This is a genomic window from Agrobacterium sp. ST15.13.013 (genome assembly GCF_027956525.1).
Lineage (GTDB): Bacteria > Pseudomonadota > Alphaproteobacteria > Rhizobiales > Rhizobiaceae > Agrobacterium > Agrobacterium salinitolerans.
Map to the genome: position 1 here is coordinate 167514 of NZ_JAQKGP010000001.1, position 57311 is coordinate 224824.

The following is a 57311-nucleotide window of genomic DNA, read 5'->3' on the forward strand; positions in this document are numbered from 1 at the left end:
GGCCGAATTCCCGGTGGCCGTGGTGGACAAGGTGGTCGACAAGCGCGGCTCGCGTGATCTGGCGAAAAACTATCTCGATTTCCTCTATACCGAGGAAGGTCAGCGCATCGCCGCCGAATTTGGCCACCGCGTCCACAATGAAAAGGTTGTCGGCGAATTCAAGGACAAGTTCCCGGCCGTTCGCCTTGTCAACGTCGATGACGTCTTCGGCGGTTGGGACAAAATCCAGAAAGAGCATTTTGCATCCGGTGCGACGCTTGATACGCTTTATGGCAGCCGTTAATCACAGCGATACACAACAGGTAAAAGACCCGGCGGGAAACTGCCGGGTCGCTTTTTGATGAATTGGGGGCGGGGTTTGAAGCGGAATGTTCTGCCGGGGCTGAAATTATCCCTTGGCGTCACCCTGACTTATGTCGCCATCATCGTGCTCCTGCCGCTCTCGGCGCTGGTGTTCAAGGCGGCAAGCCTCGGCCCTGCCGAATATTGGTCGATCATCTCTTCACCGCGCGCGGTCGCAAGTTATCGTGTTACCGTGCTTAGTGCCTTGGCCGCCACGCTCTTCAACGTCGTTTTCGGGCTGGCGCTCGCCTGGGTGTTGACGCGTTACCGTTTCCCCGGCTGGCGCATTGTCGACGCAATCGTCGATCTGCCGTTTGCACTTCCCACCGCCGTTGCCGGCATTGCGCTGACGACACTGTTCGCAGGCAATGGCTGGTTCGGCTCGGTACTTGCGCAATTCGGCGTCAAGGTGGCCTACACGCCGCTGGGCATCATGGTGGCGATGGCCTTTACCAGCCTTCCCTTCATCGTGCGCACCGTGCAGCCGGTGCTCGAAGACCTCGATCCGGCGCTTGAGGAGGCGGCGCAGTCGCTCGGTGGTTCCGATTTTGAAATCTTCCGCAAGATCATCCTGCCGCTGTTGACGCCGGCATTGCTGGCCGGTCTGTCGCTGTCCTTCGCCCGCAGCCTCGGCGAATTCGGGGCGATCATCTTCATCGCCGGCAATCAGCCGTTCTCGACGGAAATCACGGCGCTGCTGATCTTCATCCGGCTGGAGGAATATGATTATCAGGCTGCCGCCGCCATCGCTTCCGTGCTGCTCATCACCGCCTTCGTGATGCTGGCGGTGACCAATTATCTGCAGGCGCGCGCGCTTCGTTATACGGTGAGGGGCTGAGAGATGAGCGCCGTTTCTTCACATCGCAAGCCGCCGCGTGTCGGTGACGCGCCTCTCGTTCGCCGCAGCCTGATCGGTTTCGTGCTGGTCATCGGCGCGCTGCTGGTCGTGGCGCCGCTTATCGTCATCGGCATCGAAGCCTTTTCGCAGGGCTGGAAGGCCTATACGGCCACCATCACCCATCCCGATACCCGCCACGCCATCATGCTGACGGTGCTGACGGCGCTGATCGCAGTGCCCGTCAACACGGCCTTCGGGGTTGCGGCCGCATGGTCGATCACCAAGTTCGATTTCCCCGGTCGACGCTTCCTGCTGGTGTTGATCGAAATACCCTTCTCCATCTCGCCGATTGTCGCCGGTGTCGCCTATCTTTTCGTTTACGGCCTGCAGGGGCTTTTCGGTCCGTTTCTCGATGCGCATGACATCAAGATACTGTTTGCGCTGCCCGGCATCGTCATCGCCTCGATGTTCGTCACGGCCCCTTTCGTGGCGCGGGAACTCATCCCGCTGATGCAGGCCCAGGGCCGCGATCTGGAAGAGGCGGCAACCTCGCTTGGCGCATCCGGCTGGCGCACTTTCTTTTCGGTTACCTTGCCGAATATCAAATGGGCGCTGCTTTATGGCGTCGTGCTGTGCAACGCCCGCGTGATGGGCGAGTTCGGCGCGGTATCGGTCGTATCGGGCAATATTCGCGGCCAGACCAATACGCTGCCGCTGCATATCGAGCTGCTCTATCACGATTATCAAGCCGCCGGCGCTTTTGCCTCGGCCTCCATCCTCGCCTTGCTTGCAGTAGTCACGATCATCGCCAAGGTGGCGCTGGAACGGCGCGGCGCCGGGCGCAGGGCCAAGAAGACCAACGGCGATGCCGCCATCGCCACGGAGACCTGATTCCCATGAAAATCCGCCTCGAAAATGTGGTGAAGACCTTCGATACTTTCCGCGCCGTGCGCGATGTTTCGCTGGATATCGAAAGCGGTGAACTTCTGGCGCTGCTCGGTCCCTCAGGCTCCGGCAAGACCACGATTTTGCGCATGGTCGCCGGTCTCGAATATGGCGATGGCGGCCGAATCTTTTTCGGCGACGAGGACGCCACCAATATTCCGGTGCGTGATCGGGGCGTCGGTTTCGTGTTCCAGCATTACGCGCTCTTCCCGCATATGACCCTGCATCAAAACATCGCTTTCGGCATGAAGGTCTCGAAGGTGAAGCGGGACAAGGCGGCGATCGACGCCCGCGTCGAGGAACTTTTGCGGCTGGTGAAGCTCGATGGCCTGGGGGACCGTTTCCCGGCGCAGATTTCCGGCGGGCAGCGGCAGCGTGTGGCGCTGGCGCGTGCGCTTTCGGTCGATCCGAAGGTGCTTCTGCTCGATGAGCCTTTCGGGGCGCTGGACGCCAATGTGCGACGGGATCTTCGCCGCTGGCTGCGCGAAATTCACGATGCGCTGGGCATCACCACGATTTTCGTGACGCATGACCAGGAAGAGGCGCTCGATCTCGCCGACCGTGTCGTCATTCTCAATCAGGGCGAGATCGTGCAGCAGGGTACGCCGAAAGAGGTCTGCCGCCAGCCGAACAGCGCCTTCGTCATGCGCTTTCTGGGCGATGCCAACCGGGTCTCCGGCGTGGCGCGCGGCGGCAAGGTCTATGTCGGCGATAACGAGCTGCCTTTCTCCTATGCCCAAGGCGACGGCGCGGTGGACATCTATGCTCGCCCCGGCGATCTCGAATGGGAAGATTTGCATGATGGCATTCCGGCCTCTGTGGCGCGGGTTCTCGACCGCGCGGGCGAGCGTCGGGTGATCGCCAGCACCGATGGCGGCGACCTTCTCGAGTTCGACGTGCCGCCGGAAAACGATGTCGCCGCCGGAGACCGCGGTTCCGTCATCATCCGCCGGGCGAAGATTTTCCCGGCGGCGTGAGCCGCGATCAACCCAGAAGCTCGAAGGCGCTTTCCGCCACAAGCTTGCCGTTGATCATCAGGTCGACCCTGTGGATGCCCGGATAGTGTTTGCGGGTCGTGAAATCGCGTATGGCGCGGCTGATCGACAACGCGCACGTCTCGTCAGGCTGAAGCTCGATTTCTTTCCACTTGAAGACTTTCGCCGAGGCGTCGCCGCTCTTCTTCACGTAATGCACGGCGTAGTCGATCACCAGTTTCTGCGGGCGTTTCGCCGCTGAGGTGAAAGAGGCTGAAATCCGCACCGGATTGCCGAGCGCAACCTTGTCCGGCGTAACCTGAAATGCCGCAAGGGAAATTTCCGCTTCCTCATGCGCGCCGAGATGGGCAAGGGCGGCGGCGTCGCCCTTCTTGATCAAGGTGCGTAGGGCCTGCCGTGTAATCCAGCGCGTATGCGGATTGTCCTTCGGCCATGCATCGATGAGCGCCAGCACGAAAGCGGGATTGTCCTTGGTGATGTCGTTCAGATGATTGGCGACGGATTTGCGCACATAAAGCGCCTCGTCGGCTTTCATGGCCTCAAGGATCGCGGTGACCGGCGAAGGATCGTCGATGAGAGGCTTGAGCTGGAACGACCATGGCAGGCGCGGCCGGCAGCCCTCGCTCGCCAGCCGCCGCACATGTTCGTTCTCGTGCCGTGACCACGTTTCCATCACGGCAAGGGTGGCGCCTAAGTCCTTCTGCAGAAAATGACGGATAGCGAATTCCGAGGAGCCGAAGCGAGTGAAATAATGCAGCGCTTCCATGGAAAGATCAAAATCATCGAGACCGTAGAGCGCCACATATTCCGGTAACGAAATGGATGCGAAGCCATTGCCGATGCCGGGGGCTGCGGCGGTCAGGATTTCGATGTTGCGGGCATAGTCGCCGGGAAGCGTGGCGTGCAGGCTCGTCGCCACCTGCCGCATGCGTTGCATGATGCCAAGCGCTTCAAGGTTTTCGGTGGCGAGCGCCATGAAGGCGGAAACGTCGAAGGCCGGATGAACCGCCTTGGTCTGATCGGCGATATGCCGCAATTTTTCGTGGTTGAAGATTTCCTTCAGTGCCGGTGCCGCCGTGTCGTTCATAGTGCCCCCAAAGTTCACTTTTTGTTCTTTTAGGGGATGGTGAAGTGTGAGGCAAGATAAGGCTGAGCGATTTTCAGACAGACTGCGTGGTTGCAGCTCGCTTCTTCTCCCCGTCCGGGAAGAAGGTCGCGGCAGCGGGATGAGAGGGCAAGGGTAGCGATAAGTCGCGATCTTGCCCCCTCATCCGACCCTCGGGCCACCTTCTCCCGGCGGGGAGAAGAAATTTTGGAACACTCAGCTCATCTGGCTGACGAATTTGGTCTCCAGATAGGCCAGAACCGCCTCCGAGCCGCCTTCCGTGCCGTAACCGGAATCCTTGATGCCGCCGAAGGGGACTTCCGGAAGCGCAAGGCCGTTATGGTTGATGGTCAGCATGCCGGCTTCGACCTGCTGGCCGAGCGCATGTGCGGTCTTGACCGAGCCGGTAAAGGCATAGGATGCAAGACCGAAGGGCAGGCGGTTCGCCTCAGTGATGGCGTCATCGAAGCTCGAGAAGCGATTGATGATCGCAACCGGGCCGAAGGGTTCGTCATTCATGATTTTGGCGGTGGTCGGCACATTGGCGAGAACCGTAGGCTCGAAGAAATTGCCCTTGTTGCCGATGCGGCGACCGCCGGTCTTCAATTCGCCGCCATGGGAAACGGCGTCGTTGATGAGGCCTTCCAGTGCCGGAATGCGGCGCTCATTGGCAAGCGGGCCCATGATGACGCCATCTTCGAGACCATTGCCGACCTTGATGGCCTTTGTCGCTTCCACGAAACCCTCAAGGAATCGGTCCGCCACGCCATCCTGAACGAGGAAGCGGGTGGGGGCGACGCAGACCTGGCCGGCATTGCGGAATTTCGCAAGTGAGGTGACCTCTATCGCCTTGTCGATATCGGCATCGTCAAAGATCATGACGGGCGCATGGCCGCCAAGCTCCATCGTGGCGCGCTTCATGTGCTTGCCTGCCAGCGCCGCCAGATGTTTGCCGACGGGGGTGGAGCCCGTGAAGGAAATCTTGCGGATGACCGGATGCGGGATCAGATATTCCGAAATTTCAGAGGGAACGCCGTAAACGAGGCCGATGACGCCAGCCGGGACACCCGCATCCACGAAAGCGCGGATGAGTTCGGCCGGCGATGCCGGTGTTTCCTCCGGTGCCTTGACGATGATGGAGCAGCCGGTGGCAAGCGCTGCGGACAGCTTGCGGACGATCTGGTTGATCGGGAAGTTCCAAGGCGTGAATGCCGCCACAGGGCCGACCGGCAACTTGATGGCAAGCTGCGAAACGCCGGTTGCACGCGCGGGAATGACCTGGCCATAGGTGCGGCGGGCTTCTTCCGCGAACCAGTCGATGGTATCGGCGGCGCCCATGATTTCGGTGGCGGATTGCGCCAGCGGCTTACCCTGCTCGCGGGTCATGATGTAGGCGATTTTGTCCTTGCGCTCGCGCAGGATATCGGCCGCCTTGCGCATGATCTTCGAACGCTCGTAGGGGGAGGTGTCGCGCCACAGCTTGAAACCGCGCTCGGCAGCGGCCAGCGCCAGATCGAGGTCTTCCTTCTCGGCATGGGCAATCGCGCCGATGATCTCGTCGGTTGCCGGATCGGACACGGCGATCGTCTTTCCGGAAACGGCGTCTCGCCATTCGCCATCAATGAGAAGTTTGATGTCGGGATAGGTGTGCATTGGGCTACCTTCATGATGCGGACGATACGGCGGATGCCGTCCGGCCCGGAGACGTGAACAGAATTTTCCTGGCCGGAGGATATCCGGCATCGCGGCTTTCGCTGCGCGGAATATGTGTCTGGATATTTCCGACGGGGCTCGTGGAATTGCCGGAAACGACAGCCTTTATATTAAGGTCCGGGCGACGTGTTTCAACCGTGCACACCGGCAATCGGCACGATTTTTCCGCGGTGGAGAATCTGTCATCCCTCTTTCCCCGGCGCGCAGACGGGGCGCCGCGTATCCCGCTGCCTCAGACGAATCAGATGAGGTGCGCGGTGAGGGAAAGGTTCTCGACACAATTCGGCCTTTGCCCAACCGGGTGAATTATCGGGAGGGTCTCCGCAGTCTGCCACTTGCGTCATATCGGGGCGTGTGGCCCGAAAAATTACAATAAGGTGAAAAAATTATCCAAAGGGTTTACTCAAAACCTAGAGAAAATACGGATAAAATCTCAGTGAGGATATAACACTGATTCCTGATATATATTACTGGCACCGGTTCACTTGAACTTCAAAGGTTGGCGAAAACCCTCGACCTGAACGTTATCGATGGAGAAAAAGCATGAGTTTCGCCCGGGTACTTCTCAGTGCGTTCTTGTCGCTCGCGTGGCTTTCCTGCGCCGAAGCCGGCGAAATTGCCAAACCGCAAGGAAAACCGATATTAACCATATCCGGAAACATCACCAATACGAATGCCGAAGGCGCTGCGGTGTTTGATCGTGACATGCTGGAAGCGCTTGGCATGGACACAGTGGAAACAATGACACCCTGGCATGATGGCCGGGTCCGTTTCGATGGTGTTTCGCTGGCAAAATTGATGGATCTCGTCGGCGCAAAGGGCACCAGCGTCACGGCAGTCGCTCTCAACGACTATGTCAGCACGATACCTATTGAAGATTTTAAGAAATTTAACGTTATCCTGGCGATCAAGCTGGATGGCAATTACATGACAGTTCGCGAAAAAGGCCCGTTGTTCGTCATCTATCCCTATGACAGCGATCCGGAGCTGCAGAAGCAGACATACTACTCGCGATCAGCATGGCAAGTTGCCAAACTGATAGTGGAATAAAGGTGCCGTTTGCGAAAACTTGTGGCGGTGATCATCTGTTGCTTCGTCCTGGCAACGGGCTATATCGCTTTCGTCATTGCCGAGCGGCAGACTGCTCTGCAGAAATTCGCCCGCTACAATGATTCCTGGGCCGTCAGCCAGACGGTTGCAGAATATCTGCGTCTCCAGAACAAGCTGGCCGTATTCGCCCTTGACCCCGGCAAGATTGATCGGGACGAACTGCAGTTGCGTCTGGATATTATGCTGAGCCGTCTGGAGCTTCTGAAACAGGGAAATCTGGGCGCCTTCATCAATGAGAAACAGCAGTGGCGGGATCTCGTAACCCATCTTGATGCGGTTCTGGTCCATCTTGAGCAGCGGATGAGCGATCTCAATCCGGCCGAGGTTCCGGATATTCTTTCCGCGATGAGCGCGCTCGACGCGCCGATGACGACGCTCGCCTCGTCTTCCGTCGCTTTTGACGTCAACCTTATCGACACCGCCCATGAGGATGTGCGCAAGCTGCATATCGTTTATACGGCGCTGGCCGGCGGCCTTATACTGTGTGGTATCGCGCTTGTCATATTGCTGCTCCGCCAAAACGATCTCCTGAACCGGGCGCAGAAAAGCATGCGTGGTCTGACGGACGATCTGCGTGCCGCCACGCTGGAATTGCAGGCCAAGAATGTCCGGCTCGAACATGACGCCTATCACGACGCGCTGACGGGACTGCCGAACCGCGCGCTTTTCCGGCGGGAGTTGATCGAGAGATTGCGTCGATCCTTCGGCGGGACTGGAACGACAGCCATCCTTCTGCTCGATCTGGACGGGTTCAAGGACGTCAACGATACGCTCGGCCATGACGCTGGCGATGCCCTGCTTCAGGCCGTGGCGCAGCGCCTGTCCGGCATCGGAGGCGATTATGATATGGTCTGCCGTCTGGGCGGTGACGAATTCGCCGTCGTCTCCGACGATCTGAACGAGGATGCCGCCCGCCGCATCGCCAACAGGCTTATCGACCAGATCAGCCGCACCTACCAGCTTGGCGAGCAGGAGGTCAAAATCGGCACCTGCATCGGCATCGCCATATCGCACGGCGCCGTCGACGCGGATGAATTGTTCAAGCGCGCGGATCTGGCGCTTTATGAGGCGAAAGCCATCGGCCCCGGCCGGGCGAGTGTCTTCAAGGTCCGCATGCAGAAGCAGCTGACCGAGAAAAAGTCCTTCGAGGCTGACTTGCAGACCGCGCTGCAGAACGACGAGATGGAAGTCTATTACCAGCCGCAGGTGGCGACGCAGACACGCAAGCTTTGCGGCTTCGAGGCGCTGCTGCGATGGAAACATCCGGTGCGGGGCGATGTGCCGCCCAGCGTGTTCATTCCCGTTGCGGAAAGAACCGGCCTCATCCATTCGCTCGGAAAATGGGTGATGGAAACCGCCTGCCGCGAGGCGATGGGCTGGGACGAGGACATGAAAGTGGCGGTCAATCTGTCGCCAGTCCAGTTCCACAGCACCAGCCTCATCCAGAACGTCATGGGCGCGCTTGAGAAAAGCGGGCTGGAAGCCAGCCGGCTCGAACTTGAAATCACTGAATCGATCCTGCTCAACAAGAGCGACCAGACGATCAACACGCTTTCACGGCTGAAAGCCGTCGGCATCCAGATCGCCATGGATGATTTCGGGACAGGTTATTCATCGCTCGCCAATCTGCGCGGCGTGCCTTTCGACAAGATCAAGATCGACCGCTCGTTCCTGCGCGATATCACCAGCGACCGCGACGCGCTGGCGATCGTGGAATTCGTGGTCGGCGTCGGCCGCAGTCTGCGGATGACGACGATTGCGGAAGGTATCGAGACGGAAGAGCAATATGAATGTGTCAGGCGTCTGGGTTGCGATCAGGTTCAGGGATATCTGATCAGCAGACCGTTGCCGGCCAAGGAGCTTGTGGCCTGGAGTTCCGTCTGAGGCGCGCCTGTTTTGGCGGCGACCGTATCTTGGATTTTTTACCACGTCATAGTGTTGCTTGCGAAAACCGATACCGGTTGCCGCAACGATGCTGTAGAGCATTCCCGGTCGATATGGGATCATTGCGGCAAAGCGGCCGAGTTTTGCGAAAAGGCTTGAGACATGGAAATACTGGACGTGCATGGAATTGCCCTTCCTCTCTCTTCCGATGAGGTGTCGCCGGTCATCTGGCAGGCGCTGACCGACGGCAGCTATGAGGCGAAAGAGGCCCGCAGCGTCCTGAAAGCCATCAAGCCCGGCGATCGGGTGCTGGAGCTCGGCTCCGGTATTGGGATCATCACCTCGATCATTGCCGGCATCGAGGATGTTTCCGTCTGGGCCTTCGAGGCCAACCCCTCCACCGCGGCGCTGGCAGAGCGGGTGATCAAGGCCAATTGCCGCGGCAATGTCGTGTTTTCGCAGGGGCTTCTCACCGCCGATGAGCCGAGCTCCTATCCTTTTTACGTCCGCAGGGATCTCTGGATGTCGTCCATGGACGAAAATCAGGGTCCCTATGAAAAGCGCATCGAAATTTCCTCCGCCAATATCGACGAATTTATCGCCAGCCGGGGCATCACCGCGCTCGTTATGGATATCGAGGGTGCGGAACGCGATCTGCTCGGCAGGGCCGACCTCTCCGGTGTGGAGCGGATATTCGTGGAACTGCACGACCATCTTTACGGTCTTGCCGGAGTTCGCGATATCATGCAGGCGCTGACCGCGAAGGGATATGCCTATGATCCCCGGGGCTCACGTGGGCCCTGCGTCCTGTTCTCGAAGGACGAAAGCCCGAGGGAATACGATCCCGAGGTGGACTGAGACCGCGCCGAATTCACGGAACCGTCCGCCTGTCCTCTCCGTTCTCACATTTGCATGAGGGCGCGGAGCGGGTCGATGCGCGTATCGTAATCGGTACGCCACGATAATTTCATAAACAGCAATTCATTCCCAATTATTGTTGCAATTGTAGCAACCGTTATCCTGCGTCATCATCCCTCCATCAAACCGGCGCACAAAAGGATGCACCGGAGATGCCAACGCAACCGAAGGAGTAACGATCATGGGCTTTGTTAAGACGACAGACGGAACCGAAATCTTCTACAAGGACTGGGGCCCGAAGGACGCCCAGCCGATCATGTTCCACCATGGCTGGCCGCTCAGTTCAGATGACTGGGATGCGCAGATGCTGTTTTTCCTCTCCAAGGGTTTTCGCGTCGTCGCCCATGACCGCCGTGGCCATGGCCGTTCCGCCCAGGTTGCTGACGGTCATGACATGGACCACTATGCCGCCGACGCCTTTGCCGTCGTGGAGGCGCTCGATCTGAAGAACGCCGTCCATATCGGCCATTCCACCGGCGGCGGCGAAGTGGCCCGTTATGTCGCAAAACATGGCGAACCCGCCGGCCGCGTCGCCAAGGCGGTTCTCGTTTCCGCCGTGCCGCCGCTGATGCTCAAGACCGAGGCCAATCCGGAAGGCCTGCCGATGGAAGTATTTGACGGCTTCCGCTCTGCGCTTGCCGCAAACCGCGCCCAGTTCTTCCGTGACGTACCGGCCGGCCCGTTCTATGGCTTCAACCGCGATGGCGCGACCGTGCATGAAGGTGTTATCCAGAACTGGTGGCGTCAGGGCATGATGGGCGGCGCGAAGGCCCATTATGACGGGATCAAGGCCTTCTCGGAAACCGACCAGACCGAAGACCTGAAGAATATCAGCGTTCCGACGCTGGTTCTGCACGGTGAAGACGATCAGATCGTGCCGATCGCCGACTCGGCTCACAAGTCGGTGAAGCTTCTGAAAAACGGCACGCTGAAGACCTATCCCGGCTTCTCGCACGGCATGCTGACCGTCAACGCCGACGTGCTGAATGCCGACCTGCTGGCCTTCATTAAGGGCTGATACTTTTCCGACATCAGAATGCGGCCGATCACTCGGCCGCATTTCTATTTGGGCAAGGTGAGATGGCCCCGCCAGGCGGTGCGATAGGAAGTCAGCTCCGGGAAATCCCCCGCCGTGAAATGACGCTCTCGACCGGCACCCGGCTTGATACCGGTGAGCAGCGCAGCACCCGCACTGGTCCCCGTTGAGCCTTCCATGGCAATGACGTCGGTTGTGGCAAAAGCGGCGAGTGCCTTCAAATAGAGCGTGTTTCCGGCGAAGGGTCCTTCGACGACAATCGGCCCCCTTCGCTCGACGAGCGAAAGGCAGAATTCCGTCATCAGGGCGAGATAGAGCGAGGCAGTCGCATGTCGCTCCGCCCCCGTTGCATCGCTATCGGCGATCCAGCGTGCCGCGTTTTCCGGAAAGGGGCCGGAGCCGCTGACGACGCTCGGCAGCAGCATCATTCCTTTTTCGATAACCCCGCCGAGCGCGGCGTCAATCTCGTCGATTGTCTCTGCTCCGAATTGCTGCGCCAGCATCTCATATTCCCTGCCACCCATGAAGCGGGAGGAAGGAACGGGTCGCCCGAGGGCATCGACATTCAAAAGCGTATCGCGGCTGGGATCCAGCGCATCCGCCTTCCCGCCAATGGCGAAATTCACCACCCAGGTGCCGGTTGAGACGACGGAAAAATCGCCGTCGCGGCGAAGTAGATGCGGCAGGAGCGACGCGTTGGAATCGTGGATGCCGCAATAGACCGGCATATCAGGTGACAGCCCGGTTTCCTGCGCCAGCAATGGGCGGATCGTGCCCAGCACATCGAAAGCGGAGCGGACAGGCGCCATCAAATGCTCGATGCCGAGACGCTCGACCAGCGATGAAAAGCTCTTCAAGCGTGGGTTCCATAGGTCCGTGTGGCAACCAAGCGAGGTGGTTTCGGTTGCCTGAATGCCCGTCAGTCGTCCTGCCCAATATTGCGGGTAAGTAACGATGTCGCGCACCCTGGCGAACTCGTCCGGAAAGGTGGTTTTCTGGAAATGGATTTGTGCGCCGAGGTTCAGTCCCGCAGGAAGCTGCGGCGAGCCAGTCTCTACGAAATCGGGCCTGATCTCGCGATAGGCCTCCTGAACGGGTTCGGGGTAGACATGCTCGTAATCGAGCACGGGCATGGCGAGGTCGCCGTTTCCATCGAGAAGTGCTGCTGAAGCGCCATGGGTGGTGATGGAAATCGCATCAAAACCCGGCTCGTGGCCAAACCGTTGAAGCGCGGCAAGAATGAAGTGCCAGAGCATCTCCACATCGTAGTGCGGGTAGGGGCCTTCGCGAAGAACGGGATTCGTCCGCTTCTCGCCGGCAATTTCCTCGCCGCTGCCGGTGTCGATGACGACCACCTTGGCATTGGTCTTGCCGATATCGATGACCGCGACCCGGTTCGGTTTGGTGCTGTCGCTCATGGCAGATGGAACACCGTCACCAGGTCTATTGCAACGGGCGAATTGTCGGGATTGCTCTCCATGATGTCGGCCATATGCGCCCACCATTTCTTCATCACGGGGTGGTCGGGCAAGGCCGCCATGCCGTGGTTTTTCGGGCGCGTCAGCACGCCGAACAGAATGTTGGTTTCCGGGTCGAGATGGATGGAGTAGTCGCGGACCCCCGCCTCGTGCAGCAGCGCCACCAGCTCCGGCCATATCTGGTCGTGGCGCTTTTTATATTCGGCCTCTTTTCCGGCAAAGAGTTTCATCTTGAAGGCGTGTTTTTCGAGTTCCGGCATGGCTTAATTTCTCATGGCTCGAAGGCGTCGGACGACGATGGGGATGGCGATGGTGATGATGAGCAGCAGGCCGACGAAGATCGACATGACGATGCCGGGCACGTTCAGAAGCCCCAGCCCGAAAGTGACGAGGCCCATGACGAAGGCGGCGATGACGACGCCCGCAATGGTGCCGGAACCGCCGAGGATAGACACGCCACCCAGCACCACCATGGTCACCACCTCAAGCTCCCACCCCTGAGCGATTGACGGGCGGGTGGAACCGAGCCGCGAGGTGAGGCAGACGGCGGCGATGCCGCTCATCAGGCCGGTCAGGAGGAAGAGGATGAACTTCACGCGCTCGACGGGAATGCCGGAAAAGCGCGCGGCGAAGGGATTGGTGCCGATGACATAGACCTGCCGGCCGAAATTGGTGGCGTGCAGCAGAATGGCGAAGAGGACGGCCATGACGATGAACAGCACGAATTCGAAGGAGATCACCCAGAACACGTAGCCCTGACCGAAATAGGCGAAATCCGCCGGATATTTGCCATAGGCCTGATCACCCAGCACCATATAGGAAATGCCGCGAAACAGGCTCATGGTGCCGATGGTGACGACGATGGAGGGCAGCTTGAGCCCCGCGACCAGAAAGCCGTTGAAAGCCCCGCACAATAGCCCGGTGCCGATGCCGATGGCGACGAGGCCTGATGTGCCGACCCCCATCTGCACCGCCGCACCCATGGCGGTGGAAGTAAGCGCGATGATGGCGGCGACTGACAGGTCGATTTCACCGGCGATGATCAGAAGCGCCATGGCAAAGGCGATGATCGCCTTTTCAGTGAAGTTGAAGGTCGCGTCGGAGAGATTCCAGGCGTTGAGGAAATAGGGCGAGGCGAGCGAATTGGCGATGAAGATGAGGATCGCGACACCAAGCAGCAACACTTCCCAGCTGGCCATGATACGGCTGAGCGGCGTGCCGAGTTTGTCGGGAATGACGCGCGGTGCCTGTGACGGTTGGGAATTCGTGCTCATGCGGATGCTTCCTTGCCATGGTCTGCTGCGGCCCGGTCGCGCAGGATGATACGGCCTTTTCTGGCTTCGGCGCGGGCATTGAAGACGACGGCGAGCACGATGACCACGCCTGATATCGCCATTTGCGCGAAGGGTGAAATGCCGATGACGGGCAGCGCGTTCTTGATGACGCCGAGGAACAGCGCGCCGAGCACAGCACCCGCCACCGAGCCGATGCCGCCCGCAATCGAGATGCCGCCGATGACGTTGGCTGCCACGCTGTCCAGCTCGAAGCCGGCGGCGATATCCACATAAGCAACGGCGTAGCGCGACACCCAGAGATAGCTGGCAAGACCGGCGAGCGCCCCCGACAGGACGAAGGCGAAGAAGCGGGTGCGGCCGACATCGATGCCCGCATAGACCGCAGCACCCGGATTGCCGCCGGAGGCGTAGGCGGAACGGCCGAAGGAGCTGCGTGTCAGCACCAGCCAGGCTCCGGCGATGATGAGAATGGCCACCCAGGACAGAACCGGCATGCCGAGGACCATCGTGCGCGGCACATTGAGGAAGGTCGGCGAAAACTGATGCGCATTCACCCAGCCGCCGCCCGACAGCACGAAAGCCATGCCGCGATAGATGGTGAGCGTGCCGAGCGTCACGACAATAGGCGGAATGCCAAGCCACCAGACGAGTATGCCGTTGATGGAACCCAGAAACGCGCCGATGCCGACCGCCATGACAATGAGTAGCGGCAGGGGAATACCCGGAAAGGCGGCATTGGTCATCGCCACCGCCATGCCGGTGAAGGCGAGATTGGCGGCGACGGAGAGGTCTATGGATTTGGTGAGAATGACCGCCATCTGGCCAAGCGCCAGGATGATGAGGATCGACGTATCATTGAAAATATTGACGAGATTGCCGGGCCGGCCGAAGCCGGGCGCGCGCAGGGCAAAGCCCGCAATCATGACGATGATGATGCCCGCCAGCAGCCATTCGCGATTTTTGAGTAGACGTTGCATGTTCTTGGCCCCTCTCAGGCATTGCCGGTGGCGGCGCGCACCAGCTTTTCCGGAGAAAAATCGGCGCGGTCGAACTGGCCCGCCATCAGGCCTTCGCGCATGACGATGGCGCGGTCGGACATGCCGAGGATTTCGGGAAGTTCGGATGAAATCATGATGATGGACAGGCCTTCGGCGGCAAGCTCGCTGATGAAGCCATGCACGGCGGCCTTGGAGCCGATATCGATGCCCTTGGTCGGTTCATCGAGTATGATGACCTTCGGCTGGGTGGCGAGCCACTTGCCGATCACCACCTTCTGTTGGTTGCCGCCCGAAAGCGTGCCAACAGGCACCGAAAGCGCGGTGGCGCGCAGATCAAGCCGCGCGGCATATTTGCGCGCCAGCGCGAATTCATTGGCGGCGGCCAGAAACCCCTTGCGCGAGGTGCGGGTGAGAGAGGGCAGCGACATGTTCTGATAGATCGGCATATCGAGCGCCAGCCCGTGGCGGCCGCGCTCTTCCGGCACATAAACGATGCCGGCGCGTATCGCATCTTCCGGCGAGCGGATGGTGAGCGGCTGGCCGTTCAGCATTACCTCTCCCGAAGCCGGGCGGGTGATGCCGAACAGCGACTGGCAGAGTTCAGAGCGCCCGGCGCCGATCAGCCCGTAAAGACCGAGAATTTCACCCTTGCGCAGATTGAGCGAAATATCGCGGAATTCCGTCTGGTGCGAATAGTCGCGAACTGACAAAACAGTTGACCCCAGCGTGACGGTCTGTTTGGGAAAGGCATTCGTCACGTCGCGGCCAACCATCAACCGCACGATTTCATCTTGCGGGGTGGTGGCAAGCGTGCCAGCGCCGACCATTTTTCCGTCGCGGAACACGGCATAATTCTCGGCGATCTCATAGACTTCATCGAACTTGTGGCTGATGAAGAGGATCGCCTTGCCCTGCCGCTTGAGGTTCTCGACGATGCGGAAGAGATCGTCGATTTCCTTGCGGGAAAGGGCGGCCGTCGGTTCGTCCATGATGACGATGCGCGCCTCGACCGAAAGCGCGCGGGCGATGGCGACCAGATGGCGCTGGGCGATGGACAGGTCCTTCAGCCGGATCGTCGGATCGATGGTGCTTTCCAGTTGTTCCAGCAGGGTTCTGGCGCGCGTGTTGATGGTCTTCCAGTCGATCAGACCGAAACGACCTTTCGGCGCATGGCCGAGGAAGATGTTCTCGCCGACGGAAAGCTCGTCGAACAGCACGGTTTCCTGATGAATGGCGGTGACGCCGGCATCGATGGCGTCCTGTGCGCTGTGAAAATGGACGGGCTGGCCATCGAGAAGGATTTCGCCTTCGTTCGGGCGATAGATGCCAGTAAGGATTTTGACGAGCGTGGATTTACCCGCACCGTTCTCGCCGATCAGCGCGGTGACCTTGCCGGGGTATAGCGCGATATCGACGCCATCAAGCGCTTTCACGCCGGGGAATATCTGGCTGATGCCGCGCATTTCCAGAATGGGAACGGCGCTGGAAGCCTCTGAGATGTTTATGGTTTGGGTTTCAGCACGCATCATTCCGTCTTACCGGTCTGTTTTGATGAAGCCGCGAGGGGCACCCCCCTCTGCCCTGCCGGGCATCTCCCCCTCAAGGGGGAGATCGGCAAGCGGATAGCACCCTGCCTTATGGATCGAGCGGGTGCGGCACATCGATCTCCCCCCTTGAGGGGGAGATGCCCGGCAGGGCAGAGGGGGGTGCCCTCCACGCACTGCCGTCACTTCTCAAGATCAGAAAATCTTCGAGAACTGATCGATATTCTTCGCGTCATAAACAAACGGATCGGCCATGGCCGCTTCGCTGTTTTCGCCAACCTTGATCTTGCCCATGCGACCTGCCTCGATTTCCGAGCCCGGTTTGCCATCGGTTTCGCCCTTCACCAGGCGATAGGCGATCTGGGTGGCGGAATAACCGAGGTCGATCGGGTTCCAGATCGCGAATTCCTTGGTCGCGCCCGACTTGATGGCACCGGCCATTTCAGACGGCAGACCAAGGCCCGTCACGAAGACCTGACCGATCTTGCCCGCATCCTTGACGGCCTGCGAAGCGGCGAGAACGCCGACCGTCGTCGGAGCGACGATGACCTTAACGTTCGGTTGCGAGGAGAGCAGTCCCTGCGCTTCGCGATAGCTCTTGTCGGCGAGGTCGTCACCGTAGACCGTGGTGACGAGGTTGAGGCCGGGAAAGTCCTTCAGCTGCTTTTTCATCTCGTCGATCCAGATATTCTGGTTCGTGGAGGTGGTGGTGGCCGAAAGAATGGCGAAATCGCCCTTGCCGCCTTCGAGATGTGCCGCGGCGAGCTGCAGGCACATCTTGCCGATCAGCGCGTTGGAGGACGGGTTGAGCTGGAGAATGCGGCCTTCAGGCGCCACGCCTGAATCCCAGGAAATGACTTTGATACCGCGCTGCGCGGCCTTCTTCAGCGCCGGAACCACGGCGTCCGGGTCATTGGCGGAAATGGCGATGGCGTCCACACCCTGCGCGATCAGCGAATTGATCACTTCGATCTGGCCTTCCGCCGTGGTGCTGGTCGGGCCTGTATAGATGATCTGCACGCCGCCAAGGTCTTTCGCGGCCTCTTCGGCACCCTTGTTGGCGGCTTCGAAAAAGCCGTTGCCGAGCGATTTGACCACCAGTGCGATCTTGACGTCGGCTGCCTGGGCAACGCCGCCAAGACCCGCAACGGATAGCGCCGCGCTAAGTGCCAGGACGCTCGTCAATGTTCTGCGTGTAAGTTTCATGTTCCTTTTCCTCCCGTTTTGAACCTGTTCCTCTCTTCGGTGCTTCCTCAAGCGACCGAAGAGGAATCCTCTCCATCAGGCGGGTTGGCCGTCTTGCCATCCCCCACCGCCCCGGCGATCAGCAATTCCACGCCGGCATTTTCCACCATCCTTGCCGCTTCGTCCGAAATCCCGTCATCGGTGATGATGGTCGTGACGTTTTCGAGCGGGCATAAAATCAGGCTGGAGCGTTTTCTGAATTTCGAGGAATCGACCATCACGATCAGCTCTTCCGCCTGCCGCATCAGCTTCTGTTCGCTCTGGATCACCAACGCGTCGGACTCCATGATGCCAAGAGCGCCCACGCCCTGCGCGCCGAGAAAAATCCGTCGCGCATAAAAATTGCGGATAGCGTCATTTTCGAAGGGCGAGAGGATGAGGCTCTGATCGCGATAGATCGCGCCGCCCGGCACATTGACGTTGCACTTGGAGTGTTTGACCAGATGCTCGGCGATGGCAAAGGAATTGGTCATCACCTGCAGGCGACGCGCCGCCATGTAATGCACCATCTGGAACGTGGTCGTGCCGCCATTCAGGATGATCGCGTCGCCATCATTGCAGAGATCGACCGCTTTGCGCGCAATTGCGCGTTTCTTATCGATATTGACCGATTCGGAAACACGGAACGGCCGTGCGGCGAGATTGCCAAGCTGCGGCGGATGCACCGCTTCCGCTCCGCCGCGCACGCGCCGCAACTTGCCCTGCACATGCAAAGACGCAATATCCCTGCGGATCGTCGCTTCCGACGCATCCGTCAGTTCGGCAATATCCTGCACCGTCACGACAGCTTTTTCCTGTGTGGCGCTCAAGATGATGCGGTGGCGTTCGCGTTCGTGCATGAGATCCTCCTGACGCTGATTTATTCGCAATCTCTTTACGTTGTCAATCAAGAACGATCAAATTAATCAATATCGCGCTGCAACATGAAGATTTATGATCGTTTTTGATTGACATTGTCCTTTTGAATGCGCGATATCTGCCGTCAAAGGAGGCGGGCCGATATCGGCTTCGCGAATGCAGACAGATATTGGGAGGAACACATGACGGGAACATCCCGCCTTCTCGAAAGCCGTTGGGACGACGCCTACGCCAGAACGCTCGATGAGCCCGGCAAGCTGCTTTATCGCTCCAATCTGCTCGGTGCCGACAAGCGCATCACCAATTATGGTGGCGGCAACACATCGGCAAAGGTGCTTGAGACTGACCCGCTGACGGGCGAAAAGGTCCGTGTCATGTGGGTGAAGGGCTCCGGCGGCGATGTCGGCACCATCAAGCTCGATGGCTTCGCGACCCTTTATCTCGAGAAGCTGGAAGCGCTGAAGGGCATCTACAAGGGTGTCGAAGATGAGGACCGCATGGTTGGCTTTTTGCCGCACTGCACCTTCAACCTCAACCCGCGCGCGGCCTCCATCGATACGCCGCTGCACGGTTTCGTGCCCTATGATCATGTCGATCATATGCATCCGGATGCGATCATCGCGATTGCCGCCTCGAAGAATTCGAAGGAACTGACGCAGCAGATCTTTGGCGATGATATCGGCTGGCTTCCCTGGCGTCGTCCCGGTTTCCAGCTCGGTCTCGATCTGGAAGCCTTCGTCAAGGCCAATCCCAAGGCGAAAGGCGTCGTGCTCGAAAGCCATGGCCTCTTCACCTGGGATAACGACGCCAAGGCATGTTACGAACTGACGCTCGCCATTATCAATAAGGCGATCGAATGGTTTGCAGGAAAGACCGAAGGCAAGGTGATCTTCGGCGGTGCCGTGGCCAAAAGCCTGCCGGTTGCCGAACGCCGCGCCATCGCCGCCCGGTTGATGCCGGAAATCCGTGGCCGCATCGGCCGCGAGGAACGCAAGCTCGGCCATTTTGACGATCAGGATGCTGTCCTGGAATTCGTCAATTCAAAGGAACTGAAGCCGCTTGGCAACCTTGGCACATCCTGCCCGGATCACTTTCTGCGCACGAAAATCCGCCCGCTGATCCTCAACCTCGATACCGCAAATCCCGATGTCGATGCGCTGACGGCTGGTCTCGACGCGGCGCTGGAGGCTTACCGCGCGGATTATACGCGCTACTATGAAACCTGCCGCCATGATAATTCGCCCAAGATGCGCGATCCGAACCCGGTGATATTCCTCATCCCTGGCGTGGGCATGTTGTCCTTCGCTAAAGACAAGGCGACCGCACGCATTGCCGGTGAATTTTATGTCAACGCCATCAACGTCATGCGCGGGGCGTCCACCGTATCGGAATATCAGGGTCTTCCCGAGCAGGAAGCCTTCGATATCGAATATTGGCTGCTGGAAGAAGCAAAGCTGCAACGGATGCCGAAGCCGAAAAGCCTTGCCGGCCGTGTCGCCTTCGTCACCGGCGGCGCTGGCGGCATCGGCCGGGCAACGGCGGAACGGCTGGCGGGTGAGGGTGCCTGCGTGGTTCTGGCGGATATTGACGAGGCGGCGCTGGAAGCCGCCAAGGGCGATTTCGTCAAGCGCTACAGCGATGATGCGGTGCGCACCGTCAAACTTGACGTGACGCAGGAAGATGCGGTCATTTCCGCCTTTGCGGAAGCGAGCGTGGAATTCGGCGGCGTGGATATCCTCGTTTCCAATGCCGGCATCGCTTCTTCCGCCCCGGTGGAAGATACGACGCTTGCCATGTGGAACAAGAATATCGACATCCTCGCGACAGGCTATTTCCTCGTTTCGCGAGAAGCATTCCGGCTGCTGCGGCGACAGAATCTCGGCGGCAACGTCGTTTTTGTCGCTTCCAAGAATGGCCTTGCCTCTTCACCCAATGCATCGGCCTATTGCACGGCGAAGGCGGCGGAAATTCATCTCGCCCGTTGCCTTGCGCTCGAAGGGGCGGAAGCGGGCATTCGCGTCAACACCGTCAATCCCGATGCCGTGTTGCGCGGTTCGAAAATCTGGAATGGCGAGTGGCGTGAGCAGCGGGCGGCGTCGTCCAAGATCGAGGTGACCGATCTCGAAGAACATTACCGCAAGCGCTCGATGCTGAAGCTCAATGTCTTCCCGGAAGATATCGCCGAGGCGATCTACTTCCTGGCGTCCGACGCTTCGGCCAAGTCGACCGGCAACATCATCAATGTCGATGCCGGCAATGCGCAGAGTTTTACGCGATAATAAGGGACGGTCATAGGCGGCGATCACGTCGCGTTGGCCGGGGAGGAAAAAATGACCGAAACGAAGATCGCCGCCGATGTCATCGCGGAGGAAAACGAAAAGCGCGCCGGCGCACAGAAAGACGACTATCAGGCGCTGGGCAACCAGCTAGCGCGCCGCAACATCGACATCGATGCAGTTACGGCCAAGGTGGCGGAATTTTTCGTCGCCGTGCCGTCCTGGGGCGTCGGCACGGGCGGTACACGTTTTGCCCGTTTCCCGGGCGCGGGCGAGCCACGCGGCATTTTCGACAAGCTGGACGATTGCGCCGTCATCAACCAGCTGACGCGGGCGACGCCCAATGTCTCGCTGCATATTCCGTGGGATAAGGAAGATCCGAAGCGGCTGAAGGCCCATGCCGATGCGCTCGGCCTCGGCTTCGACGCCATGAATTCCAACACCTTTTCAGATGCGCCGGGCCAGAGCCACTCCTACAAATACGGCTCGCTGAGCCATACGGATGCCGCGACGCGCCGGCAGGCCGTCGAGCACAATATCGAATGTATCGAAATCGGTAATGCCATCGGCTCCAAGGCGCTAACGGTGTGGGTGGGCGATGGCTCCAATTTCCCCGGCCAGAGCAATTTCACCAGAAGTTTCGAACGTTATCTCGCGGCCATGGCCGATATCTACAAGGCGCTGCCGGATGACTGGCGCATCTTCTCCGAACACAAGATGTATGAGCCGGCCTTTTATTCCACCGTCGTGCAGGACTGGGGCACCAATTACCTCATCGCCAACACGCTCGGCGAAAAGGCCTTTTGCCTCGTCGATCTCGGCCATCATGCGCCCAACACCAACATCGAGATGATCGTCGCCCGGCTGATCCAGTTCGGCAAGCTCGGCGGTTTCCATTTCAATGACAGCAAATATGGCGATGACGATCTGGATGCCGGTTCGATCGAGCCCTACCGTCTGTTCCTCGTCTTCAACGAGCTGGTGGACGCCGAACATCGCGGCGTGAAGGGTTTCCATCCCGCCCATATGATCGACCAGTCGCATAATGTGACGGACCCCATCGAAAGCCTGATCTCCAGCGCCAACGAAATCCGCCGCGCCTATGCGCAGGCATTGCTGGTGGATCGCATCGCTCTCGACGGTTACCAGCAGGATAATGATGCGCTGATGGCTTCCGATGTGCTGAAGCGGGCCTACCGCACCGATGTCGAGCCGATCCTTGCGCAGGCGCGGCAATTGACGGGCGGTGCTATCGATCCGGTCGCGACTTATCGTGCGAGCGGCTATCGCAGCCATGTTGCGGCGAAGCGCCCGGCTTCGGTTGGCGGTAGCGGGGGTATTGTTTAGTCGTTTGATTTATGAGGTGTGCAAAGGCTGAGAGCAGGCGGAGATAGCTAATGCCTTGCCTGCACCTCTCCCCCGTCATCCTCGGGCTTGACCCGAGGATCCACCACCCGTTGCGCCATGGATCCTCGGGTCAAGCCCGAGGATAACGGAGGATAGGTGCAGGCAAGGCTGCCATAGGGGTCCGGTCAAGCCTTCTCGCCCCCAGAACGGGACGGCTTGCGCACCTTAAACGTATGCTCCGGCCCTGGAAATGCACCGGAGCGCACCTCATCAGCATAAGCCGCCGCCGCTTCTGAAGCCGCCGTGCCGAGATCGGCGTAGCGTTTCACGAATTTCGGTTTGAAATCGGAAAACAGGCCGAGCATGTCGTCGGAAACCAGCACCTGTCCGTCACAGGCCGGCGATGCGCCGATGCCGATGGTGGGGACGGCAAGTTTTTCCGTCAAATCGCGAGCCAGCGGCTCGACGGTGCCTTCCACGACGATGGCGAAGGCGCCGGCCTGATCGACCGCAATCGCATCGCGCCAGATCTTCTGCGTTTCCGCATCCGAATGTCCGAGCGAGCGGAAGCCGCCGGCGGTGTGGACGAGCTGCGGCATCAGCCCGACATGACCGAACACCGGAATGCCGCGGGCGACCAGAAAGGCGATGGTTTCCGCCATTTCCTCGCCGCCTTCCAGCTTCACGCCGTCGCAGCCGGTTTCCTGCATCAGCCGCACGGCATTGCGGAACGCCTGTTCCTTCGATTCCTGATAGGTGCCGAAGGGAAGATCGACGATGACGCAGGCATGCTCGACGCCGCGCATGACGGCGCGGCCATGGGCGATCATCATGTCCAGCGTGACGCCGACCGTCGTGTCCATTCCGTAAAGCACCATGCCGAGGGAATCGCCGACCAGGAGCAGATCGCAATGCGGATCGAGCAGGCGGGCAATCGGCGTGGTATAGGCGGTCAGGCAGACGATGCGCGCCTCGCCTTTCATCTGTCGGATGGAGGCCGTCGTCAGCCGCTTATGTTTGCCATGGGCGCTCATTCGACAGCCTCCCGTTGATTGATCCTGTCGCGCCCGATGACACGGTTGTCGAGGAGCCTCGTGCTGCCCAGGCGCACGAATAGCGCCACCAGCACTGGTCCCGCCTGCAACGAAGCAACGGGGGCGAGCGTATCGGGATCGCGCACCGCGACGACTTCCGGTGAGGCCAGCGGCTCGGCGGCGATGAATTTTTCTATGGCCGTCTCGAATGCGGCAGGGTCGTCGAAGCCCTCGCCATAAAGCCGTTCCGCTTCGTCCAGCGCGCGCGGCACGATCACGGCTGCGGCGCGTTGTGCGGGGTTAAGATAGACATTCCGTGAGGAGCAGGCCAGCCCGTCCGCCTCGCGCACGGTGGCGACGGGAACGACCCTGACAGGTTGGGCAAGGTCCTCGACCATGCGGCGGATCAGCGTTACCTGCTGGTAATCCTTCTCGCCGAAATAGGCCGCGTTCGGCTGAACGAGATTAAAAAGCTTGGTCACGACGGTCGCAACACCGGCGAAATGCCCCGGCCGCACCGCGCCTTCCAACTGGTTTCCCAGTTCGGACACATCCACCACGGTCTGCATCGGGCGCGGATACATCTCGGAGACTTCCGGTGCGAAAAGAATGTCGATGCCCGCCTCTTCCAGCAATGCGCTGTCGCGGGTAAGATCGCGGGGGTAACGGGCGAGATCCTCATTCGCACCGAATTGCAATGGGTTAACGAAGATCGAAACCACTGTCACGTCGTTTTCCGCCTTGGATTGGGCAACGAGCGTCAGATGGCCGATATGGAGAAAGCCCATGGTCGGCACGAAGCCGATGGTTTTGCCCGCACGGCGAAAGTCGGCGGTGGCGTCCCGCAATTCGGCGACGGTTTTTACAAGCTGCATGGGTCTCCTCCGGCTTCCCCAATCGCCGCCCGGCGAAAGGTGCTGGATAGAACTCGATTTGCCGAACAGGGTCAACGGACGCATCGGGATTATATCGATTAACCCTATGACGACTTTCGAGAGAACCGGAGTTCGGACAGATGACGGCGATCACTCCACCCAGAGCGGTTTCCTTTTTTCGGCAAAAGCCAATCGCCCCTGCCGCGCCTCGTCGCTGACGCTGATCGTGGCGATGACGCTCTCGGCAAAGGCAAGCCGCTCGATGGACGGCATATCGCGCATCTTCAGCAACGCCGCCTTTCCGGCCGCGATGGCGCCCGGAGCATTCTGCCGCAACCGTGCGAGAACATCTTCCACCACGACATCGAGTTCGGCAGAAGGGACAGCCCGATTGACGAGGCCGAGACGCTCCGCATCAGCGGCGTTGATCGCAGCGCCAAGATAGGCCATTTCCTGAAGCTGGCTCAGGGGTATCTTCGCCAGAAGCTTTGCCGCCACCATAGCCGGGAAAAGTCCCACGCGCACCTCAGGCATGCCGAATTCGGCATGGTCGGCGGCATAGGCGAGATCGCAGGCGGCAACGAGGCCAAGCCCACCGGCCAGAACCCGGCCGTTGATGCGGGCGATGACGAGCCTGTCGCAGCCCTCGATGGCGCGCATCACATCGGCAATGGGGTTGGTTCCCTCCCGCGAGAGGAACATGCCGCCGGCGCTTTCCTTCAGATCGGCCCCGGAGCAGAAGCTGCGGTCTCCCGCCGCCGTTATTACCACGGCGCGCAGGCCGCCATCACCGGATGCCGCGCGGATGGCTCTCGTCAGTGCGTCCGTCATCGCGGCATTCAGGGCATTGTGCACCTCCGGCCGGTTGAGCGTCAGCCAGAGAATGCCTTTGCGCCTTTCGCTCAGCAGTTCATCCGCCATGCGCGCCATCCTTCTGTCTTGCCGCAAGCAGTGCCTTGCCGGCGCGGGCCGCATTCGGTCTACCGAGATGCCGGCTGATCCAGTCCCCGGTTTTCGCCACCGCCAACAGGTCGATACCGGTTTTAATGCCAAGCCCCTGCAGCAGATAAACGACGTCTTCTGTGGCGACGTTACCGCTGGCGCCCGGTGCAAAGGGGCAGCCGCCCAGCCCGGCGACCGAACTGTCGAAGACGGAGATGCCTTCATCCAGCGAGGCCAGCACATTGGCGACGCCCTGCCCATAGGTATCGTGGAAATGCATGGCGAGTTTTTCACGCGGGATGCGGGCAGACACCCGCTTGATGATATTGCGAATCTGGTCCGCCGTGCCGATGCCGATCGTATCGCCGAGCGAGATTTCGTAACAGCCGAGGCCGATAAGCGCTTCGGCCATCGCCGCCACCTCATCCTGTGCAACCTTACCGTCATAGGGGCAGCCGGCTATGCAGGAGACGTAACCGCGCATGAGGATGTTCCGGCCGGCCGCGGCTGATGCGACATCGCGCAGGCGCTCAAGGCTTTCGGCGCGCGAGCAGCCGATATTGTGCTGGCTGAAACCTTCGGATGCGGAGACGAAAACGGCGACTTCCATCACACCGGCATCAAGGGCAGCCTCGAAACCTTTCATATTGGGAACGAGCGCCGGATAGGCGGTGCCGGGTCGCCTTTCGAGGCCCTGGAACACCTCTTTCGAATCCGCCATTTTCGGCACTTTTTTGGGTGAGACGAAAGCACCCGCTTCCACCGCCGCCAATCCGGTTGCGGCCAGCCGTTCGATCAACTCGATCTTGATGGCGGCTGGAACCTCGGCGCTTTCGTTCTGCAAGCCGTCACGCGCGCCCACTTCGACGATTTTTACCTTTCGGGGCCAGCTCATTTCAGCCGCCCTCCGGCTCGAAATCCACCAGCACCGCACCGGCCGCGACCATATCGCCCTCAATGCAATTGATGGCCGTGACGGTGCCTTTCGCCGGCGCGCGGATCGTGTGTTCCATTTTCATCGCCTCCATCACCACAAGTGCCTCGCCGGCCTCAACCGCAGCACCGTTGCTGCTCAGCAAGGCGCGGATGACGCCGGGCATGGGCGCTTCCAGGCCGCCGGTATGGGTCGCGGCATCCGCAATATCGACGGGATCCGGCTGGTCGATGCGATAATGCTCGCCATCCAGAAAAAGAGTGTAACGGCCATCCTCGGCAAAGAAATGGCCCTGCCTTTTTCTGCCGTCCACGGTCGCTTTGAATTTGCCATCGTCCGAGAGGTCCCCATGGACATTGATGGCCCGTCCGTCGATCTCAAACGAAAAACCATCCGCCTCATGCGTGACGCCAACGCTAAGCGGCTGGTTGTCAAAGACGAAACACAGCGTTTCCCTTGCCGGCGCGTTGAGGCGGAAGGCCGCCGTCTTGTTCCATGGGCTATAGGGATCTGCCTGTGAATCAGGCTTTCCGTTTTTCTGCCGCGCAAGCAGCAGGCCAAGCGCGGCCATGGCTATCTCGTTCCCGTCCGTTGCTGCCGGAGCAAACAGCGCCACTTCGTGACGGGCGATGAAGCCGGTGTCGAGATCGGCGTTCGCGAAGGCCGCCAGTCCCGCAAGCCGCGTCAGAAAGGCGGCATTGCCGGTGACGCCACAGATCGCCAGATTTTCGAGCGCCAACCGCAAATGCCGCAGCGCCGATGGGCGATCACGGTCCCAGACGATCAGCTTGGCGATCATCGGATCGTAATGCACGGTGATGGCGTCGCCGGCGCGGATGCCGCTGTCGATCCGGACATGAGGGCCCTGATCGGGGAAAACCACATGGCTGATGGTGCCGATCGACGGCAGGAAATCATGCGCCGGGTCCTCGGCATAAATCCGCGCCTCGATGGCATGGCCGTTTATGCTAAGACCGGTCCAGTCTTCCGGCAGGGCCTCTCCGTTGGCGACGCGGATCTGCCATTCGACCAGGTCGAGACCGGTAATATATTCCGTGACCGGATGTTCGACCTGCAGCCTCGTATTCATTTCCATGAAATAGAAGTCGCCGGAAGGGTCGAGCAGGAATTCCACCGTTCCCGCGCCGCGATAATCGATGGTGCGGGCGGCGGCGACCGCCGCTTCATACATGCGCTGGCGAAGCGCATCGGGCAGGCCGGGGGCAGGAGCTTCCTCGATGACCTTCTGGTGCCGGCGCTGGATCGAGCAGTCGCGCTCGAAAAGCGAAACACAGTTGCCATGACCATCGGCAAAGACCTGCACTTCCACATGGCGCGGCCGCTCGAGGTATTTTTCGATCAGCATGCGGTCATTGCCGAAAGCGGCCAGCGCTTCGCGTTTTGCGCCAGCAAGCTCCGCTGCGAAGTCGCGCTTCTGCCGCACGATGCGCATGCCCTTGCCGCCGCCGCCGGCCGAGGCCTTGAGCAGAACGGGATAACCTATGGCGTCCGCCTCGCTGCCCAATCGCTCCTGCGCCTGTTCCTCACCGTGATAGCCGGGAACGACCGGAACGCCGGCCTTTGCCATCAGCGCCTTTGCCTCGCTTTTCCCGCCCATGGCGCGGATTGCCGCTGCCGGCGGGCCAATGAAAACGAGCCCGGCGGCGGCGCAGGCTTCGGCAAAGCTGGCATTTTCCGAAAGAAATCCGTAACCCGGATGAATGGCTTGTGCGCCGCAGGCATTTGCGGCGGCGATGATTTTTTCGCCGTCGAGATAGGAGGCCCGCGCGGGGGCCGCGCCGATGGCGATGGCCTCGTCGGCCAGCGCCACATGCATGGCGTCACGGTCGGCATCCGAATAGACGGCAACGGTGCGGATGCCCATCTTGGCGGCGGTGCGGATGATACGGCAGGCTATTTCGCCCCTGTTGGCGATCAGTATTTTTGAGAACATCGTCGCCTCACATCCTGAATATGCCAAAACGGGTGGGTTCAATCGGTGCATTGAGCGCGGCGGAGAGGCCAAGGCCAAGCACGAGGCGGGTATCCTTCGGGTCGATGATGCCATCGTCCCAAAGTCTGGCGCTGGCATAATAGGGATGTCCCTCCCGCTCGTATTTTTCCCGGATCGGCTGTTTGAAGGCCTCTTCCCCTTCCTTGGACCAGTGACGGCCATCGGCCTCGATGCCATCGCGACGGATTTGCGCCAAGACGGACGCCGCCTGTTCGCCGCCCATCACCGAAATGCGGGCATTGGGCCACATCCACAGGAATCGTGGCGAATAGGCGCGGCCGCACATGCCGTAATTGCCGGCCCCGAAGGAACCGCCGATGATGACGGTGAATTTCGGCACTTTGGCTGAAGCGACAGCGGTCACGAGCTTGGCGCCGTCCTTGGCGATGCCGCCCGCCTCATAGGCCTTGCCGACCATGAAGCCCGTGATGTTTTGCAGGAAAACCAGCGGGATACTGCGCTGGCAGCAAAGTTCGATGAAATGCGCGCCCTTCAGTGCCGATTCCGAAAACAGAATGCCGTTATTGGCGACGATGCCGACAGGATAACCGTGGATGTGGGCAAAACCGCAGACCAGCGTGGTGCCGTAAAGCGCCTTGAACTCATCGAATTCGGAACCGTCCACCAGACGGGCGATGATCTCGCGCACTTCGAATGGTTTGCGCGTATCGGCGGGAACGACGCCATAAAGCTCCTCAGCCGGATAAAGTGGTTCTACGGGTTCGCGGATATCCAGCTCCACCTGTTTGCGACGGTTGAGGGTGGAGACGATCCGCCGGGTCAGCGCCAGCGCGTGCCGGTCGTCGCGTGCATAATGATCGGTGACGCCGGATTGCCGGGAATGCACATCCGCGCCGCCCAGCTCTTCCGCACTCACCACCTCGCCGGTTGCGGCCTTCACCAGCGGCGGGCCGCCGAGAAAGATCGTGCCCTGATTTTTGACGATGACGGACTGGTCGCTCATGGCAGGCACATAGGCCCCGCCCGCCGTGCAACTGCCCATCACCACGGCAATCTGGGCGATGCCTTCCGCTGACATATTGGCCTGATTATAGAAAATGCGGCCGAAATGATCGCGGTCGGGAAACACCTCGTCCTGATTGGGCAGGTTCGCGCCGCCGGAATCCACGAGGTAAATGCAGGGCAGGCGGTTCTCCGTGGCGATTTCCTGCGCGCGCAGGTGTTTCTTCACCGTCAGCGGATAATAGGTGCCGCCTTTCACCGTCGCATCATTGGCGACGATGACGCATTCGCGGCCCGAGACCCTGCCGATGCCGGTGACAATGCCGGCGGCGGGAATCGGCTCGTCATAGACCTCGTAAGCTGCAAATTGCGAGAATTCGAGAAATGAACTGCCGGGATCGAGAAGCGCTTCGATCCGGTCGCGCGCCAGCAATTTGCCGCGGGAAAGATGCCGATCACGCGCTTTGTCGCCGCCGCCTCTCAATATTTTCTCGACGTGCTGCTGCAGGTCATCGACCAAGCCTGACATGAAATCGACATTGGCGGCAAAGGTGGGGTCGCGGTTCAGGCTGGATGTAAGCTTCATCTTGTGTCCTCACCCGTTGCCCTTGACCAGTTCGCGGCCGATCAGCATCCGGCGGATTTCGCTGGTGCCTGCGCCGATTTCATAAAGCTTGGCGTCGCGCAGCAGCCGTCCGGCCGGGCTTTCATTGACATAACCGGAGCCTCCGAGAAGCTGAATTGCATCCAGCGCCACCTGTGTGGCCCGTTCGGCGGCGAACAGGATTGCGCCCGCCGCATCCTGCCGCGTGATGCGGCCATTGTCGCAGGCCCGGGCCACGGCATAGACATAAGCGCGCGATGCGTTCATCGCCGAATAGATATCGGCAAGCTTTCCCTGCACCAGCTGGAATTCGCCGATGGGTTTGCCGAACTGCTTGCGCTCGCGGGCATAGGGCAGCACCAGATCGATGGCTGCCTGCATGATGCCAACAGGGCCGGCAGCCAGTACGGCGCGCTCGTAATCCAGCCCGCTCATCAGCACCGTCACGCCATCATTGAGGCGACCAAGGATGTTTTCCTCCGGCACCTCGCAATCCTCGAACACCAGTTCCGAGGTGGGGGAACCGCGCATGCCGAGCTTGTCGAGTTTCTGGGCCGGGCGAAAGCCCTTGAAGCCTTTTTCGATCAGGAAGGCCGTGATGCCGCGCGCACCGGCGGACATATCCGTCTTGGCATAAACCACCAGCGTATCGGCCTCGTGGCCGTTGGTGATCCACATTTTTGCGCCGTTTAGCACATAGTGATCACCTTTGCGTTCCGCCTTCAGCCGCATCGACACGACATCGGAACCGGCTTCCGTCTCGCTCATGGCGAGGGAGCCGACGTGCTCGCCGGAGACCAACTTCGGTAGATATCTGTGCTTCTGCTCTTGCGTTCCCCAGCGGTGAATCTGGTTGATGCAGAGGTTGGAATGAGCGCCATAGGAAAGGCCGATGGAAGCGGAAGCCCGGCTTATTTCCTCCATCGCCACGCAATGGGCGAGATAGCCCATGTAAGCGCCGCCGAATTCTTCCGAAACGGTGATACCGTGCAGGCCAAGCTCACCCATTTGCGGCCAGAGCTGACGCGGAAACCGGTCGTCGCGATCGATCGCGGCGGCGAGTGGCGCAATTTTATCATCTGCGAATGCACTGGCGCTGTCGCGCAATGCTGCGATTTCCGGGCCGAGATCGGCATCGAAAATGGCGGCGAGATTCAAACTCATCGCGTCTCCTCCTCCGGACGGCATCTGCCGCCGTCCCTTTTGTCAGCAACCGGCACCTCCTCCGCGCCGGCAACCCTTGATTATGGCGCGTCACCTCCGGTGAAGGCGGCGGAACGGCGCACGAATGTCTTGATGGCGAAATTGGACTGGATGCGCGACACGCCGGGAACCGTGGTCAGGAAATCCAGTAGCTCCTGATAATGCGGCAAATCCCGCACCATGGCGTGGATCAGATAATCGGAACTGCCGCTGGTCTGGTAACCGCCCACAACTTCCGGAATGGAAGCGACGTGGTGTTCGAAGGTGGTCAACGCTTCCTTGATCTGCCGCTCCAGCGTGACGGAAATGAAGACGCCCATGTTGCCGAGCAGACGGTTCTCATCGAAGACGGCGGTATAACCGCGAATGATGCCTTCCTCTTCCAGCTTGCGCACGCGGCGCAGCGTCGGCGTGAAGGAGAGACCGATGCGGGCGGCAAGATCCCGCCAGCTGACCCGCCCGTCATCGCCGAGAACATGCAGAATCTTCTGGTCGAAACTGTCGAGCTCAATCATGGATCATTTGCTCTATGATATGACTATTTGTTGGATCAAAGATATCGCCAATCAAAAAACTGTCAATCAAAATAGCTTTGAAATGAATTCGAGATAGTGATAGCGTTCACATCAGTCGCGGTCTGGAGGAGATTTGCGGCGGGCCGGTTCCTCACGTCAGGGCTGGCCAAGGGAGGTGAATTTGGCTGTGCATGACCCTGTCGTGATCGACGGGGCCGCCCATGCTTTCATGGGCAGGCCTCAGAACCAATTCCAGTTTGCGACGTTGCCGGCATCAGGTGACGTCGACGCGTCTCATGCGCTTCTGCTTTTGGGGGAGAGGCCGCGATGATGCTCACCGAAGCCCAGCAACAGATCAGAGATATGGCCCGCGACTTCGCCCGCGAGCGGCTTGCCCCTGGCGCCGCTTCGCGTGACCGGGAAAGCCGTTTTCCCAAAGACGAATTGAAAGCGATGGGCGAGCTCGGTTTCCTCGGCATGCTGGTCTCCGAAGAGTATGGCGGGGCGGAGACCGGCGCCGTTGCCTACGCACTGGCACTGGAGGAAATCGCTGCCGGGGATGGTGCCTGTTCCACCATCATGAGCGTCCATAATTCCGTGGGATGTGTGCCTATCCTAAAATTCGGAACCGAAGGCCAGAAGCAGCGCTTCCTGCCGAAACTCGCTTCCGGCGAATGGATCGGCGGTTTCGCGCTGACCGAACCGCAGGCTGGCTCCGATGCGTCAAATCTCAAGACCAAAGCGCGGCGCGATGGTGATCGTTATATTCTTGATGGCGCGAAGCAATTCATCACATCAGGTAAAAATGGCGATGTCGTCATCGTTTTTGCCGTCACCGACGCGACGGCGGGCAAGAAGGGTATCACCGCCTTCATCGTGCCGACGGACACGCCGGGTTACGAGGTCATAAGGGTCGAAGAAAAGCTCGGCCTGCATTCATCCGATACCTGCCAGATCGCCTTTACCGACATGGCGGTGCCAGCCGAATTGCGGCTGGGCGAAGAGGGGCAGGGGTATCGCATTGCGCTTGCCAATCTGGAAGGCGGCCGCATCGGCATCGCCGCGCAAGCGGTAGGCATGGCGCAGGCGGCCTTCGAGGCGGCGCGGGATTATGCCCGTGAGCGCAAGGCCTTCGGGCAGGCAATCATCGAACATCAGGCGGTCGCGTTTCGCCTCGCGGATATGGCGACGCGCATTCAAGCGGCGCGGCAGCTGGTGCTGCATGCGGCGGCGCTGAAGGAAGCGGGTGAGCCCTGTCTTTCGGAGGCTTCGATGGCGAAGCTCTTCGCTTCCGAAATGGCCGAGCGCGTCTGCTCGGACGCCATCCAGATTCACGGCGGTTACGGCTACATGGCGGATTATCCGGTGGAGCGGATCTATCGCGATGTGCGCATCTGCCAGATTTACGAGGGGACCAGCGATGTCCAGCGAATGGTGATCGCGCGGAACCTTTGAGCGTTGTTTCGCGGTCTGGAGGAGACCGCGACGGGAGGAGTAGAATGGACATAACCGAAACGCCACGTCTCAGCCTGCATGTTCCCGAACCTGCGGTGCGGCCCGGCGGGGAGCCGGATTTCTCCAATGTGAAAATACCCAAGGCCGGCTCCGTGCCGCGCCCGGAGGTTGACGCCGCGCCGGAAAGCATGCGCGATCTTGCCTATTCGATCATCCGTGTCCTCAATCATCAGGGCGAGGCCGTTGGGCCATGGGCAGGGCTGCTTTCGGATGAGGACCTGCTGGTGGGCCTGAAGAATATGATGCGGCTTCGGGCTTTCGATGCGCGCATGCTGATGGCGCAACGGCAGGGTAAAACCTCTTTTTACATGCAGCATCTGGGCGAAGAGGCGGTGAGCTGCGCCTTCCGCAAGGCGCTCTCCAAAGGCGACATGAATTTCCCGACCTACCGGCAGGCCGGGCTGTTGATCGCCGACGACTATCCGCTCGTCACCATGATGAACCAGATTTATTCCAACGAACTGGATCCGCTGCATGGGCGGCAGTTGCCGGTGCTTTATTCCTCGAAGGAGCATGGTTTCTTCACCGTCTCCGGCAATCTCGCCACGCAATATGTGCAGGCGGTCGGTTGGGCGATGGCGTCGGCCATCAAGGGCGATACGAAGATCGCCGCAGCATGGATCGGTGACGGTTCGACGGCGGAGTCGGATTTTCACTCGGCGATGGTCTTTGCCTCCACCTACAAGGCTCCGGTGGTTCTCAATATCGTCAATAACCAATGGGCGATTTCCACCTTTCAGGGCATCGCGCGCGGCGGCTCGGGAACCTTTGCGGCACGCGGCCTGGGCTTCGGCATTCCCGCACTGCGGGTCGACGGCAATGACTATCTCGCCGTTTATGCCGTGGCGCGCTGGGCGGTGGAGCGGGCTCGCCGCAATCTCGGCCCGACGCTCATTGAATACGTCACCTATCGTGTCGGCGCCCATTCCACTTCCGACGATCCGAGCGCTTACCGCCCCAAGACGGAGTCCGAGGCATGGCCGCTGGGCGATCCGGTTCTGAGGCTCAAAAAACATCTCATCCTGCGAGGCGTCTGGTCGGAGGAACGGCACCGGCAGGCAGAGGCGGAAATTGCCGATGAGGTGCTGGAAGCTCAGCGCGAGGCGGAAAGCCACGGCACGCTGCACGAAGGCAAAAAACCGCCGAAAAAGGATATTTTCGAGGGTGTCTACGCCGAGATGCCGCCGCATCTCGTCCGGCAACGTCAGAAGGCAGGGTGGTAAGGCATGGCAAGAATGACGATGATCGAAGCCGTCCGTAGCGCCATGGATGTGTCCATGGAGCGCAGTGACGATGTCGTGGTGTTTGGCGAGGATGTGGGCTATTTCGGTGGGGTTTTCCGCGCCACGCAGGGGCTGCAGGGAAAATACGGCAAGACCCGCTGTTTCGATGCGCCGATCAGTGAATCCGGCATTGTCGGCACTGCCATCGGCATGGCTGCTTATGGGTTGCGGCCCTGTGTCGAAATCCAGTTCGCCGATTACATGTATCCCGCCTATGACCAGATCACCCAGGAAGCAGCGCGTATCCGTTATCGCTCCAATGGCGATTTCACCTGCCCCATCGTTCTCAGAATGCCGACCGGCGGCGGCATTTTTGGCGGGCAGACGCACAGTCAGAGCCCGGAAGCGCTTTTCACCCATGTCTGCGGGCTGAAGGTGGTGGTTCCTTCCAATCCCTATGACGCCAAGGGGCTGCTGATCGCTTCCATCGAAGATCCCGACCCGGTTATGTTTCTGGAGCCGAAGCGGCTTTATAACGGTCCCTTTGATGGCCATCACGACCGGCCGGTGACGCCGTGGTCCAAACACAAGATGGGGGAGGTGCCGGAAGGGCACTACACCATTCCCATCGGCAAGGCGGAGATACGCCGTCCCGGAAACGCTGTGACCGTCATCGCTTATGGCACCATGGTGCATGTGGCGCTGGCGGCGGCGGAAGAGACCGGCGTGGATGCTGAGATCATCGATCTTCGCAGCCTCTTGCCGCTCGATCTCGATACAATCGTCAAGTCTGTCTCCAAGACAGGCCGTTGCGTCATGGTGCATGAGGCGACGCTGACCTCCGGCTTCGGGGCCGAAGTCGTGTCGCTGGTGCAGGAGCATTGTTTTTATCACCTCGAGGCTCCCGTCGTCCGCGTCGCGGGCTGGGATACGCCTTACCCCCATGCGCAGGAATGGGACTATTTTCCGGGACCGGCCCGCGTCGGGCGCGCCCTTGTCGATGTCATGGAGGCCTGATTATGGCGGAATTTGTTATCACGATGCCCGATGTCGGTGAAGGTGTGGCGGAAGCCGAACTGGTGGAATGGAACGTCAAACCGGGCGATCTCGTCCATGAGGACATGGTGCTGGCCGCGGGGATGACCGACAAGGCGACGGGGGAAATCCCATCCCCGGTGGCGGGGATCGTCACCTGGCTTGCCGTGACGGTTGGAAATACCGTGCCGGTAAAGGCGCCGCTGCTGCGCATCGAAACCGATGTCGCCGTCGCCGCTTCCAATGGCAGCGCGCCGGAAGCGGAAGTGCCCACCCAGATGACGCAAGCGCCTGCCGACATGACGGACACGCCGCCACCCGTTGAAACCCAACCTGCGGCGCGAGAGGCCGAGGAGGCGCCGCCGGCGCCCGTCGCCGAACCGTATCATAAACCGTTGGCGTCTCCCGCTGTTCGCCAGCGCGCCGACGATCTCGATATCGATCTCACCAAGGTCAAGGGAACGGGGCCTGACGGGCACATCACCCATGCCGATCTCGACGGGTTTTTAACCGTGCGGGGACGGCCGGACCGTCCCGAGCCGATAGCGCCCCACGATAGCGCTGTCGAGGAGGTGAAGGTGACCGGGCTCAGGCGCAAGATCGCCGAGAAGATGGTGCTTTCGGCCTCCCGCATTCCCCACATCACCTATGTCGAGGAAGTCGACGTGACCGATCTGGAGGATTTGCGGGCAACCATGAACGGCAATCGCCGTTCCGGGCAACCGAAGCTGACGATCCTGCCGTTCCTGATGCGCGCGCTGGTGAAAGCCGTTGCCGATCATCCCGGCATGAATGCCACCTTCGATGACGAAAAAGGGGTCGTCAGCCACTATGAAGCGGTTCATATCGGCATCGCCACGCAGACGCCGTCGGGCCTCACCGTTCCGGTCGTGCGCCATACGGAAACGCTCGGCCTTTGGGAATGCGCGGACGAAGTCGCACGCGTCGCCGAAGCGGCCCGCACCGGCACGGCCCATCGGGAAGAATTGATGGGCTCCACCATCACCATCAGTTCGCTGGGAGCCTTGGGCGGTGTGGTCTCGACACCCATCATCAATCACCCGGAGGTGGCGATCATCGGCGTCAACAAGATCGTGACGCGCCCGGTGTGGGATGGGACGCGGTTTGTGCCGCGCAAGATGATGAACCTCTCATCGAGCTTCGATCACCGGGTTGTCGATGGCTGGGATGCGGCGATATTCATCCAGGCCGTGAAGGCGCTTATGGAAAAACCGGCGCTGATCTTTATCGACGGCTGAAGATTCATTCGTAAGAAGCTTTTCTTCCATGAGGCGCTCCGGCTTCATGGAACTGTTTCGGTGTCGGTATAGGCTTGCGTTCGTTATCTTCGGGTATAGAAGAGAAGAACGAGAAACATGTTTTCTCATCATGATCACAGTGGCGGACGAGGGCGCTCCGGTGCCCGGCGGTCCGCCCTCCGCCGGCAACCGAATGAAGAAGAAGGTCCTCCCATGCGCACTCCCAAACCCGTTGTCCTGACTATTCTCGATGGCTGGGGGCTGAACGAGGACACATCCAGCAATGCGCCGGTGCTGGCGAATACGCCCACCATGGACCGGCTTTTCGCCACCTGCCCGAATGCGAGGCTCACCACCTTCGGCCCGAATGTGGGTCTGCCCACCGGGCAGATGGGCAATTCGGAAGTTGGCCACACCAATATTGGCGCGGGCCGCATCGTCGCCATGGATCTCGGCCAGATCGATCTGGCGATCGAGGATGGCAGCTTTTTCCGCAATGCGGCGGTGCTTGATTTCGCCGCCACCGTGAAGGCCGCGGACGGTGTGGCGCATCTGATGTGCGTCGTTTCCGATGGCGGCGTCCATGGCCATATCCTCCACGGCCAGGCGGCGGTGAGGCTGATGATCAGCCACGGCCTGAAAGTGGTGGTACATGCCATCACCGACGGCCGCGATGTCGCGCCGCAATCGGCTGAAGAATTTGTGGCGGCACTGGTGGCGAGCCTGCCGCAGGGGGCAAGCATCGGCACGGTGATCGGCCGCTATTATGCGATGGATCGCGACAACCGCTGGGAGCGCGTCGAGAAAGCCTATGACGCCATGGTTCTGGCGAAAGGAGAACACGCGCGGGATGCGGTAAGCGCCGTTGCTCAGAGTTATAGGAACAACGTCACCGACGAATTCATCCTGCCGACGGTGATCGATGGTTATGAAGGTTTCAAGGCCGGCGATGGCCTGTTCTGCCTGAATTTCCGGGCCGACCGTGCCCGTGAAATCCTGCTCGCCATAGGGGCGGACGATTTCGACGGTTTTTCGCGCGAAAAGCCTGTCCTTTCGGCTCTGCTTGGCATGGTGGAATATTCCACCCGCCATAATGAATTCATGACGACGGCTTATCCGAAGCGGGATATCGTCAATACGCTCGGCGCCTGGGTGGCAAAGCAGGGGCTCACGCAGTTTCGTCTCGCCGAAACGGAAAAATATCCCCATGTCACCTTCTTCCTGAATGGCGGCAAGGAAGAGCCGGAAGTGGGCGAAGACCGTTTCATGCCGAAATCCCCGAAGGTCGCGACCTACGATCTGCAGCCGGAGATGAGCGCGCCGGAAGTGACGGAAAAATTCGTCGAGGCGATCGGCAAGGGTTACGATTTGATCGTCACCAACTACGCCAACCCCGATATGGTGGGTCATACCGGCGATCTGCAGGCCGCAATCAAGGCCTGTGAAGCCGTGGATCGTGGGCTTGGTGCCGTCGTTGCCGCTCTTGAAAAAGTGGGCGGCGCGATGCTTGTCATTGCGGACCACGGCAATTGCGAAACCATGGTCGACCCCGTGACCGGCGGCCCGCATACGGCCCACACCACCAATCCGGTGCCGGTGATCCTTTTCGGCGGCCCGGAAGGTGCGAAGCTGCATGACGGCATTCTTGCCGATGTCGCGCCCACCCTGCTGCAACTGATGAATGTGCCGCTGCCGCCGGAAATGACGGGCAAAAGCCTGATTGACCTCTAAATAATCACACGCCGTCGCGCGGGAGCGTTCCAGCCTCGCGCGACGGCCCGTTTCCCCGCCCCGAACGAGCCTTGCCTTTATGGCTGCTTTGCGTAGAGGCGGTCGTGGATCAGCATGCCGGCAATCATGGCGCCGACGAAAAGAACGACCGGCGTCAGCCCGAGGGCGAAAGCCGATAGTGCCGGGCCGGGACAGAAACCGGCAAGCCCCCAACCGATGCCGAAAATGGCCGAGCCTGTTATGAGCGGCCGGTCGATGCGGGTTTTTGCGGGAAGGCTGAAACCTTCTGCGAGGACCGGTTTGGCGAGACGCTGGCTGAGCAGCACACCCGGCACGGCGACCATCACCGCACCGCCGAGAACGAATACCAGGCTCGGATCCCAATGGCCGCTCGCCACGTCGAGAAAGCCGGAAACGCGGGCCGGATCAACCATGCCTGAAAGCGAGAGGCCAAAGCCGAACAGGGCTCCGGCGGCCAATGCCAGGAAAACACTTGCCACGGCTGGATTTTTCAAGACAGGGCTCCAGTTATCGTCGCGGCGCAAATACCGGCAATCAGAAAGGTGGCGGTCGCGGCGATGGAGCGCCGGGAAAATCGCGCCAGCCCCATGATGCCATGGCCGGATGTGCAGCCTGAGCCCATGCGCGTGCCAAAACCCACCAGCAGCCCGGCAATGAGGATGAGCGGCCATGGTGAAACGATGGTGATGGCCGGCAGCCGGCCGAATGCCGCGGCATAGATATAAGGTCCGGCCAGCAAGCCGGCGACGAAGGCGAGATCGGCAAGACGCCGCTCCCTGCCGAGCATTTTGCCTATGAGCCCGCTGATGCCGGCAATACGGCCATTGAAAAGAAACAGCAGAATGCAGGCAAGACCGAGCAGCATGCCGCCAAAAAGAGAGGGCCAATAGGGGCTCACGGGGTCTCCTCCTTTGGCGCGCAGAATATGGTGTAAAGGGCCTCGATCAGTTGCGCTGCTTTCGCTTCGCTCAGTTGGTAAAAAATCTGCTTGGCGTCGCGCCGGGTTTCGACCACGCCGGCTTCCCGCAGCACGCCCAGCTGCTGGGAGAGCGTCGGCTGGCGAATATCCAGCTTGGCCTCCAGCTCGCCGACGGAGAATTCCCCCTGCGCCAGCGTGCAGGCGAGCATCAGCCGCGCCGGGTGTGCAAGCGTTTTCAGAAGCAGTGCGACCTCGACAGCCCTCTCCTCCATGGCGGGAAGTGGAATTTCAGCAATGTGGGGGGACTTTTCCAGCTTGTTTTCCTTTACCATATGCTTCCCTCCAGCACGTCGAGCGGGAATTTCAGATAACGCTTGCCATTCGCCTCCGGCTCCGGCAGGCGACCGCCGCGAATATTGACCTGCAGGGCGTGGAGAATGAGCTTCGGCATCGGCAATGTGCGATCCCGCGCTTGCCTGAGACGGATGAAACCCTCCTCCGTCACGCCGGCAAGATGCGGATTGCTGTGTTTCTGTTCGCCGACCGTGCTTTCCCATTTCGGCGTGCGGCCGCCGGGCTGATAATCGTGGCCGGTGAAAAGCCGTGTTTCGTCGGGAAGGGCGAGAATGGCTTGAATGGACGCCCAGAGTTCGCTGGCGCTGCCGCCGGGGAAATCGGCGCGCGCGGTGCCGGAATCGGGCATGAAAAGCGTATCGTGCGCGAAGGCGGCATTACCTACCACATAGGTGACGGAGGCCAGCGTGTGGCCGGGCGAAAACAGCACGCGCGCTTCAAGGGAGCCGATATTGAACCTGTCGCCCGCCTCGAACAGCCGGTCCCATTGGGAGCCATCGGTTTTTAGATCCGGCCAGTTGTATTTTTCCTGCCAGAGCTTTTGGACGCCGGTGACTTTCGCGCCGATGGCTGTCTGCGCACCGGTCTTCTGCTTGAGATAATGGGCAGCGGAAAAATGGTCGGCATGCGGATGGGTATCGAGAATCCATTCCACCGTCAGGCCCTGGCTCTCCACATAGTCCAGAATGGCGTCGGCATTCATCGTTCCGGTTGCGCCGGATTTCTCATCGAAATCATAGACCGGGTCGATAATGGCGCAGCGCCCGGTCGAGGGATCGGACACGACATATTGCACGCTCCATGTACGCGGATCGAAGAATGCCTTGACGTGCGGAGCCGCCGCTGCGCGCCGTTCCAGCCAGCGGGTGGCGCCGGAAAGGTCAAAGCCGTGCGTCTTGCCGAAAGCCTCGATATCGTCCCTTTCGATGCGCCCATCCAGAGCTTCCCCGAGAACATGAAGCGTGAGCGCGCGGGCGCCGCCCTTGCAATGGGCAAAAACGGGGCCTTCCGCTTCCGCCATTTTCTGCTGGAAGGCGCGGATATCGGCTTCGGTGATGGTTTGGCCGCTGACCGGGATAAAGCCATAATCCATGCCCGCGGCGCTGGCGGCGCTTTTTTCCTGGGAATTGCCCGGCTGGCCGGGCTCTTCACCATCAGGCCGGGCATTGACGATGCTTTTATAACCTTGGGCGGCGAGCAATGGGAAATCGTCGATCATCGGCTGGCCCGCAACTGTCAGACGCTCGTTGATCTTCACGGCATTCATCGGCATCTCCTGTTACCATAAATTAATATATATTATTGTATAATGTATATTGTTTGTTTGCAAGGCCGCAAAATGGCTTCGTTCCGGATATCTCCTGCTGCATCGTTCAGGAAAGGTTCGGAAGAAAATCCTAGAGATGGGATTTCTTCGTTTTGTGACGGCTGGACGGAGATTGCCTGTCTTCTGTATGCGAAAAATGCCTTGCGGCCTGAATATGGAGGCACAAGGCATTTTCGTGGAAACCGGTTCGAATTCGGGCTCGTTTCAGACGACGAGCCTGCGGCGTGTCGCTTTCCAGCCGAGACAGATGGCTGCAACAAGCAGAACCGTCTGGGCGACGACGAAGGGCGGTTCATTGCCGTTCGGCGCCAGGTTGTTGAGTGTTTCGACCTTGAGAAATGCCTGAACGATCAACACGAACATATTGAGATAAAGGCTGATCGTAGCGGTGATCGTATAAATAATGCGCGCCCTGCCATTCAGGCCGTATCCATAAAGTGCAACCAGTGCAATTGCCAGAACGAGGGTCGAGATGACGCCGACGCCGAGCGCCGGCGTGAAGTTTCCGATTGGAAACAGGAAGCCGTTGAGTGTGGTGGCGAGCGTGGTGACGAGGAAAAGCGCCATCATGCGCGGCATCCATCGCCCCGCCGCATAAGCGGGTAGGGCGATCAGTCCGGCGGCGATGCCGATGAAGCTTAGGCCCACATGCAATGCCGTGAATTGGGGAATGGTCAGTCCGAGGATCATGATACGTCTCCCTCTATTCGGTTTTGGCTGCACGATACCGGCTGGCGGCAAGTGCATGCGACAGATTGGGCCTTAACGCCGCGCGCGCTGCAAGGAAATTTTCAAGATCAGCCGTATCCGGCAGGGACGGAATGGTCAGTGCTTCGCCGAGGTCGAGACCGGCAAGGGCCGCATCCACCATTTCGTAAACATCCATGACCATGGCGGCCGGAATGGCGTCGAGCCGTTCCTCTTCCCAGATCGCGGTGCGGGTGATGCCCGGCAGGACGGCCTGAACTCGCACGCCGGAGGGGGAAAGCTGCGCCTGCAGCGCCTCGGTGAAGGCAAGCACGAAGGCCTTGGTGGCCGGGTAGACGGCGGTGAATGCCGCCGGCATCAGCGCCGTGACCGAAGTGATGTTGATGATCGTGCCCTTGCCATCGTCGACAAGACGCGGCGCGATGGCTGCTGCAAGCCGGGTGACGGCAAGGATGTTGAGGTTGATCATCGTTGTCACATAGGCCGGGTCCAGCGCCCTGATTGCGCCTTCCCCGGCAATACCGGCATTGTTGACGAGGCCGGTAATCCGACGGTCGTCGCGCAGCCGCACTTCCACCTTTTCGAGGTCTTCCGCCTTGGAAAGATCGGCGGCGAGAACCTCGACTGCGATGTGATGATCCTTTTCCAACCGTGCGGCCAATGCTTTCAGCTTTTCGGCACGCCGCGCCACGAGTATGAGGTCATGGCCGCGTTTTGCCAGACGTTCGGCATAGACCGCACCGATGCCATCGGATGCGCCGGTGATGAGAAATGTATTCTGTGTCATGTCCGTGTCTCCTTTGTGCGGTGGTTTCAGGCGTGGATGAAGGCGAGAAGGTCGGTGTTGAACCGGTCCTGATGGGTCTGCGTCAGGCCATGGTCGGCGCCCTCATAGATTTTGAGCACCGCATGTTTGACTATTCTGACCGTGGAGAGCGCCGAAGCGCCGACCGGCACGATCTGATCGTCATCGCCGTGCAGAACCAGCGTCGGCTTGTCGAAAGCCTTCAGGTCCTGATGGAAATCGCTTTCCGAAAAGGCGCGAATGCTGTCGAGCTGACCTTTCAGGCCGCCCATCATGCCCTGCCGCCAGAATTCGTCGCGGATGCCTTCGGATATCACGGCGCCTTCGCGGTTGTAGCCGTAGAAGGGAATGGTCAGGTCCTTGAAAAACTGGCTGCGATTGTCATAGGTGCCCTTGCGGATGCCGTCAAAAACATCGATCGGCAGGCCGATGGCATTGCTTTCCGTCTTCAGCATCAGCGGCGGCACAGCGCCGATGAGGGCGATCTTGGCGACGCGGGCCGTACCATGACGGCCGATATAGCGCGTCACCTCGCCGCCGCCGGTGGAATGGCCGACCAGAATGATGTCATGAAGATCGAGCTGTTCGATCAGCTCGGCCAGATCGTCGGCATATTGATCCATGGTATTGTTATGCCAGACCTGATCGGAGCGGCCGTGGCTGCGGCGGTCATGGGCGATGGTGCGGAAACCGTTGTTAGCGAAGAACACCATCTGCGCATCCCAGGCATCGGCGCTGAGCGGCCAGCCATGGGAGAAGATGATGGGTTGCCCGTCTTTCGGGCCCCAGTCCTTGTAGAAGATATGCGTTCCGTCTCTGGTGGTGATCGTTGTCATGGCTTTCTCTCCTGTTGCAGGGAGCTTGCTTGCGTCCCGTGGGAATAGAGATACTCTGGAGACAGCCGGGACTGGATTGGCGCTTCTGACAGAAAACGAGCCAAAACTGACAAAACGGGGTGTGGGTCATGGCAGGTGTAACGGGAAGCGCGCTGGAAGTGGGACTGGTCCTCTATAGGGACTGTCAGATCGCCATGGTGCATGGGATCACCGATCTTTTTGCCATCGCGTCGGTATTTTCTCAGGATCGCGGCGGGCCGAAATTGCGGGTCAGTCACTGGAGCATGGGGGAGGGCGGTGAATTCGCGCGCTGTCAGGATACCGATCCAGGGCCGGGGCATCCCGATATCTTTATCGTACCCGGGAGGCTGACCGGGCCAGCCGAAATCGAGGAAGCGGAGCCTTACGCCCGCTGGCTGCTGGATCGGCATGCGCAGGGGGCGACGCTTGCCGCCAGTTGCGGCGGCTCCTTTATGATTGCGGCAACGGGCCTCCTGTCCGGCCGCCCGGCTACCACCCACTGGTTGTTTGCCGAGCGTTTCCGCGAGCGTTTTCCCGATATCCGGCTGGAGATAGACAAGATCGTCATCGAGGATGGCGATATCATCACGGCTGGCGGGCTGATGGCATGGACAGACCTTGGCCTGCGCATCGTCGACCGGCTTCTCGGACCTTCGGTGATGATCGAGACCGGCAAGTTCCTGCTGATCGATCCCTCGGGGCGTGAACAGCGCCATTATAGCAGCTTCGCCCCAAGGCTGACGCATGGCGACGAGCCGATCCTGAAGGTGCAGCACTGGCTGCAGGCCCGCGCCGGGCGGGCGACGAGCGTTACCGACATGGCCGGCCATGCAGGGCTGGAGGAGCGGACCTTCCTGCGCCGCTTCAAGGCCGCCACCGGCATGAAGCCCATCGAATATGTCCAGCATCTGCGTGTCGGCAAGGCGCGGGAACTGCTGGAATTCCCCCGCCGTTCTGTCGATCAGATCGCCTGGTCGGTGGGTTATGAGGACGCCGCCGCCTTTCGCCGGGTGTTCCACCGCATTCTCGGCCTCTCGCCGGGTGAATATAGAAGCCGCTTTTCCAGCAGTTCGGCCATGGCTGCGGCGTGAGGGGGGCCGACCGTCCCGGCGGTGCGGAGGCGCGGCCCTTGCAATGTGGCGGGGGTTTGCTAACATGCCAGACAAGTTTGAAACAGGTGGGCCGGAATGGACGTTGAGAGCAACACGAAGCAAGGAGTATCGCTCGCGGCGAAAATCAGTTCGGCATTGCGGCGGGATTTGTCCGAAGGCGTTTTTCGCCCCGGCGACCGTCTTCCGAGCGAAAGCGAACTCACGCGGGAATATTCGGTGAGCCGCACAGTGGTACGCGAAGCCATCGCCATTCTACGCGCCGACGGCCTCGTTGAAGCCCGCAAGGGTGCGGGCGTTTTTGCCGTCGAAGTAAAGCCGGCCAAGGAGCTGCCTTTTAACGATCTGGCCGTGGGACGGATTTCCTCGGTGATCGAGTTGCTGGAATTGCGCACGGTCTTTGAGGTTGAATCCGCCGGGCTTGCGGCATCGCGCCGTTCCGCCGTGCAGGTGGAGGCGATTGTGGATGCGCACCGGCGCGTCGGCGACTGTCTCGCCGCCGGTTTGCCGACGCGGGACGCTGATTTCGAGTTCCATCTGGCCATTGCGCAGGCGACGCAGAACAGGCGGTTTCCCGAGTTTCTTCAGCTCATTCGCACCGGCATCATTCCTCGCGGCGAATTGCAGGGGGCAGCGCCCGGATCACGTCCGAAGGACTACAACCTGCATCTCCAGGAGGAGCATGCGAGGATTGTCGACGCCATCATCGAAGGTGATGCCGATGGCGCCCGCCAATATATGGCGGCGCATTTGCGCGGCAGTCTTGAGCGCTACAAAGTGCTTCTGCGCTCCCGCACTGCCGCTGAGTGATCCAGAAATTGCTCATGAGTCAATGGGTTAAACGGTCGCTCGCCGATAAAAGGCTAGCGAGGCGGCGAGCGTCAGAAGCGCGCCGCCGCAAATCCGGTCGAGCCACAGGGCTCCGGATTTCCGCAGCAGCCGGACGGCCTGCGAGCCGAGCAGGGCATATCCGAACATCACGATGAAATCGATGGCGGCGAAGATCAGCGCAAGCGCCGCATATTGCTGGAGCTGCGGTGCAGCGGGATCGATGAATTGCGGCAGGAAAGCGGAAAAGAACAGATATCCCTTGGGGTTGGTGACCGCCACGAGAAAGCTTTTGAGGAAAATCGAGGGAACGGAAGCAGCCCCGTTGGCCTCTGCCGGTTGAAGGGCGCCATCGAGCATGCCTCTTGAGCGCAAAAGCATGATGCCGAGGAAGGCTAGATAGCAGACGCCCACCCATTTGACGACACCGAACCAGAATTCGGAAGCGGCGAGCAACGCCCCCAATCCTAGTGCTACTGCGCCGATCAGGACAAAATCCGAGAGAACAGCGCCAGCCATGCCGCTCATGGCGCGGCGTACTCCGAATCTTGAACCATTTGTAAGCGCGAGCAAAACGGTAGGGCCGGGCGTGGCAATGCCGATAAAAGCGACCACGGCAAATGGCAGAAGTGTCACGTCAACCATATTTCTCCCCCCTGAAGGCGCGGGTGTCATCGGCATCATCGCCGGGGCAGGCGTCCGCGCATTCTGCGAGGTGGGAGAATACAGGCTTTTGCTGGCGCCACAATGCATGTGCTCTTCCCAAAGCAGAAAGAAAGCCCGACGGCTTCGGCACGCCTTTAGATTCCTGGGCAATAGGGATTTCGCCGGTACTCGCTTGACAGCCTCCAACACCTGTGACAACTTGTGGATAGTTGTCAGACAGGATTGCGCTTTGGTCACTTGCGCAATTGATCTCTGGCAAGGGAGGAATCATGTCAAAAAGACGCCTTTCGCTTTATGGCCTTTCCGGCCAGATCGGAAGTATTGCGGTTACGCTGCTTGGATTGCTGCTGCTGACCTTTTTTATCGGCCGCCTGATGCCCGCCGATCCCGTGCGGGCGATTGTGGGCGAGGACGCGACGCGCGAAACCTATGAACAGGTCTATCATGCGCTCGGTTTCGACCGTCCGCTCTGGCAGCAGTTCATCTATTATCTCGGCGATGTCTTCACCGGCGATTTCGGAACCTCGATCCGAACGGGCCAGCCCGTCATCCAGGATATCATACGCGTCATGCCCGCGACGATGGAGCTTGCGACCTTCGCGATCCTGATCGGCGCTGGCCTTGGCATTCCCATGGGCGTTTATGCCGCGGTCAATAAAGACCGCTGGCAGGATCATCTGGTACGCGTGCTCAGCCTGTTCGGCCATTCCATGCCGATTTTCTGGACCGGCATGATCGCGCTGATCGTTTTTTACGCCCATCTCGGCCTTGTCGGCGGCGGTGGCCGTATGGACCAGTTTTATATCGGTCTGGTGGAGGAGCGCACCGGCTTTCTGTTGATCGACAGCCTGCTTGCGGGCGATATGGAAGTGTTCTGGTCGGCCATCAACCACCTCATCCTTCCCGCCGCGCTGCTCGGTTATTCCTCCTCGGCCTATATCACCCGCATGACGCGTAGCTTCATGCTGGACCAACTGGGCCAGGAATATGTGACGACCGCCCGCGTTAAAGGCCTGTCGCAACGCCAGACGGTGTGGCTGCACGCGTTTGGGAATATTCGCGTACAGCTCGTCACCATTATCGCCCTTGCTTACGGTTCGCTGCTGGAAGGGGCGGTTCTCATCGAGACCGTCTTCGCCTGGCCGGGATTCGGCCAATATCTCACCAGCAATCTTATCATCGGTGACATGAATGCCGTGATGACCTGCGTTTTGATCGTCGGCGTCATCTTTATCGGGCTCAATCTCCTTTCCGACATTCTCTACCGCTTTTTCGATCCGAGGACCCGCTGATGACGGCCCGCGCAGAAACCTCCTTCCGCCTTCCGGCGCCCTTGAACGCGCTGAAGAACATCGTCGTTTTCCTGCTGAAAAGCCCGACATCGGTCTTCGGCCTGGCCGTCCTGCTGTTGCTCGTCATCGCCGCGATTTTCGCTCCCTGGCTAGCGACACATGACCCCTACGCGCAGAATCTTGCCAACACGCTGCAGGCGCCGGGTAATGGCCACGTCTTCGGTACGGACGAGTTGGGACGGGATATCTACAGCCGCCTTCTCTGGGGCGCACGCATCACGCTCACCATCATCTCGCTGGTGTCGATCATCGTCGGTCCCGTCGGCCTTCTGGTCGGCACGGCTTCCGGTTATCTCGGCGGGAAGTTCGATACGGTGATGATGCGCATCACGGATATCTTCCTGTCCTTCCCGAGCCTCATCCTGTCGCTCGCCTTCGTCGCAGCACTTGGGCCAAGCCTCAACAATGCGATCATCGCGATCGCGCTCACTTCATGGCCACCGATTGCGCGCCTCGCACGCGCCGAGGCCATGACCTTCCGCAAGGAGGATTACATTGCCGCCGCAAGGCTTCAGGGCGCCTCTCCGCTGCGCATCATCGTCAAATCGATCATGCCCATGTGCCTGCCTTCTGTCCTGATCCGCCTGACGCTGAATATGGCGACGGTCATCCTCACCGCCGCCGGCCTCGGCTTCCTCGGTCTCGGCGCGCAGCCGCCGTTGCCGGAATGGGGAGCGATGATCGCGACCGGACGCCGCTACATGCTCGACAGCTGGTGGCTCGTCACCTTCCCCGGCGTTGCGATCCTTTCCGTCAGCCTTGCCTTCAACCTGCTGGGTGACGGCCTGCGGGATGCGCTTGATCCAAAGCAGATGAACCGGAGATAGGGCCATGGAAAAACCAATCCTCGATGTCGAAAATCTCCGCATTCGCTATGGCGGCTCGCCCACCGAGGCGGTGCGCGGCATCTCCTTCACCCTCGGTCGGGAACGGCTTGGTATTGTCGGCGAAAGCGGCTCGGGTAAATCCACCGTCGGCAGGGCGCTGCTGCGGCTCCTGCCATCGGCGACAATAACCGCCGACAAGCTTGATTTCGACGGTCTCGATCTTCTGTCTCTGAGTGAAAAGGAGATGCTGAAGGTTCGCGGCCGGCGCATGTCGATGATCCTTCAGGATCCGAAATTTTCCCTCAATCCCATCCGCCGTGTCGGCGATCAGGTAACGGAAACCTATCTGCGCCACTTCAAGGCTTCGAAATCGGAAGCCCGGGAAAAGGCGCTGGCCATGCTGGATGCCGTGAAAATCCGCGACGCCGCCCGCGTCTACGAGCAATATCCGCATGAAATTTCCGGCGGCATGGGCCAGCGTGTGATGATCGCCATGATGCTGCTCGCCGATCCAGATCTCGTCATTGCCGATGAGCCAACCTCCGCGCTTGACGTGACGGTGCGGTTGCAGGTCCTGAATATTCTCGACGGTCTGGTGCGGGATCGCGGCATCGGCCTCATCATGATCAGCCACGATCTCAATCTCGTGCGCAATTTCTGCGACCGGGTACTCATCATGTATGCCGGCCGGGTAGTGGAAACGCTCGCCGCACGCGATCTCGATCAGGCGAAGCACCCCTATACGCGCGGCCTTCTGGCGGCGCAGCCGCGCATCGGCGGCAGGCGTGCGCCACTTGCGGTGCTCGACCGCCGCCCCGAATGGCTGGAGGAGAACGTATAATGGCCGTTTCAGTCGAAACCCGCGATCTTTCAATCACCTTCGGCAGCGGCCCTACTGCGCTGAACGTGCTGCCTTCCGTATCCTTCCGCGTCGAGCCGGGCGAATGTTTCGGGCTGGTCGGCGAAAGCGGTTCGGGCAAATCCACCGTCCTTCGCTGCGTGTCGATGCTCAACGATTTCTGGACCGGCGACATCCTCATCGATGGCAGGTCGGTGCGCGATATGCCGTTGATCGAGCGGTGCCGCATGCTGCAGATGGTGTTTCAGGATCCCTACGGGTCGCTGCATCCGCGCCAGTCGGTGCGCACCGTGCTTTCGGAATCGCTAGCCATCCACAAGCTCGGCGACCGCGAAGAGCGCATGCGCAAGGCCATCACGGATGTAGGCCTGCCCGTAGCCTTTCTGGATCGTTTCCCGCACCAGCTTTCCGGCGGCCAGCGGCAGCGTGTGGCGATTGCCCGGGCGCTGATCCTTGAACCGTCACTGCTTCTGCTAGACGAGCCGACGTCTGCGCTCGATGTTTCTGTGCAGGCGGAAATCCTCAACCTCCTCCAGCGCCTGCGGGAAGAGCGTGGCTTCACCTATATCATGGTGACCCACGATCTCGCCGTCGTCGATCACATGTGCGACCGCTTCGCGGTGATGCTGCGCGGTGAAATCACCGAAACCCTGCCGCGCGACGCTATCGCCGGCAATGGCGCGACGCATCCCTATGCGCGCGAACTGATCGGCGCCTCTCTGGAATATGAAGGCGCGTGACGGCTCCAAGAACCTGACCGTGCTCCTCCGGGGCGTTGCGATAACAACATCCTCATTCCTTGCCCGGCTTCACTGCCGGGCATTTTTTTGGAGTGATGCCGGGCGTGGGGTGAAAAAAGAAAAGGCGCGGGTTTAGCCGCGCCTCAGGGATTGCAGACGAAATTCTACTACCATATTGGCTTCCCTCCGCCTGCATCCTCGGGGCAATCCCGAGGATGAAGGCTTATGGATGCATCACCGCTCCTTGCTCACCTCTTCAAACCGCGAAAGCCAGGGGCTGACAATCATGCCCTTGACGTTGCTGCGGAAGGCGGCGGTGTCGATGACTTCGGAGAAGGGCTGAATGGACATGACGATCTCGTCCATATAACCCTGCAGGTCCTCATAAAGCTTTGTCTGTTTCGCCACGTCGCGCTCGACCAGCGCCGCCTCGATCATCTTGTTCAGCTTCTCATCGAAGAAACTGGTGCGCCAGCTCTGGTAATTGGTGAGCTTCGCGTCATCGGCATTGTTGGGATTATAGGCGATGGAGCGCAGATTATTGTCCGGATGCGGCTGCTGGCCGCCGCCGCCGCGACCGAGCAGCAGTTCGAAATTTCGCTCTCGCATCGCGCCGTAAATCTGATCGCCGGAGCCGCTGATCAGTTCGGCCTGAATGCCGGCCTGGGCCAGCGTGTTCTGGATCGCCGTTGCCGCTTTCATGAAGGGGTCTTCCGAAAGCACGCGCAGCGTCGTCTTGAAACCGTTCGGATAACCGCCTTCGGCCAGAAGCGCCTTGGCTTTTTCGATGTCGAGCTTGTAGCCCTGATCCGGAAGCGAACCCATCACACCGGTGCTGAGGGAGCGCTGATGCAGCTTGCCGTAATAGGGCATGACCGCCTTGTCGAGGCCGGCGTAATCGATCAGGTAACGCAGGGCCTCGCGCACCTTCTTGTTCGCAAATTTCTCATCCTTCATCGAAACGCTGAGGTAATAAAAACCGGAGCCGGGCGTGGATTCGATGGTGATAGCCTTGTCGGCCTCAAGCGATTTCAGATCCGGGGCCTGCAAGGAGTAGGCAACGTCGATATCGCCTTTTTCCAGCATCAACCGCTGCGATTGCGATTCCGGCAGATGGCGCATCAAGATGCGCTTCATGCTGGCCTTCTCCCCCCAATAATCATCGTTGCGGGTGAGGATGATATATTCGTTGGATTTCCATTGCGTCAGCTTGAACGGGCCGGAACCGGCGGAATTCAGTGTCAGCCAAGCGCCGCCGAGATCGCCGTCCTTTTCATTCTCAAGAGCCATCTTGCTGTCGATGATCGAGCCTGGGCCGTTCTGCGCAAGGATCATCAGGAGAAGGTTGGGATCGTCCGGCTTCGGAATATTCAGTACGAAGGTCTGGTCGTTTTCGGCGACGAAGAGCTTGTGGGCCTCTTCCAGCTTGAAACCGCGGGTTTTCAGGAAGGACGACTGCGCCAGGTTGCGGGCGAGCAGCCGCTTCAGGCTCCAGGCCACGTCCTTGGCCGTCACAGGGTTGCCTGAAGCGAATTTCGCTTCGCCGCGCAGATGGAAACGGATGGATTTGCGGTCCTCGGCAATTTCCCAGCGTTCGGCAAGGCGCGGCTGGACGCTGCGGTCTTTCGGTGAAAGCACGACCAGCGTGTCATAAACGTTGTTCAGAACCTGCACGGTCTCGCGGCCGGTAATGGCGGCGGGATCGAGGGTCAGGATGTTGCTCATGGTCGTGGCGACGATGAGCTGGTCTTTCGGCGTTTCGGCGAAAACACCGAGCGGCATCGCGCCGATCAGCAAGGCGCCAAGCGCTGCGGTTGCAAGAAAATGTTTCATTTTTCCTCCCAATACGGCCGGTTCATACGGCCTTTCCACGTTTTGATCCACGCGCCTGGTTCCTCCACAGGTGTCGCTTGATCAGCCAAGAATCTCTCTGACCTGAGCTGCGAGCGCCCGGCCGATTGCGGTCGTTGCCGGCGCATCCAGATGCACGCCATCCACCGGTGAGGCGCTGGCGACCGACCCGGCATCGAAGAAGGCGTGCCCCAGTTCGGCGGCGAGTTTGCGGTAAAGCGGCGCAAGCCTGAGGGATTGCCCGATATCCCGCCCGCCGGCTGGTTCGCCGCTCGGGCCTCCAACGCAGGGCGGCGGGGCGACGATCAGCAGTTTCGGCACGGCCTCGCGCGGTTTGTAGAAGAAGGTCTCGACGATCTGCGCCAGTCGCCGCATACCGGAAACCGCGGCTTCCGCCCGTCCGCCATGCACCGGTTTGATGTCGTTCGTGCCGAGCATGATGATAACGAGATCGAGCGGCATATGGCAGGAAAGCGCGACTTCAAGCGCCCGCGCGCCATTGCGGCAGGCGGGGCCGGTATGATCGTCATAACAGGTGGTGCGCCCGCCAAGGCCCTCAGGGTAAACCTTCGCCTTTCCCGCGAGCTCTGCCTCCAGTACCTCCGGCCAGCGGTGTTCGGCCGGGTGCCGGAGGCCCGTTGCCGGGTTTGCGCCCCAGGTGAGGCTGTCTCCAAAGGCGAGCACGGTTTTCATCGCCCGTTACCTCACCCGGTTGTTGTCGATGAAGGTAAAATCGATGTCCTCGCCAAGGCCCGGCCGATCAGGGACGTGCACGAAGCCGTCGCGGTCCATCGGGTCGGACAGCGACTTCAGATAATCGTGGCCGTCATCGTATTCGAGGAAGGGATGCAACAGGCCGCGCTCATACCAGCGGCAATTCTTGGTGGCGGCGACAACATGCAGGTTCATGGCTGTGTTGCCATGCACCTCGCATTCCATGCCGAAAGCCTCGGCCAGATGCATGGTCTTCAGCGCCGGGGTGATACCGCCGACATCGTTGACGCCAGTGCGCAGAATATCGCAGGCACCGGCCTTGATCCATTCGGCGCGATGCCAATGCTTGCCGGCCGCACTTTCCGGGCCGACGACCGGAATATCGAGATTATCGGAAAGCCATTTGTAGGAGGACAGCGATTGCTCATCCATCGGCTCCTCGATCCAGTCGAAGCCGAGTTTTTCGAGGCCACGGCCCAGCGCCAGCGCGTCGGTGCGGGAATACCAGTGGAAGGCGTCGATCATCAGGCGAATATCGGGGCCGACCGCCTCACGCACGGCCGCGCAGGCCTTGAGGTCCATCTTCACATCCGGCGCCCAGCTGACGGGCGGCATCCAGGTGTGCAGCTTGATGCCCTTGTAGCCGCGCTTCACCAGCGTTTCGGCAAAACGGCCGTAATCTTCCGGCGTCGCCAGCCCGCCATCCAGCTCGTCGCCGCACATGATGGAGCCATAGGCCAGCACCTTGTCGCGATAGCTGCCGATCAACTTGTATACAGGTTGATTGAGCGAGCGGCCGGCAAGGTCCCAGAGCGCGCAATCCACCACCGCCAGCGTACGGTCAGTCAGCTGTGCGGCTGAGCCACGCTGCCAGTGGGCAAGGTCCTGCCACAGCCGTTCCCGGTCGCGATGATCCTCACCAATCAGGACTTTCTTGACGAATTTTTCGATGACATGGGGGCGAACGATCTCCGGCGCGGTGAAGGAATGACCTTCCTGACCATCTTCCGTGCGGATGGTCAGCATGGCCTGTTCCACCTGATGCGCCGGACCCGGATGTGCGTGACCGGCACTGTCCGAGTGCCGACGGGTCGTCGTGCGGAAAACACGGACCTCGACGTCGGTGATGATCATAATTCCTCCCTCATGCCGGTATGGCAGCGTTTGCGGTTGCTGCAATGTCATACATGTATGCGTTATTTGTCAACATGTACGATAATCTGTATTACATGTTGGTGCGGAAAATCAAGGCCATTTGCGCACGCTGTTTCACAGGGAATCGGTGAAACTTGGCTCATGAGGGAGGTTTTGCGTCTTGGTGGAAGAAAATCTGGCGGGGCGCATGAGCGCGGGCTGTGCCGAATGGCAGCTACCTCGGCTTGGATGATCTTTCGCGCCGGGTGATGGCGTGCGCATTCTCGGTGCAAATGGTGCGGAAGCCTCCGGCCGGCTTGCCGCCGTCGCGCTCCTTGAGGATCAAGGCGTGAAGCCATCCCGCAACTGACCGGCGCGGATGTGCGTCGCATCCCACCAAGGGAGGGTCAAAAATCCGCGACTTTGCCCCAGGAAGAACCAAGGAAACGGCTGGGGTGATAGGGCGTGGGATCGACGATCGGGCTCGAGCCTGTCACAATATCGGCGATCAGATGGCCGGCGCCCGGTCCGATGCCGAAACCATGCCCACTGAAACCGGCGGCGAGAATGAAGCCGGGCAATTCGCTGGTTTCGCCAATGGCGGGCACGCCGTCGGGCGTGCTGTCAATGAAGCCGGCCCAGGCGGCGGAAATTTGCGTTTTGCCCAGGGCGGGCAGAAGCTCCAGCGCCCTTCTATGGGTCTCGCGGATGGCGGCGGCATTGGGTTTCGGGTCGAGAATACGCACCCGCTCCATGGGTGTCGGCGCATCGAGGCGCCAGTGCTTCAGGGTCTCGTGGCCACCGCGAATGCCCTCCAACCCGCCTGGCCGCAGGCTTCGCCAGCGCTTGAGGAACATCGGGATGAATTCTCGGGCAAACCGCATCTGCTGCGCCGTCGGGTCAATGCGTCCCAGCCCGCTGATGGCGAGTGTGTAACCGCCGTTTTTTCTCTTCGTTGCCGAAACGGCGGCGGTGTGCAGTGCATCCGGCAGGCCTTCAGCACCTGGTGCGACCGACAGGATGGAGGAGCGGACGGACGCCTGCGGGAAACGAATTCCGAGCTGTCGGCAAAAGGACGACGCCCAGGCCCCGCCGGACATGATGGCGGTTTTGGTGCGGATCGTGCCTTTTTCGGTGACGACGGCGCTGACCCGGCCGCTTTCCGTCTCAAGCCCGCGTGCGGCGCAATTCTGATGCACCGTGCCGCCCAGCTTGATGATGGCACGCGCCACGGCGGGTGCTGCCATGGAAGGATCGGCCGTGCCGTCGGTCGGCGAAAACACGCCGCCCTTCCAGCGCTTTCCCGTGGATCGGCCACGTTCGCTCGCCTCATCGGCGCTCAGCATATGGGTCGTCACGCCTGCGGTAATGGCAAAGTCGCGCCAGCGTGCCCAGCCGGCAAGTTCGGCCTCATTGTCGCTCAGGTAAAACAGCCCGCAACGGCGAAAACCCGTTTCCTCGCCGCTCTCTGCACCAAACTCTTCCCAGAGCGACAGGCTCTTGGTGGAAATCGGCAATTCGCGGGCATCTCGGTTCTGCTGGCGGCACCAGCCCCAGTTGCGGCTGGATTGCTCCGCCCCGATCAGACCCTTTTCGACCAGCGCCACTTTCAGGCCGCGTCGGGCAAGATAATAGGCGGCGAAGACACCGACGATGCCGCCGCCGATAATGACGGCGTCTGCGGATGTCGGCAGTTCCGGCGATGTCGTGATCTGTTGCAGCGGGGCGGGCATGGTCGGACTCCTTATTTTCGTCCTAATTTACCCTAGCTGACGTGTAAACGCTGCCAGACTCCGCGTCTTGCCGGAATCTCCTGCTGTTGGGTGACGCCTCTGCAACTCTTTATGCTGCATCAAAAAAATATCCCCACGTCGACAGGGCTCGCCCATGTGATAAGATTTCCTTTGCCGCGCCAGAATTTTATGCCGCGTGTTCAAAAAACACAAAAGGGGTTCCGCACGTGATGAAACTTGATCGGATCGATATCAAGATCCTCTACGAATTGCAGAAAAACGGTCGCATCACCAATGTCGAGCTGGCGGAGCTTGTCAATCTGTCGCCAAGCCCCTGCCTGATGCGCGTGAAGAAGCTGCAGGCGGAAGGTTATATCGAGGGTTATTCCGCGCAGATCAACATCAACAAGCTCGGCCAGACACTGACGGTATTTACGGAAATCACGCTGAAGAATCATCGCCAGATCGATTTCGCCCGCTTCCTCGGCGTTGTCGAAAAGATCGACCAGGTGGTGGAATGCCACCTCGTTTCGGGCGGTTACGACTATCTGCTGAAATTCGTCACCTCTGGCATCGTTGAATATCAGTCGATCATGGAGCGGCTGACCGATATGGATGTGGGCATCGACAAATATTTCAGCTTCGTGGTGCTGAAATCGCCGATCATCAAATCGCATATGCCGCTGACCAGCCTGTTTCCGCTTTGAGCTGTGAGAAAACGGCCCTTTGCAGGGCCGTATCATTCCATTCTCACCTTTTCGAAAACGCCCGCACCAGCTCCGCATCCTGCTGAAGATTGTCGAGCCATGTCGGGTCGAGTTTCGGCACCGAGGAGAACAGCAGTTTCGAATAGGGGTGGGAGGGCGATTTGATCGCTTCGGTTTCCAGATGCTCCACCTTCTGCCCGCCATACATCACGACGATCTCGTCGCAGATGGTTTCCACCACCGAAAGATCGTGGCTGATGAAGATATAGGAGAGGTTCAGCTCCCGCTGCAGTTCTCCGAGAAGATCGATGATTGCGGCCGCAACCACGGTATCGAGGGCCGAGGTGATTTCATCGCAGATGATAAGCGAGGGCTCGGCGGCAAGTGCGCGGGCGAAATTGACGCGTTGTTTCTGCCCGCCGGAAAGGCCGGAAGGGTGGCGGTGGCGGACCGAGCGCGGCAGCTTCACCATATCGAGAAGCTTATCGATCCGGGCGTCGCGCGCCTTACCTTTCATGCCGTGATAGAAGGTCAGCGGCCGGCCGAGAATATCCTCGATGGGTTTCGACGGGTTGAGTGCGGTATCGGCATATTGGAACACGATCTGCATACGGCGTAGCTGGTCGCCGGTTCGACGCCGTGCATCCGCATCCAGTTCCCGGCCTTCGAAGATGACATGGCCGCCGGCCGCCGGCAGAATGCCGGCAATGGCGCGCGCCAGCGTCGATTTTCCGCAGCCGGACTCGCCGATGATGCCGAGATTGCGACCGGGATAGACCGAAAGGCTGACGCTATCCACCGCACGCACCAGCGGCACCTTGTCTCCGCCCTTCGTTCCGTAGCCGGCGATCAGGTTTTCGATATCCAGCAGCGGCGTTGCCTGCTCCGGTTTGGCGGGTGTGATGACGCGCGCCTTGTCATGAAAGGCGGTCAGCAGTTCCTTCGTATAGGGATGCCGGGCATTTTCGAGGATATCCGTGGTCGTACCGGTTTCCTGAACCTCGCCGCCTTTCAGCACAACGATCCGGTCGGCGATCTGGGCGACGACGGCGAGATCGTGCGAGACATAAACGCCGCCGATGCCGTTCTCGCGCATTGCCGATTTGAAGGCGCGCAGAACCTCTATCTGGGTCGTGACGTCGAGCGCGGTGGTCGGCTCGTCGAAGATGACCAGCTTCGGATTGCCGATCAGTGCCATGGCGGCGGAGAGGCGCTGAAGCTGGCCGCCGGACACCTGATGCGGGTAGCGCTCGCCGATGGTTTCGGGGTTGGGCAATGACAGCGCCTTGAAAAGTTCTACCGCCCGTCTGCGCGCCTCCTGCGGCGGCATCAGATGGTGGATGCGGGTGACTTCGATGACCTGATCGATGATCTTCTGCGCCGGGTTGAAAGCAGCGGCCGCGCTTTGGGGCACATAGGTCACTTTTGTGCCGCGGACTTTGGCGCGTTCGGTTTCGGAAAGCTGCACCATGTCTTGGCCCGCCACCTTGACGCTGCCGCCGGAAATACGGCAGCCCGGCCGGGCATAGCCCATCAGGCTCAGCGCGATGGTGGTCTTGCCGGAACCGCTTTCGCCGATCAGTGCGACGATTTCGCCATCGGCGATGTCGATGTCCACACCCTTGATGATGTCGATGCGACGGCCAGAATCGGTGGTGGCCTCGACTTTCAGTCCACGGATTTCAACAAGATTGCTCATTATTCGCTCCTGTCGCGGATTTTCTGCGGCAGATTGTCGATCAGCAGGTTGACGCTGATCGTCAGGCTGGCAATGGCCAGCGACGGGAAGATGACGGCGGGGGCCGCAAACGGCAGGCCGCCGATGTTCTCACGCACCAGCGCGCCCCAGTCCGCATTCGGTGGCTGAAGGCCGAGGCCGAGGAAGGAGAGGCCCGACAGAAGCAGCACGATGAACACGAAGCGCACGCCGAGATCGGCCAGTACGGGCCGGACGATGTTCGGCAGGATCTCCGAGCCGATGAGGTAGAACAGGCTTTCACCGCGCACCCGGGCGACCGTGACGAAA

The 57311-nt window shown here is 60.2% G+C and carries 53 protein-coding genes (2 of these 53 cut by a window edge); 22 read left to right on the plus strand and 31 right to left on the minus strand.

Annotated elements, in window-relative coordinates; all coding sequences use genetic code 11:
* The 4 genes in view from cysP to PL597_RS00870 are tightly spaced (at most 57 nt apart) and all read left to right on the plus strand, a layout consistent with a single transcriptional unit that may run on beyond the window.
* A protein-coding gene (gene cysP, locus PL597_RS00855; protein ID WP_142912019.1) for a thiosulfate ABC transporter substrate-binding protein CysP crosses the window boundary here: on the plus strand, positions 1–283 show its 3' portion. Its footprint begins 704 nt before the window's first position; 283 of the gene's 987 nt are visible here — the last part of the coding sequence; its start codon lies off the left edge, out of view; it ends in the stop codon at positions 281–283.
* A 57-nt stretch (positions 284–340) separates the two neighbouring features.
* On the plus strand, positions 341–1180 hold the full coding sequence (gene cysT / locus PL597_RS00860) for a sulfate ABC transporter permease subunit CysT (RefSeq protein ID WP_077985140.1): 840 nt from the start codon (positions 341–343) through the stop codon (positions 1178–1180).
* Positions 1181–1183: 3 nt separating this feature from the next.
* A complete protein-coding gene (gene cysW, locus PL597_RS00865) occupies positions 1184–2071 on the plus strand; it encodes a sulfate ABC transporter permease subunit CysW (protein WP_271364407.1) in 888 nt (295 codons plus the stop codon).
* A 5-nt stretch (positions 2072–2076) separates the two neighbouring features.
* On the plus strand, positions 2077–3102 hold the full coding sequence (locus PL597_RS00870; protein WP_137411506.1) for a sulfate/molybdate ABC transporter ATP-binding protein: 1026 nt from the start codon (positions 2077–2079) through the stop codon (positions 3100–3102).
* Between the two features lie 7 nt (positions 3103–3109).
* Here PL597_RS00870 and PL597_RS00875 read toward each other — a convergent pair whose 3' ends face one another.
* Positions 3110–4207, minus strand: coding sequence for a DNA alkylation repair protein (locus tag PL597_RS00875; RefSeq protein ID WP_269823493.1), 1098 nt, complete (start codon positions 4205–4207; stop codon positions 3110–3112).
* A 234-nt stretch (positions 4208–4441) separates the two neighbouring features.
* Positions 4442–5878 (minus strand): NAD-dependent succinate-semialdehyde dehydrogenase, encoded by a 1437-nt coding sequence (locus PL597_RS00880; RefSeq protein ID WP_271364408.1) that lies wholly within the window; start codon positions 5876–5878, stop codon positions 4442–4444.
* Positions 5879–6481: 603 nt separating this feature from the next.
* Here PL597_RS00880 and PL597_RS00885 point away from each other — a divergent pair.
* The 4 genes from PL597_RS00885 to PL597_RS00900 all read left to right on the plus strand — a co-directional run bounded on the left by PL597_RS00885 (position 6482) and on the right by PL597_RS00900 (position 10868).
* Positions 6482–6988, plus strand: coding sequence for a molybdopterin-dependent oxidoreductase (locus PL597_RS00885; protein WP_137411509.1), 507 nt, complete (start codon positions 6482–6484; stop codon positions 6986–6988).
* A 21-nt stretch (positions 6989–7009) separates the two neighbouring features.
* Entirely contained in the window at positions 7010–8932 is a 1923-nt protein-coding gene (locus PL597_RS00890; protein ID WP_269823494.1) for a putative bifunctional diguanylate cyclase/phosphodiesterase, read from the plus strand.
* Between the two features lie 162 nt (positions 8933–9094).
* The gene (locus PL597_RS00895; protein ID WP_077985134.1) at positions 9095–9790 is read left to right on the plus strand and encodes an FkbM family methyltransferase; all 696 of its coding nucleotides are present in this window, start codon (positions 9095–9097) and stop codon (positions 9788–9790) included.
* 241 nt (positions 9791–10031) lie between these two features.
* Positions 10032–10868 (plus strand): alpha/beta fold hydrolase, encoded by an 837-nt coding sequence (locus tag PL597_RS00900; protein WP_077985133.1) that lies wholly within the window; start codon positions 10032–10034, stop codon positions 10866–10868.
* Positions 10869–10912: 44 nt separating this feature from the next.
* Here PL597_RS00900 and PL597_RS00905 read toward each other — a convergent pair whose 3' ends face one another.
* From PL597_RS00905 to PL597_RS00935, 7 genes are all read right to left on the minus strand, one after another.
* The gene (locus PL597_RS00905; RefSeq protein ID WP_271364409.1) at positions 10913–12304 is read right to left on the minus strand and encodes an FGGY-family carbohydrate kinase; all 1392 of its coding nucleotides are present in this window, start codon (positions 12302–12304) and stop codon (positions 10913–10915) included.
* On the minus strand, positions 12301–12624 hold the full coding sequence (rhaM, locus tag PL597_RS00910; protein ID WP_269833727.1) for an L-rhamnose mutarotase: 324 nt from the start codon (positions 12622–12624) through the stop codon (positions 12301–12303). The genes PL597_RS00905 and rhaM overlap by 4 nt, the downstream gene beginning before the upstream one ends.
* Positions 12625–12627: 3 nt before the next feature.
* On the minus strand, positions 12628–13638 hold the full coding sequence (locus PL597_RS00915; protein WP_269826425.1) for an ABC transporter permease: 1011 nt from the start codon (positions 13636–13638) through the stop codon (positions 12628–12630).
* Positions 13635–14636, minus strand: coding sequence for an ABC transporter permease (locus tag PL597_RS00920; RefSeq protein ID WP_269826426.1), 1002 nt, complete (start codon positions 14634–14636; stop codon positions 13635–13637). Before PL597_RS00920 ends, PL597_RS00915 begins: the two co-directional genes overlap by 4 nt.
* Before the next feature lie 14 nt (positions 14637–14650).
* Positions 14651–16186, minus strand: coding sequence for a sugar ABC transporter ATP-binding protein (locus PL597_RS00925; protein WP_271364410.1), 1536 nt, complete (start codon positions 16184–16186; stop codon positions 14651–14653).
* A 210-nt stretch (positions 16187–16396) separates the two neighbouring features.
* Entirely contained in the window at positions 16397–17407 is a 1011-nt protein-coding gene (rhaS, locus tag PL597_RS00930; RefSeq protein ID WP_271364411.1) for a rhamnose ABC transporter substrate-binding protein, read from the minus strand.
* A gap of 47 nt (positions 17408–17454) precedes the next feature.
* Positions 17455–18285 carry a DeoR/GlpR family DNA-binding transcription regulator gene (locus tag PL597_RS00935; RefSeq protein WP_077985127.1) on the minus strand — a complete coding sequence of 277 codons (831 nt, stop codon included), beginning with the start codon at positions 18283–18285 and terminating at the stop codon, positions 17455–17457.
* 201 nt (positions 18286–18486) lie between these two features.
* Between PL597_RS00935 and PL597_RS00940 the strand changes: the two genes are divergently transcribed.
* Both PL597_RS00940 and rhaI read left to right on the plus strand, forming a co-directional pair.
* The gene (locus tag PL597_RS00940) at positions 18487–20583 is read left to right on the plus strand and encodes a bifunctional rhamnulose-1-phosphate aldolase/short-chain dehydrogenase (RefSeq protein WP_271364412.1); all 2097 of its coding nucleotides are present in this window, start codon (positions 18487–18489) and stop codon (positions 20581–20583) included.
* Between the two features lie 51 nt (positions 20584–20634).
* A complete protein-coding gene (gene rhaI / locus PL597_RS00945; RefSeq protein ID WP_271364413.1) occupies positions 20635–21927 on the plus strand; it encodes an L-rhamnose catabolism isomerase in 1293 nt (430 codons plus the stop codon).
* A gap of 185 nt (positions 21928–22112) precedes the next feature.
* On the opposite strand, the gene panB is transcribed toward rhaI, so the two are convergent.
* The 8 genes from panB to PL597_RS00985 all read right to left on the minus strand — a co-directional run bounded on the left by panB (position 22113) and on the right by PL597_RS00985 (position 31011).
* Positions 22113–22961 carry a 3-methyl-2-oxobutanoate hydroxymethyltransferase gene (gene panB, locus PL597_RS00950; RefSeq protein WP_271364414.1) on the minus strand — a complete coding sequence of 283 codons (849 nt, stop codon included), beginning with the start codon at positions 22959–22961 and terminating at the stop codon, positions 22113–22115.
* Positions 22958–23836, minus strand: coding sequence for a pantoate--beta-alanine ligase (panC, locus tag PL597_RS00955; protein ID WP_142912006.1), 879 nt, complete (start codon positions 23834–23836; stop codon positions 22958–22960). Before panC ends, panB begins: the two co-directional genes overlap by 4 nt.
* A 150-nt stretch (positions 23837–23986) precedes the next feature.
* Positions 23987–24757 carry an enoyl-CoA hydratase-related protein gene (locus PL597_RS00960; protein WP_142912005.1) on the minus strand — a complete coding sequence of 257 codons (771 nt, stop codon included), beginning with the start codon at positions 24755–24757 and terminating at the stop codon, positions 23987–23989.
* Positions 24747–25673 (minus strand): hydroxymethylglutaryl-CoA lyase, encoded by a 927-nt coding sequence (locus PL597_RS00965; RefSeq protein ID WP_269826432.1) that lies wholly within the window; start codon positions 25671–25673, stop codon positions 24747–24749. The genes PL597_RS00960 and PL597_RS00965 overlap by 11 nt, the downstream gene beginning before the upstream one ends.
* A gap of 1 nt (position 25674) precedes the next feature.
* Entirely contained in the window at positions 25675–27666 is a 1992-nt protein-coding gene (locus tag PL597_RS00970) for an acetyl/propionyl/methylcrotonyl-CoA carboxylase subunit alpha (protein ID WP_269826433.1), read from the minus strand.
* Between the two features lie 7 nt (positions 27667–27673).
* Entirely contained in the window at positions 27674–29275 is a 1602-nt protein-coding gene (locus PL597_RS00975; protein WP_271364415.1) for a carboxyl transferase domain-containing protein, read from the minus strand.
* 9 nt (positions 29276–29284) lie between these two features.
* Entirely contained in the window at positions 29285–30457 is a 1173-nt protein-coding gene (locus PL597_RS00980; RefSeq protein WP_271364416.1) for an isovaleryl-CoA dehydrogenase, read from the minus strand.
* A gap of 80 nt (positions 30458–30537) precedes the next feature.
* A complete protein-coding gene (locus PL597_RS00985; protein ID WP_077985119.1) occupies positions 30538–31011 on the minus strand; it encodes an Lrp/AsnC family transcriptional regulator in 474 nt (157 codons plus the stop codon).
* Between the two features lie 327 nt (positions 31012–31338).
* Between PL597_RS00985 and PL597_RS00990 the strand changes: the two genes are divergently transcribed.
* The 5 genes from PL597_RS00990 (at position 31339) to gpmI (ending at position 37774) form a co-directional block, all read left to right on the plus strand.
* The gene (locus tag PL597_RS00990) at positions 31339–32466 is read left to right on the plus strand and encodes an acyl-CoA dehydrogenase family protein (protein ID WP_077985118.1); all 1128 of its coding nucleotides are present in this window, start codon (positions 31339–31341) and stop codon (positions 32464–32466) included.
* A gap of 44 nt (positions 32467–32510) precedes the next feature.
* On the plus strand, positions 32511–33749 hold the full coding sequence (locus PL597_RS00995) for a 3-methyl-2-oxobutanoate dehydrogenase (2-methylpropanoyl-transferring) subunit alpha (RefSeq protein WP_142911999.1): 1239 nt from the start codon (positions 32511–32513) through the stop codon (positions 33747–33749).
* A 3-nt stretch (positions 33750–33752) separates the two neighbouring features.
* A complete protein-coding gene (locus tag PL597_RS01000) occupies positions 33753–34766 on the plus strand; it encodes an alpha-ketoacid dehydrogenase subunit beta (RefSeq protein ID WP_271364417.1) in 1014 nt (337 codons plus the stop codon).
* A 2-nt stretch (positions 34767–34768) separates the two neighbouring features.
* Positions 34769–36043, plus strand: coding sequence for a dihydrolipoamide acetyltransferase family protein (locus PL597_RS01005; protein WP_271364418.1), 1275 nt, complete (start codon positions 34769–34771; stop codon positions 36041–36043).
* 213 nt (positions 36044–36256) lie between these two features.
* Positions 36257–37774 (plus strand): 2,3-bisphosphoglycerate-independent phosphoglycerate mutase, encoded by a 1518-nt coding sequence (gene gpmI / locus PL597_RS01010; protein WP_271364419.1) that lies wholly within the window; start codon positions 36257–36259, stop codon positions 37772–37774.
* A 77-nt stretch (positions 37775–37851) separates the two neighbouring features.
* Here gpmI and PL597_RS01015 read toward each other — a convergent pair whose 3' ends face one another.
* The 7 genes from PL597_RS01015 to PL597_RS01045 form a co-directional block, all read right to left on the minus strand.
* Positions 37852–38289, minus strand: a complete 438-nt coding sequence (locus tag PL597_RS01015) for a YeeE/YedE family protein (RefSeq protein WP_271364420.1) — start codon at positions 38287–38289, stop codon at positions 37852–37854.
* Positions 38286–38693 (minus strand): YeeE/YedE family protein, encoded by a 408-nt coding sequence (locus PL597_RS01020; protein ID WP_269823511.1) that lies wholly within the window; start codon positions 38691–38693, stop codon positions 38286–38288. The genes PL597_RS01015 and PL597_RS01020 overlap by 4 nt, the downstream gene beginning before the upstream one ends.
* The gene (gene bigR / locus PL597_RS01025) at positions 38690–39046 is read right to left on the minus strand and encodes a sulfite-sensing transcriptional repressor BigR (RefSeq protein WP_271364421.1); all 357 of its coding nucleotides are present in this window, start codon (positions 39044–39046) and stop codon (positions 38690–38692) included. The genes PL597_RS01020 and bigR overlap by 4 nt, the downstream gene beginning before the upstream one ends.
* Entirely contained in the window at positions 39040–40335 is a 1296-nt protein-coding gene (gene blh / locus PL597_RS01030) for a bifunctional sulfur transferase/dioxygenase Blh (RefSeq protein WP_271364422.1), read from the minus strand. The genes bigR and blh overlap by 7 nt, the downstream gene beginning before the upstream one ends.
* Positions 40336–40599: 264 nt before the next feature.
* Positions 40600–41085: a hypothetical protein gene (locus tag PL597_RS01035; protein WP_271364423.1), complete on the minus strand. Its 486-nt coding sequence runs from the start codon at positions 41083–41085 to the stop codon at positions 40600–40602.
* Between the two features lie 13 nt (positions 41086–41098).
* Positions 41099–41890, minus strand: coding sequence for an SDR family NAD(P)-dependent oxidoreductase (locus PL597_RS01040; protein WP_271364424.1), 792 nt, complete (start codon positions 41888–41890; stop codon positions 41099–41101).
* Positions 41891–41916: 26 nt separating this feature from the next.
* Entirely contained in the window at positions 41917–42744 is an 828-nt protein-coding gene (locus tag PL597_RS01045) for an alpha/beta fold hydrolase (protein ID WP_269834682.1), read from the minus strand.
* Positions 42745–42872: 128 nt separating this feature from the next.
* On the opposite strand from PL597_RS01045, the gene PL597_RS01050 reads away from it, so the two are divergent.
* Together PL597_RS01050 and PL597_RS01055 are read left to right on the plus strand one after the other, a co-directional pair.
* Positions 42873–43856 (plus strand): GlxA family transcriptional regulator, encoded by a 984-nt coding sequence (locus PL597_RS01050; RefSeq protein ID WP_271364425.1) that lies wholly within the window; start codon positions 42873–42875, stop codon positions 43854–43856.
* Between the two features lie 96 nt (positions 43857–43952).
* Positions 43953–44684: a FadR/GntR family transcriptional regulator gene (locus PL597_RS01055; RefSeq protein WP_077985108.1), complete on the plus strand. Its 732-nt coding sequence runs from the start codon at positions 43953–43955 to the stop codon at positions 44682–44684.
* A 27-nt stretch (positions 44685–44711) separates the two neighbouring features.
* On the opposite strand, the gene PL597_RS01060 is transcribed toward PL597_RS01055, so the two are convergent.
* Positions 44712–45347, minus strand: coding sequence for a LysE family translocator (locus PL597_RS01060; protein WP_271364426.1), 636 nt, complete (start codon positions 45345–45347; stop codon positions 44712–44714).
* 290 nt (positions 45348–45637) lie between these two features.
* On the opposite strand from PL597_RS01060, the gene PL597_RS01065 reads away from it, so the two are divergent.
* Genes PL597_RS01065 through PL597_RS01080 form a run of 4 tightly spaced genes read left to right on the plus strand, consistent with a single transcriptional unit; the run spans position 45638 to position 49146 of the window.
* The gene (locus PL597_RS01065) at positions 45638–46660 is read left to right on the plus strand and encodes an ABC transporter permease (RefSeq protein ID WP_020012032.1); all 1023 of its coding nucleotides are present in this window, start codon (positions 45638–45640) and stop codon (positions 46658–46660) included.
* The gene (locus tag PL597_RS01070) at positions 46660–47547 is read left to right on the plus strand and encodes an ABC transporter permease (RefSeq protein WP_142911990.1); all 888 of its coding nucleotides are present in this window, start codon (positions 46660–46662) and stop codon (positions 47545–47547) included. The genes PL597_RS01065 and PL597_RS01070 overlap by 1 nt, the downstream gene beginning before the upstream one ends.
* Before the next feature lie 4 nt (positions 47548–47551).
* Positions 47552–48388 (plus strand): ABC transporter ATP-binding protein, encoded by an 837-nt coding sequence (locus PL597_RS01075; RefSeq protein ID WP_077985104.1) that lies wholly within the window; start codon positions 47552–47554, stop codon positions 48386–48388.
* Positions 48388–49146 carry an ABC transporter ATP-binding protein gene (locus tag PL597_RS01080; RefSeq protein WP_077985103.1) on the plus strand — a complete coding sequence of 253 codons (759 nt, stop codon included), beginning with the start codon at positions 48388–48390 and terminating at the stop codon, positions 49144–49146. The genes PL597_RS01075 and PL597_RS01080 overlap by 1 nt, the downstream gene beginning before the upstream one ends.
* 234 nt (positions 49147–49380) lie before the next feature.
* Here the strand turns inward: PL597_RS01080 and PL597_RS01085 are convergent, their stop codons facing one another.
* From PL597_RS01085 to PL597_RS01100, 4 genes are all read right to left on the minus strand, one after another.
* Positions 49381–50979, minus strand: a complete 1599-nt coding sequence (locus tag PL597_RS01085; protein WP_271364427.1) for an ABC transporter substrate-binding protein — start codon at positions 50977–50979, stop codon at positions 49381–49383.
* A gap of 81 nt (positions 50980–51060) precedes the next feature.
* A complete protein-coding gene (locus PL597_RS01090) occupies positions 51061–51690 on the minus strand; it encodes an SGNH/GDSL hydrolase family protein (RefSeq protein WP_271364428.1) in 630 nt (209 codons plus the stop codon).
* 6 nt (positions 51691–51696) lie between these two features.
* A complete protein-coding gene (locus PL597_RS01095) occupies positions 51697–52845 on the minus strand; it encodes a mandelate racemase family protein (RefSeq protein ID WP_077985100.1) in 1149 nt (382 codons plus the stop codon).
* Positions 52846–53252: 407 nt separating this feature from the next.
* Positions 53253–54578 carry an NAD(P)/FAD-dependent oxidoreductase gene (locus tag PL597_RS01100; protein WP_269823521.1) on the minus strand — a complete coding sequence of 442 codons (1326 nt, stop codon included), beginning with the start codon at positions 54576–54578 and terminating at the stop codon, positions 53253–53255.
* Positions 54579–54808: 230 nt separating this feature from the next.
* Between PL597_RS01100 and PL597_RS01105 the strand changes: the two genes are divergently transcribed.
* On the plus strand, positions 54809–55285 hold the full coding sequence (locus PL597_RS01105; protein ID WP_003506856.1) for an Lrp/AsnC family transcriptional regulator: 477 nt from the start codon (positions 54809–54811) through the stop codon (positions 55283–55285).
* Between the two features lie 43 nt (positions 55286–55328).
* Here PL597_RS01105 and PL597_RS01110 read toward each other — a convergent pair whose 3' ends face one another.
* Both PL597_RS01110 and PL597_RS01115 read right to left on the minus strand, forming a co-directional pair.
* Entirely contained in the window at positions 55329–56984 is a 1656-nt protein-coding gene (locus PL597_RS01110) for an ABC transporter ATP-binding protein (protein ID WP_271364429.1), read from the minus strand.
* On the minus strand, positions 56984–57311 hold the 3' end of the coding sequence (locus PL597_RS01115) for an ABC transporter permease (protein ID WP_077985097.1). Its footprint extends 524 nt past the window's final position; only the last 328 of its 852 coding nucleotides appear in the window; its start codon lies beyond the right edge, outside the window; it ends in the stop codon at positions 56984–56986. Before PL597_RS01115 ends, PL597_RS01110 begins: the two co-directional genes overlap by 1 nt.

Coding starts and splice junctions, on each gene's coding strand:
- PL597_RS00885 (WP_137411509.1), top strand. CDS start 6,482: ATGAGTTTCGCCCGGGTACTTCTCAGTGCGTTCTTGTCGCTCGCGTGG.
- rhaM (WP_269833727.1), bottom strand. CDS start 12,624: ATGCCGGAACTCGAAAAACACGCCTTCAAGATGAAACTCTTTGCCGGA.
- PL597_RS01095 (WP_077985100.1), bottom strand. CDS start 52,845: ATGATCATCACCGACGTCGAGGTCCGTGTTTTCCGCACGACGACCCGT.
- PL597_RS00985 (WP_077985119.1), bottom strand. CDS start 31,011: ATGATTGAGCTCGACAGTTTCGACCAGAAGATTCTGCATGTTCTCGGC.
- PL597_RS01035 (WP_271364423.1), bottom strand. CDS start 41,085: ATGATCCTCGGACTGACCATTCCCCAATTCACGGCATTGCATGTGGGC.
- PL597_RS01105 (WP_003506856.1), top strand. CDS start 54,809: ATGAAACTTGATCGGATCGATATCAAGATCCTCTACGAATTGCAGAAA.
- PL597_RS00900 (WP_077985133.1), top strand. CDS start 10,032: ATGGGCTTTGTTAAGACGACAGACGGAACCGAAATCTTCTACAAGGAC.
- rhaS (WP_271364411.1), bottom strand. CDS start 17,407: ATGAAACTTACACGCAGAACATTGACGAGCGTCCTGGCACTTAGCGCG.
- bigR (WP_271364421.1), bottom strand. CDS start 39,046: ATGGTAAAGGAAAACAAGCTGGAAAAGTCCCCCCACATTGCTGAAATT.
- PL597_RS01005 (WP_271364418.1), top strand. CDS start 34,769: ATGGCGGAATTTGTTATCACGATGCCCGATGTCGGTGAAGGTGTGGCG.
- PL597_RS01110 (WP_271364429.1), bottom strand. CDS start 56,984: ATGAGCAATCTTGTTGAAATCCGTGGACTGAAAGTCGAGGCCACCACC.
- PL597_RS01000 (WP_271364417.1), top strand. CDS start 33,753: ATGGCAAGAATGACGATGATCGAAGCCGTCCGTAGCGCCATGGATGTG.
- PL597_RS00995 (WP_142911999.1), top strand. CDS start 32,511: ATGGACATAACCGAAACGCCACGTCTCAGCCTGCATGTTCCCGAACCT.
- PL597_RS00965 (WP_269826432.1), bottom strand. CDS start 25,673: ATGAGCTGGCCCCGAAAGGTAAAAATCGTCGAAGTGGGCGCGCGTGAC.
- PL597_RS00990 (WP_077985118.1), top strand. CDS start 31,339: ATGATGCTCACCGAAGCCCAGCAACAGATCAGAGATATGGCCCGCGAC.
- cysW (WP_271364407.1), top strand. CDS start 1,184: ATGAGCGCCGTTTCTTCACATCGCAAGCCGCCGCGTGTCGGTGACGCG.
- PL597_RS00875 (WP_269823493.1), bottom strand. CDS start 4,207: ATGAACGACACGGCGGCACCGGCACTGAAGGAAATCTTCAACCACGAA.
- PL597_RS00960 (WP_142912005.1), bottom strand. CDS start 24,757: ATGGCGGATGAACTGCTGAGCGAAAGGCGCAAAGGCATTCTCTGGCTG.
- PL597_RS00975 (WP_271364415.1), bottom strand. CDS start 29,275: ATGAAGCTTACATCCAGCCTGAACCGCGACCCCACCTTTGCCGCCAAT.
- PL597_RS00970 (WP_269826433.1), bottom strand. CDS start 27,666: ATGTTCTCAAAAATACTGATCGCCAACAGGGGCGAAATAGCCTGCCGT.
- cysT (WP_077985140.1), top strand. CDS start 341: ATGAATTGGGGGCGGGGTTTGAAGCGGAATGTTCTGCCGGGGCTGAAA.
- PL597_RS00980 (WP_271364416.1), bottom strand. CDS start 30,457: ATGAGTTTGAATCTCGCCGCCATTTTCGATGCCGATCTCGGCCCGGAA.
- PL597_RS00940 (WP_271364412.1), top strand. CDS start 18,487: ATGACGGGAACATCCCGCCTTCTCGAAAGCCGTTGGGACGACGCCTAC.
- PL597_RS01090 (WP_271364428.1), bottom strand. CDS start 51,690: ATGAAAACCGTGCTCGCCTTTGGAGACAGCCTCACCTGGGGCGCAAAC.
- PL597_RS01075 (WP_077985104.1), top strand. CDS start 47,552: ATGGAAAAACCAATCCTCGATGTCGAAAATCTCCGCATTCGCTATGGC.
- PL597_RS00920 (WP_269826426.1), bottom strand. CDS start 14,636: ATGCAACGTCTACTCAAAAATCGCGAATGGCTGCTGGCGGGCATCATC.
- PL597_RS01100 (WP_269823521.1), bottom strand. CDS start 54,578: ATGCCCGCCCCGCTGCAACAGATCACGACATCGCCGGAACTGCCGACA.
- blh (WP_271364422.1), bottom strand. CDS start 40,335: ATGAATGCCGTGAAGATCAACGAGCGTCTGACAGTTGCGGGCCAGCCG.
- PL597_RS00935 (WP_077985127.1), bottom strand. CDS start 18,285: ATGCACGAACGCGAACGCCACCGCATCATCTTGAGCGCCACACAGGAA.
- PL597_RS01070 (WP_142911990.1), top strand. CDS start 46,660: ATGACGGCCCGCGCAGAAACCTCCTTCCGCCTTCCGGCGCCCTTGAAC.
- PL597_RS00880 (WP_271364408.1), bottom strand. CDS start 5,878: ATGCACACCTATCCCGACATCAAACTTCTCATTGATGGCGAATGGCGA.
- PL597_RS00925 (WP_271364410.1), bottom strand. CDS start 16,186: ATGATGCGTGCTGAAACCCAAACCATAAACATCTCAGAGGCTTCCAGC.
- PL597_RS01040 (WP_271364424.1), bottom strand. CDS start 41,890: ATGACACAGAATACATTTCTCATCACCGGCGCATCCGATGGCATCGGT.
- panC (WP_142912006.1), bottom strand. CDS start 23,836: ATGCAGCTTGTAAAAACCGTCGCCGAATTGCGGGACGCCACCGCCGAC.
- PL597_RS00870 (WP_137411506.1), top strand. CDS start 2,077: ATGAAAATCCGCCTCGAAAATGTGGTGAAGACCTTCGATACTTTCCGC.
- PL597_RS01085 (WP_271364427.1), bottom strand. CDS start 50,979: ATGAAACATTTTCTTGCAACCGCAGCGCTTGGCGCCTTGCTGATCGGC.
- PL597_RS01060 (WP_271364426.1), bottom strand. CDS start 45,347: ATGGTTGACGTGACACTTCTGCCATTTGCCGTGGTCGCTTTTATCGGC.
- PL597_RS00915 (WP_269826425.1), bottom strand. CDS start 13,638: ATGAGCACGAATTCCCAACCGTCACAGGCACCGCGCGTCATTCCCGAC.
- PL597_RS01055 (WP_077985108.1), top strand. CDS start 43,953: ATGGACGTTGAGAGCAACACGAAGCAAGGAGTATCGCTCGCGGCGAAA.
- rhaI (WP_271364413.1), top strand. CDS start 20,635: ATGACCGAAACGAAGATCGCCGCCGATGTCATCGCGGAGGAAAACGAA.
- PL597_RS01065 (WP_020012032.1), top strand. CDS start 45,638: ATGTCAAAAAGACGCCTTTCGCTTTATGGCCTTTCCGGCCAGATCGGA.
- gpmI (WP_271364419.1), top strand. CDS start 36,257: ATGCGCACTCCCAAACCCGTTGTCCTGACTATTCTCGATGGCTGGGGG.
- PL597_RS01080 (WP_077985103.1), top strand. CDS start 48,388: ATGGCCGTTTCAGTCGAAACCCGCGATCTTTCAATCACCTTCGGCAGC.
- PL597_RS01050 (WP_271364425.1), top strand. CDS start 42,873: ATGGCAGGTGTAACGGGAAGCGCGCTGGAAGTGGGACTGGTCCTCTAT.
- PL597_RS00905 (WP_271364409.1), bottom strand. CDS start 12,304: ATGAGCGACAGCACCAAACCGAACCGGGTCGCGGTCATCGATATCGGC.
- PL597_RS00895 (WP_077985134.1), top strand. CDS start 9,095: ATGGAAATACTGGACGTGCATGGAATTGCCCTTCCTCTCTCTTCCGAT.
- PL597_RS01045 (WP_269834682.1), bottom strand. CDS start 42,744: ATGACAACGATCACCACCAGAGACGGAACGCATATCTTCTACAAGGAC.
- panB (WP_271364414.1), bottom strand. CDS start 22,961: ATGAGCGCCCATGGCAAACATAAGCGGCTGACGACGGCCTCCATCCGA.